Here is a 57,671-nt window from a genome sequence, read left to right as displayed (position 1 = left end):
TGATGAAGAAAAAGCGCGCCGAGCGGGAGCAATATCTTGATGATGTCATCGAGGAAGTGAAGGAGCGGGTACGCGAAGTTTCCATCAAGGCGGAGATTTCGGGGCGTCCGAAGCACATCTACAGCATTTACCGCAAGATGGCGCTCCAGAACAAGCAATTCAGCGAAATTTATGATTTACTTGCTGTCCGGATTGTCGTCAACAGCATAAAGGACTGCTATGCAGTCCTCGGGATTATCCATACGTGCTGGAAGCCGATGCCTGGCCGGTTCAAGGACTATATTGCGATGCCGAAGCCGAATATGTACCAGTCGCTCCACACAACGGTTATCGGCCCAAAAGGCGACCCGCTTGAAGTCCAGATCAGGACGACAGAGATGCACCGGATCGCAGAGTTCGGGATTGCGGCCCACTGGGCGTATAAGGAAGGGAAGGACATCAATGAAAGTGCTTCCTTTGACCAAAAGCTGACATGGTTCCGCAACATCCTCGAGTTCCAAAATGACACCGCCAACGCAGAGGAATTTATGGAGTCGCTTAAAATCGACCTGTTCTCGGATATGGTGTTTATTTTCACCCCAAAAGGGGATGTCATTGAACTTCCAGCTGGATCGGTGCCGATTGACTTTGCCTACCGGATCCACTCCGAAATCGGAAACAAAACGATTGGCGCGAAAGTGAACGGAAAAATGGTTACGCTTGATTACAAGCTGAAGACCGGCGATATTATCGAAATTCTAACTTCCAAGCACTCTTATGGCCCGAGCCAGGACTGGCTAAAGCTTGCCCAAACTTCCCAGGCGAAAAACAAAATTCGCCAATTCTTCAAAAAGCAGCGGCGCGATGAAAATATCGACAAAGGCCGCGAGCTGGTGGAAAAAGAAATCCGGGCGATGAATTTTGATCTTAAGGAAATCCTTACAGCCGAAAATATTAAAAAGGTTGCCGAAAAATTCAACTTCATGAATGAAGAGGATATGTTCGCCGCCGTCGGCTATAACGGGGTGACCGCGCTCCAGGTGGCAAACCGGCTTACGGAAAAATGGCGGAAAAAGCGCGATCAAGAGCAGGAAGCGACAATTGCCTCCGCCTTGACCGAACTGAAAACACCGCCGCAGGTTGTCAAAAAACGTGATTCCGGAGTCAGGGTCGCCGGCATTGACAACTTGCTGATCAGGCTGTCGAAATGCTGCAATCCGGTACCGGGTGATGAAATCATCGGCTTTATTACGAAAGGCCGCGGAGTTTCCGTCCATAGGGCCGATTGTACGAATATCGATATGGCTGAAGACCAATCAAGGCTCATTCCGGTAGAATGGGAGTCTTCGTTCAACGACCGGAAAGAATATAATGTTGAAATTGAAATTAACGGCTATGACCGGCGCGGCCTCCTGAATGAGGTGCTCCAGGCCGTAAATGAAACGAAGACAAACATAACCGCCGTGTCGGGAAGATCCGACCGGAATAAAATGGCGACGATCAATATGTCGATTTCGATTCACAATGTCGCCCATTTGCAGAAAGTTGTCGACAGGATTAAACAAATCCCCGACATCTACTCGGTGCGGAGGATTATGAACTAAGGAGTTTTACAATGAGAGCAGTTGTCCAACGAAGCAGGGAAGCAAGCGTCAAGGTTGATGGCGAGACTGTCGGTGAAATTGCCAACGGGCTTGTCGTCCTCCTCGGCGTGACGCATGACGATACAGAAAATGATGCGGCGTACTTAGCCGAAAAGATCGCCAACCTGAGAATTTACGAGGATGAAAGCGGAAAGATGAACCTGTCCCTTCTGAACGTGGGCGGGGATATTCTGTCCGTCTCACAGTTCACGCTCTACGGGGATTGCCGGAAAGGGCGCCGCCCAAATTATATGGCGGCCGCGAAGCCTGAGCTCGCCAACTCACTTTATGAGACGTTCAATTCCTATCTTCGCGAAAAAGGGATTAAAGTAGAGACTGGCCGGTTTGGAGCAATGATGGATGTTAGCCTCATCAATGATGGCCCTGTCMCCCTCATCCTTGACAGCCAGGCTTAAATAAGGAACACCCGCCATGTGTTGATTGGCGGGTGTTTTTTTATGCGACGAATTCCGGGGGCAGCCGTGAGTTTAATCGATATCTTGAATTTAATGAATCGATATCCTAAAAAACAATCGATAATCTTCCAAAAAATAATCAATATTCTTCAAAAAAAATTAACGATATTCTTCAAAAAATTAATTGAAAAACCGCAAATAGAATCCAGCAAATCTCGTAAAAAGAAAATCCCCTTTGCCCAAGGGGATTTTCGCATAATTATTTAGCTGTTTTGCTAGCCGTCGCCGGTGGAATTGTCCTTAACGGTTTTTGCTTATTTTTCTTTAAAATATCGCGCAAGCCCATCAACAATGCCTGTTGATGCGGCTTCCTGGAAGTGATTTGACAGGACAGCCAGTTCTTCTTCGGCATTGCTGAGATAGCCGAGTTCAACCAGGGCGGCAGCCTGCTTGTTTTCCCTGATAACATGATAATCTCCAAACCTTGCTCCCCGGCTATGCGACTTTGTTGCGCTTGCAGTTGACGCCTGGAGAGTGGCCGCCAGTTCTTTTTGATAGGAATGGTAATAGTATGTAGTCATTCCCCTCACACTTCGGTCGTAGTTGGAATCATAATGGATGCTGATAAAAGCGTCCGCTCCGTGAATATGGGCCGATCCGACCCGGGATGGCAGCGAGAGATATGTATCCCTGTCCCTTGTCATGATTACCTTCGCGCCTTTTGCGGCAAGTTTATTTGAAACAAGAGTCGCAGTCTTCAAGGTGAGCCCTTTTTCGAACGTCCCTCTTACCCCGGTCGTGCCATTGTCTATGCCTCCATGGCCAGGGTCAATCACAATCACCTTATTTTTCAGGTAGGCCTCTCCGCCTGATTTGTTAATTTGCGGTGCGGTTCCGGATACCTCCACGATCCAGCCGGCGACATAACCCGACTGGCCGCCTTTCAGCTCGATTTCATACCAGCTTCCGGAAATGTTTTTGACCTTAAATTCCGCGCCTTTATTAGCCCGTGCGACGACCTTTGAATCGAGGGAAGGCTTTTGGCGGATATTCGTGCCATCATAAAGGATGGCCGCCCAGCTTTCTTTTACCTCCTGTGGCGCGGGCGCGTTTCCTTCTGCTGACTTGTCAAGATACCAGCCTGCGACCCAGCCAATCTTGCCGGGAGAATACTCAATTTTCGCCCAGTTATTCGTTTCTTCCAAAATGGTGAATGTTTGTCCTTTCGAAACGCTGGAAATGATTTTGCCATTGAGCGAGCCTTCACTCCGCACGCTTAACGCAGTCGCTGTTACAGTTCCCGAGACGCCTGCAGGCTTTTGCTGCGGGGTTGGAAGCGCTTCTTCGGACTGGGGTGAAAGGAATTCAGAGCTGACCCAGCCCTTTTTCCCCGAAAAAGAAATTAGTGCCCAGCCGTTCCCTTCCGAAACAACTTCCACTTTGGTTCCATTGGCCAATTTTCCGATGAGCTCACTAGAAAGTGAAGGTTCCTGGCGGACATTCAGGAAGTTGGCGTTGACTGTTTTTTCCCTAGAGGGCTCCATGGCGGATTCGTTTTGTTTTTCCTTCACATTGCTTTCAGCTTTTACGGACTGTTGCAGGAATTGTGCCGAAACCCACCCATTCCCGGATTTGCTTGCAATTTTTGCCCATTCGCCCGATTTTTCGAGTACTTCGGCGGCTTGTCCTTTAGCAAGATAGCCGACAATGCCATAGCCCGTCCCAGGGCCTTTTCTGATCCTCAAATTATCCACTGACGACTCCGAGGATGTATTTTCGCTTTTCATTGTCAACAGCCAGTCCGCGGCCCAGCCAGTCCCGCCTGAAGGCATCTGAAGCTGAACCCATTCACCCGACGTGCCCAAAACCGTAAACCTGGCGCCTTTTTTAGCAGTGGCGACCACTTTATAGCTGAGGCCAGGCCCGCTTCGGATATTGAGGCTGTCGACGGCTGCGGCGGCGGTTTGTCCGGCAGCGGCTTCCTTCAAGGGGAACAATGTCCCGATTAGCAGTATGCAGCATGCAAGCAGTAAATAAATCTTTTTTTCCATTCGCAACCTCCCATCCTATTCTATTAATCTATTCTAGCGGAAAGTTTGAACAATTTCATTCAGTATCTCCCTTTTTGGAAAAATTAGCGGTTGGGAAAATAATATCTACGCTTACTGAAACATTTTTTCGAAAATGGGGAGACTAGGAAAAAGAATGCTGACTGGAGGATAAAACGGATGAGGTTCAGTGAAAAAGGATTGCATGCAAATACGGGCAGCAAGGCATTATTCGGGGTCGACTTTCACGATTTTCTTGAAAAGGAACAGCATTCAGGAACATTTGAACTTGCAAGCGAATTCGGCCTGACGATCAGGGATGTCCAAAAATTGAAGAAACATTTGGAACGTTCCTAATCCAGTATTGACATCTCATGGCTGGCTCATTATTATAATAGGAAGCACAGGCTATAACGCCCGGCATATATGTACATAAGATGAAAACCGATGATGGAGCATAGTAGTTAAGCCATAGATCATGGCCAGAGAGGAATTGCCCCGGCTGAAAGCAATTCCGCATGACGGTTTAATGAATGAACACTCCGTAGGTTTCTCCCTGAACTGACAGTAGGGGAGGACGTAGCAGGCGTTAACTGTAAAAGAGGGAGCCCCGCTTTTGGGCTTCAATTAGGGTGGCACCACGGGATTCCAAAACTCTCGTCCCTTGTTTAGAAATAAACAGGGGAGGGGAGTTTTTTATATTTTTACAGGTTAAGCGCGGGGATAAAAACCCATACCACAAACAAAAGGAGGAATACCCATGACAATCAATATCCCAAGGGGAACGCAGGATATTTTGCCTGGCCAGGTGGAAACGTGGCAATTGATTGAGGATACGGCAAAAAGGCTTTGCAGGCTGTACCAATACGAGGAAATCAGGACGCCGATTTTCGAGCATACCGAACTGTTCAGCCGCGGGGTTGGAGATTCAACCGATATCGTCCAGAAGGAAATGTATACATTCGAAGACAGGGGCGGACGCAGTGTTACGCTAAGGCCAGAAGGGACAGCCGCGGTTGTCCGCGCTTTCGTCGAAAAAAAGATGTTCGGCAATCCCGGCCAGCCGGTGAAGCTTTATTATATGGGGCCGATGTTCCGGTATGAACGTCCGCAGGCGGGCCGTTTCCGCCAGTTCGTCCAGTTTGGCGTCGAGGCGCTCGGAAGCAATGACCCGGCAATTGATGCGGAAGTGATTTCGCTCGCGATGAATCTGTATTGGGAGCTTGGCTTGAAAAAGCTGAAGCTTGTCCTGAACAGCCTTGGCGATGCCGAAAGCCGAAAAGCGCATAGGGACGCGCTCGTCAGCCATTTTAAACCGCGGATTGGCGAGTTTTGCAGCGATTGCCAGAACAGGCTGGAGAAAAATCCTTTAAGGATTCTCGATTGCAAAAAGGACCGCGACCATGAACTCATGAAAAATGCGCCTTCAATTATCGATTACCTGAACGAAGGCTCAAGGGATTATTTTGAAAAAGTCCAGAAGTATCTTGGTGAGCTTGGCATCCCGTTTGAGATTGACCCGAATCTTGTTAGGGGCTTGGACTACTACAACCATACAGCGTTTGAGATTATGAGCGATGCCGAGGGCTTTGGCTCGATCACGACATTGTGCGGGGGCGGCCGTTATAACGGGCTGGCCGAAGAGATTGGCGGACCGGAAACTCCGGGTATCGGATTCGCGCTCAGCATCGAAAGATTTATCGCGGCGCTTGAAGCCGAAAAGGTTGCCCTTCCGGTTGAAAAGAAAATCGATTGCTACCTTGTTTCACTTGGAGACAGGGCGAAGGATTATACTGTCGGGCTCCTCCAGCAGCTTCGCAATCAGGGGATTTCCGCGGAGCGCGATTACCTTGGCCGGAAGCTGAAGGCCCAATTCAAGGCAGCGGACAGGCTGAATGCCCGTTTTGTCGCTGTCCTTGGCGAGGATGAACTTGATAAAGGCGTAATCAATCTTAAGAATATGGAAACCGGTGAGCAGCAGGAAGCCGCACTTGCTTCTTTTGTTGAAAAGTTCCGGGAACAGCAGGGGTAAGGAGGAAACAATATGTATGGCAGAAGTTATTTTTGCGGCGAGGTTCCAGAATCCGCAGTTGGCGAAAAGGTATTTTTAAAAGGATGGGTCCAGAAGAGGCGCGACCTCGGCGGACTGATTTTCATCGACCTGCGTGACCGGACAGGGATCGTCCAGGTTGTTTTTAACCCGGATTTATCCGAGGAGGCACTAGCGACAGCCGAGAAAATTCGCAATGAGTACGTCCTTGATATCCGCGGTACGGTTGTCGCGAGGAACGAAGGGACAATCAACGAAAATATTTCTACCGGGAAAATTGAAATCCAGGCTGAGAGTGTAACGATCATTAATGAAGCGAAAACTCCTCCATTCATCCTTTCCGACCGGACCGATGCTTCAGAGGATGTCCGCCTGAAATACAGGTATTTGGATTTCCGCCGTCCGGTTATCTTTGAAACACTGAAAATGCGACACAATGTAACGAAAGCAATCCGCGACTTTCTTGATGGAGAGGGCTTCCTTGATATTGAAACTCCGATTTTGACGAAGAGCACCCCGGAAGGAGCACGTGATTACCTTGTTCCGAGCCGCGTCCACCCAGGCGAGTTCTACGCGCTGCCACAATCGCCGCAGCTTTTCAAGCAGCTATTGATGGTCGGCGGTGTCGAGCGGTACTACCAGATCGCCCGCTGTTTCCGTGATGAAGACCTTCGCGCGGACAGGCAGCCGGAATTTACACAAATCGATATTGAAACAAGCTTCATGAGCCAGGACGACATCATCGCGATGATGGAAAAAATGATGTCTAAACTAATGAAGGAAGTAAAAGGAATCGAGGTTCCCGCTGAATTCCCGCGGATGCGCTACGAGGAAGCGATGGCCCGCTATGGTTCCGACAAACCGGATACACGCTTCGAAATGGAGCTGAAGGACCTTTCAGAAGTTGTCGCCGGCTGCGGCTTCAAAGTATTCGCGGCCGCGATTGAAAATGGCGGCCAGGTAAAGGCGATTAACGTTAAGGGTGCGGCGGATAAGTATTCCCGAAAGGACATCGACGCGCTGGGCGAATTCGCCGCTGTCTACGGCGCCAAGGGGCTTGCCTGGCTGAAGGTTGAAGCCGACGGATTGAAAGGGCCAATCGCGAAATTCTTCTCTCCTGAAGAAGCCGAAGCAATCAGCGCCGTACTGGAAGCTGAAGCGGGCGACCTTCTCCTGTTCGTCGCCGATAAAAAATCAGTCGTTGCCGATGCGCTCGGCGCACTAAGGCTTAAACTTGGGAAAGACCTTGGCCTGATTGACCAGGACAAGTTCAATTTCCTCTGGATTACCGACTGGCCGCTCCTCGAGTATTCCGAAGAGGATGGACGCTACAAAGCAGCCCACCATCCGTTCACGATGCCGTTCAGGGAAGACCTTGCTCTGCTTGATGAAGATCCGTCCAAAGTCCGCGCCCAGGCGTACGACCTTGTGTTGAACGGCTATGAGCTTGGTGGGGGATCGTTGCGTATTTTTGAAAGGAACATCCAGGAAAAAATGTTCGAGGTGCTCGGCTTTACCCAGGAAGAAGCGAAGGAACAATTCGGGTTCCTGCTTGAAGCGTTCGAGTATGGAACGCCTCCACACGGCGGAATCGCGCTTGGCCTGGACCGGCTCGTCATGCTGCTTGCTGGCAGCACAAACCTTCGCGATACGATTGCGTTCCCGAAGACAGCTTCGGCGAGCGACCTGCTGACGAACGCGCCTGGAGAAGTAAGCCAATCGCAGCTTGATGAGCTTAACCTTGCCTTGACAAAGTCAAAAAACGAGTAGCCGGAAGTTGGGAAAATTCTTTCCTTAATCCCTTAAAAAGGGGGACAAGGAAGAAAATGGACTACAGGTTGTTTCTTGAAAAACCCCCGGCCTATATGATATGATGTAGTCAATTAAGAAGAGTCCTGAAGTGTACGTTGCATCGCCTAATGTTTTGACCGAACATTTTTTCTTCGGGAGTCTGCGTTTCTCTGCCGTGCAAATGCCCCTTACCCGGGGACTTGCAACGACAGTGAACAGGACACCCACCTGCTTTAAGCGGGCCAAAACGAAGGAAATCGGCGACGGCACAAATTTGGGACTCTTCTGCCCTGTTTATAGGATTTGTTTGAAACGCCCGCTGCAGGAATGCCGCGGGCTTTTTGGTGTGTTCGCGGTGGGTTGTAGACCCGGTGGCATGGGCCCCTTTTTACACAAGCGCCCTTGGGAAATGAGTTTGGATACAAAACAGCGTGGCGGAAAAGCTGGGTTCTTGTCCTAAGAAAAGGGGTCTTTGGACACCAAATGGCATTTCAGCAACCTCGCTGTCCAAATAAAGCATGGACTTGGACAGCAAACTGAATTTTGATGGGTTGCGAGTCTAAATCCCTTTGTTCAAAAAGATCAGAATCTATCATTCGCCCTGATTTTTAAAACATTCACCCCGTTTTTGAGTTTATTCGCCCCGTTTCCAAACGGATTCGCCTCTATCTAAATTTTCAGACAATCAAATGGCATTTCAGCAACTTCGCTGTCCAAATGGGGTAGGAATTTGGACAGCTCAGCTAAGCAGAGGGCCCAACAAGACTCAAAACAATTCCTTGCTATTACAGAAGGTATGTTATATATTTTATCGGGTAAAAGATACATACGAAACAGTAAACCTAAATTGGGGTGAGTAGAATGTTGCATCAATTTTCTCGGAATGAGCTTGCAATTGGCCAGGAAGGCTTGAATATTTTGAAAAATAGCACGGTGATGGTGCTTGGAATCGGGGGAGTCGGGTCGTTCTCGGCTGAGGCGCTAGCACGTTCGGGGGTTGGCCGCCTTATCCTTATTGATAAGGATGTTGTCGACATTACCAACGTCAACCGGCAGGTAATCGCGCTTCTGTCTACGGTCGGAAAGCCAAAGGCGGACCTCATGAAGGAGCGGATTGCCGACATTAACCCGGACTGCGAAGTTATTTCTCTCAAAATGTTTTATACGGAAGAAACATACGAGGAAGTGTTTGCGTACAAGCCGGATTTTGTCATCGATGCCTCTGATACGATCATGTATAAAATCCATCTGATCAAAGAGTGCCAAAAACGCGGAATTCCGATGATTTCGAGCATGGGTGCCGCCAATAAAATGGATCCGACCCGCTTTAAAATCGCCGATATTTTCAAAACGCATACTGACCCGATTGCGAAAGTGATCAGGACGAAGCTAAGGAAGGAAGGCATCCGCAAAGGGGTTCCGGTCGTGTTTTCCGATGAGAGCCCGATTGTTATCCGCGAAGATGTACGCAAAGTAGTCGGAAATGACGAGGCGGAAATACGGAAAGCGCAAATGCCCCCGTCTTCCAATGCATTCGTTCCGTCAGTAGCGGGGCTAATTATGGCGAGCTATGTAATCCGCGAGCTTTTAAAGGATATTAAAATCGAGCGCGTTGCCGATGCCGGCGAGAAGTGATTGCTGAGCCGAACGCCAAGGGAAATTGAATAAATTGCTATATAAAAATCCCCCGGGTGTTTATCGCACCGGGGGATTTCATGTTCGGGCGAATTTCTGGCGCGGGCTCCCTTTTCCAAAGAATTATAAGTTGGGAAAATTTTCGCCGCGATTTGCCTTTTTGGGCGATTTTTGGCAAAAACTTCATAAAGTAATTATTTGTTCCCGTTCAACTTTTCATAAACAGACGCAAAAGCCTGTTCGAATTTGCTGTTCTTTTTCGGGACGTAATATTTTTTGTTCTTTATCCTGTCGGGCAGATATTGCTGTCGGACCCATCCGGATTCGTAATCATGCGGGTACAGGTAATCGACGCCGCGGCCAAGTTCCTTTGCTCCTTTGTAATGTGCGTCCTTGAGGTGGTCGGGAACTTCCCCGGCTAGGCCTTTTCGGATATCGGCGAGCGCCGAGTCGATCGCCATGATCGCCGAGTTCGATTTTGGCGATAGGCAAAGCTCGATGACCACATTGGCGAGGGGGATTCGTGCTTCCGGAAAACCGATCCGCTCGGCTGTTTCGATAGCGGCAAGCGTTCTCGCCCCCGCCTGAGGATTGGCTAGCCCGACATCTTCGTACGCAATCACGAGAAGCCGCCTCGCGATGCTTGGCAGGTCGCCCGCTTCAATGAGCCTTCCGAGATAATGGAGCGCCGCGTTTGCATCGCTGCCGCGGATTGACTTTTGGAATCCGGACAAAACGTCGTAATGGGCGTCGCCGTCTTTATCATGGACGAAGCTCTTTTTCTGAAGGCATTCCTCGGCGGTTTTCAAATCGATATGGATTACTCCATTTGCGTCAGGCTCGGTCGACAGTACCGCCAATTCAACAGCATTCAGGGAACTGCGCACATCCCCTCCTGCCCCTTTTGAAAAATGCTCCAGGGCATCGCTGTCCATTTCAATCTTCAATGAGCCGAGGCCTCGCTCATCGTCCTCCATTGCCCGGAAAATGGCTTTTTTAATATCGTCCGGCTCCAGCGGCTTTAGTTCGAAAATCTGGCATCTGCTCCGGATGGCCGGGTTGATGCTATGGAAAGGGTTGCTCGTCGTCGCGCCGATCATCGTAATCATCCCGTTCTCCAAATAAGGGAGCAGGAAGTCCTGCTTTGCCTTGTCGAGGCGGTGCACCTCGTCGAGAAGAAGGATGACTTTTCCCGACATTTTCGCTTCTGCCGCGACGATTTCCATGTCTTTTTTATTATTTGTCACCGCGTTCAGCGTCCTGAATGCGTAGCGGGTGCTTCCGGCAATCGCGCTGGCAATCGAGGTTTTTCCGATGCCGGGCGGCCCGTACAGGATCATGGAGGATAACTGTTTCGCCTTGACCATTCTTGATATGATTTTTCCCTCGCCGACGAGATGCTCCTGCCCGCAGACTTCTTCCAACGTCCTGGGCCGCATCCGGTAGGCGAGCGGTTTTTGCTGCATCATTGTCCATCTCTCCAATTAGCAAATCTATCTATTAGTGTATCATGCGGGCGGCCGCCCAACCAAGGCTGAGTGATTTGGAGGTAATGCATATTGACTGCCAGTGTGCTATAATTTGAAAAGCCTATCAACTTACTAAGGATTTTATTTTCCAAAAGCAAAGGGGTTCTTTAATGTTCAAAAAAAGAAAGGGTCAATTGGGGCCGAGGTTTGCGATTTATACATTCGGGCTTCTGATGATGTCCCTTGGAGTCGTGTTGCTCATAAAAAGCGGTTCGGGCGCTTCGCCCTGGGATGTTTTTCATGTTGGCCTTTATAATCATTTTGGCCTGACTGTCGGAAGCTGGACGATTATCGCCGGGTTTGCGATACTGGCGGCCTCAGCGTTTATTTCACGTGAATTTCCCCATATTGGGGCTTTTTTGAATATGATTCTTGTCGGGATTTTTATCGATATATTCATGCTTATTCCATTCCTCAAGGAGCCTGCGGGGCTTTTTGGCCAAATCGCAATGTTCGCAATAGGGCTTCTTTTTATAGGGTACGGAATGGGCGTATATATTTCGGCCAGCCTTGGAACGGGTCCGAGGGACAGCCTGATGGCGGCGATTATTGGAAAGACTGGCTGGAAGGTGAGGAATGTCAGGGGCGCGATTGAATTGGCCGTGCTGATTATCGGCTGGCGGCTGGGCGGCCCGGTAAGCTGGGGGACGATTGCATTTTGCGTTGCGATTGGCCCGCTCGCAGGGATTGCCCTGCCACAGTGTTTTGCTTTGACTGACACGATTTTGGGAAAATTGAAGGGTACAGAGATGAAAGAGGCTGTGCCAATGGATAGGAGTGCGGGATTTTGAGAATTTCAACGAAAGGGCGTTACGGACTTACAATCATGATCGAGCTTGCGAAAAAGCATGGGGAAGGGCCTGTTTCCTTAAAGACGATCGCGCAGGCCAATGATTTGTCGGAGCATTACCTGGAACAATTGATTGCCCCTTTAAGGAATGCAGGCCTTGTAAAAAGCATACGGGGCGCCTATGGCGGTTACCTGCTTGGAAGGGATCCGGGCGAAATTACAACCGGCGATATTATCCGTGTCCTTGAAGGGCCGATTACGCCGGTTGAAGGAATAGAAGATGAGGAGCCCGCGAAACGGGAACTTTGGACTAGAATCAGGGATGCGATCAGGGGCGTTCTTGACAGTACGACTCTTGAAGACTTGGCGAACCATACAGATGATGGCGGCCAGGATTCTTATATGTTTTATATTTAATGGAACAATAGGGTAAAGACCTTAATGATGAAAGGTGATAACATGGAACGGATTTATTTGGACCATGCCGCCACTTCCCCAATGCACCCAAGGGTGATTGAGAGGATGTCGGAGGCGATGGGGACGATGTTCGGGAACCCATCGAGCATCCACTCATTCGGCAGGGAAGCAAGGCGCCAGCTTGATGAAGCAAGGCAGGCAATCGCGTCCAGCATCGGGGCCAAGGCGAACGAAATTATTTTTACAAGCGGTGGAACGGAATCGGACAATATGGCCATTCTTGGAGCCGCGGAAGCCTTAAGCGAAAAAGGGCGGCATATCATTACATCCACGATTGAGCACCATGCTGTTCTGCACGCCTGCATGAGGCTGGAGAAGCTTGGCTTTGAAGTGACTTATTTGCCTGTAAATGAGGAAGGCCGCGTTTCCGTTTCCGATGTTGAGAAGGCTTTGCGGGATGATACGATTCTTGTAACTATTATGTATGCAAATAATGAGGTCGGGACAATCCAGCCAATTGAAGAAATCGGGCAATTGCTTGCCGGGCATCAGGCGCTGTTCCATACTGACGCCGTCCAGGCTTACGGGCTTTTGAGGCTCGATGTCAACAAAGCCGGAGTGGACATGCTGTCTGTATCCGCCCATAAAGTGAACGGGCCAAAGGGAATTGGTTTCCTTTATGCAAAAGAAGGAATCAAGCTTGCCCCAAGAACATTTGGCGGCGAACAGGAACGGAAGCGCCGCGCAGGGACAGAAAACCTTGTCTCGATTGAAGGTTTCAGTGAAGCGGTAAAGGTTATGAGAGAGAATGTGGATGAGAAAGCGGCTGAGTATGTGCGCTTTAAAAAAATGTTCATGGCTATACTTGAAGAAGAATCTATTACGTTCCAATTGAATGGTTCTCTTGCCGAGTCGCTCCCTCATATAGTAAACTTTAGTTTTCCCGGTACAAATGTCGAAGCAATGCTCGTCAACCTGGACCTTGCCGGAATAGCCGCCTCTAGCGGTTCGGCCTGTACGGCAGGCTCGATTGAACCGTCGCATGTGCTTGTCGCCATGTTCGGAAAGGACTCGGAACGGATTATAAATTCGATCCGGTTCAGCTTCGGGCTTGGCATGACAGAAGAGAAAGTTGTGAAGGCTGCACGCGAGACGGCACGGATTGTGAAAAGGTTGCGCGGCTAGGCGGTAACTTACGCATCTATTTTCGGGAAAGTTTTTTTAAAAAAATCATTCAGGCTGGGCAGTCCCCCGGCCTTTTTATCCCACTCGTACCAACAGGCGCGGTGGAATAAACACAAGCTCCCACTATAGGGAGTTTACTTTTTAAAAAAGTGTGGTGAAAAGGATGGAAACGAAAGACCATAAAAATATACGCGTTGTCGTCGGCATGTCGGGTGGAGTGGATTCATCCGTGGCGGCGCTTCTTTTAAAACAGCAGGGCTATGATGTTATCGGGATTTTCATGAAAAACTGGGATGATACCGACGAAAACGGCGTCTGCACAGCAACCGAGGATTACGAAGATGTCATCCGGGTCTGCAACCAAATCGGGATACCGTACTATGCCGTTAATTTTGAGAAGCAATATTGGGATAAGGTGTTTACCTACTTCCTTGATGAATACAAGGCGGGAAGGACGCCAAACCCTGATGTGATGTGCAATAAGGAAATCAAGTTCAAGGCGTTCCTTGAGCATGCGATGCAGCTTGGCGCGGATTATCTCGCGACCGGCCATTACGCACAGGTGGAATTCAGGGACGGCGAGCACAGAATGCTTCGCGGCCTTGATGAAAACAAGGACCAGACCTATTTCCTGAATCAGCTTACACAGGAACAGCTGAGCAAAGTCATGTTCCCAATTGGGAGCCTTGAGAAGTCCGATGTCCGGAAGCTAGCAACGGAGGCCGGCCTTGCAACCGCGGCGAAGAAAGACAGCACGGGTATTTGCTTTATCGGTGAAAGGAACTTCAAGGAATTTCTTGGCCAGTACCTTCCTGCCCAGCCTGGCAATATGGAAACGATGGACGGGGAAGTGAAGGGAAGGCACGACGGCTTGATGTACTACACGATCGGACAGCGCCATGGGCTTGGCATTGGCGGACAGGGCGATCCGTGGTTCGTCATTGGCAAGGATTTACAGCGGAATGTCCTTTATGTGGGGCAAGGGTTCCACAACGAATTGCTTTATTCGGATTCGATTATTGCGGACAATGTCAGCTGGGTTTCCGACGTGCATAAGGCAGAGGAATTTGACTGCACAGCAAAATTCCGCTACCGCCAGGAGGATAACAAAGTTACCGTTCGCTTGCTCGAAGGCAATAAGGTAGAGGTTTTGTTCCATGAGCCAATACGGGCAGTCACTCCGGGACAGGCGGCCGTATTTTACAACGGGGATGAATGCCTCGGCGGCGGTACGATCGGCGATGTTTTCCGGAACGGGCAAAAGCTGGATTACGTAGGATAAGCCGGGCACTTTGGCTTGTTAGTAAGCATAAGTTAACAAAGGTGTAAATAAAGGCTGGCTATGTCCTTAATTATACAAAACACCCGATTCCCTTTAAATGGGGGGCGGGTGTTTTTTGTTTGCTTTTTAATGCTTCTACGCTCGTTAAAATCCGGAGAAAAAACCCCGGATAGTGTGGTATACTTTCACGTGACGGAGAGTGATGATAATGGATAAAAACCTAAAAGGAATCGAACTGATGCAGGCCGGGAGCTGGGAAGAAGCAGCGATGGCCTTCAATGAAGCTATTGAAGAAAATCCGGGCGATCCGGTCGCATACATTAATTTCGGCAATCTGCTTGCTGTAATGGGAGATGAAGAGCGGGCGCTGAAATTTTTCCAAAAGGCGCTTGAGCTGGACGAGAACGCGGCCGCAGCCTACTACAGCATCGGGACAATCCACTATAATAATGGCCGATTTGACCAAGCGAAAGGAATGTTCGAGAACGCCATGAAAAAAGGTCTCGACAACAGCGACAATTACTTTATGCTCGGGATGTCAGCTGCCCAGCTCGGAAATAAGCGGCTTGCGCTTCCATACTTGCAGCGGAGCACAGAGCTTGAGCCAGCTGATGTGGATGCGCGCTTCCAGTACGGCCTTTGCCTCGCGGAAGAAGGCATGATTGACATGGCGATTCCCCAGTTTGAAGAGTGTATCAGCCTTGCGCCGGACCATGCCGATGCCTATTACAATTTAGGGGTCGCCCTTGCGTTTAAGGAACAGACTGGCAGGGCGCTTGAAATGCTGGATGAAGCAATCAAAATTCACCCAGGGCATGAGATGGCTCTCAGTGTGAAAAATTTTATTGAAGACGCATTGAATAAAGAAAATTAACTTTTGTTTGGACGAAATTGTTTGAAGGAGGGATGGGTATGGACCAGCAGAATTCTCTCGACCTGTTTGCGGAACAGGGGAAGTTTGTAAAAGGAAGGCCGATCGTTACGATTTTCCACAATGAAACGAATTTGTATACGGTCGCAAGGATCAGGGTCGATGATACGAATGACACGTATGAGGACAGGGAAGCGGTGGTGACCGGTTACTTCCCTAAGCTCCATGACCAGGAAACCTATCTATTCTATGGCGAATTCAAGGATCATCCGAAATTCGGCCTCCAATTTCAGGCGACACATTTCCGAAAGGACATCCCTCAGTCCAAACAGGGAGTTATTGCCTATTTGTCGAGTGAAATTTTCAAGGGAATCGGCCGGAAAACGGCGGAAAGCATTGTTGAAGTGCTCGGTGAAAATGCCATTTCCCGAATACTGAACCAGCCCTCACTTCTTGATTCAGTCCCGAGGCTGCCGCCTGATAAGGCGAAAATGCTCTATGATACGCTGATGGAGCACCAGGGCCTTGAACAGGTTATGGTTGCCCTTAACCAATATGGGTTCGGGCCGCAGTTGTCGATGAAAATCTACCAGGTTTACAAGGAAACGACGATAGATATCATCCAGAAGAATCCTTATAAGCTCGTTGAAGATATCGAGGGCATCGGCTTCGGCAGGGCGGATGAGCTTGGTTACCAGCTTGGCATATCCGGCAACCATCCGGACAGGATCAAAGCCGCATGCCTCTATACGCTTGAAACCGAAAGCATGCAGGTTGGGCACGTCTATCTTGAAGCCCGCGACTTATTGGAAAAAGTAAAGGCGCTTCTTGAGGAAAATCAGCGCGATGTCATCGATTATAAAGATATTACCACCGAGCTGATCAAACTCGAGGAAGAAGGAAAAGTGGCTGGTGAAGGCCAGCGCGTTTATTTGCCTTCCCTTTATTTTTCCGAAAAAGGGCTTGTGACCAATATAAAACGGATTCTCGAACAAAAAGAATTCAGTGCCCAGTTTCCGGAGTCTGAATTCCTGCTCGCGCTTGGTGAGCTTGAGGAACGGCTTGGGGTGGAGTACGCCCCATCCCAAAAGGAAGCAATCCAGACAGCTATCCAGTCGCCGATGATGATTTTGACAGGTGGGCCGGGAACGGGGAAAACGACGGTCATCAAGGGAATCGTCGAGCTGTATGCCGAACTTCACGGCTGCTCGCTCGACCCTAAGGATTATATGAAAAAAGATGAGTCTTTTCCGATCCTTCTCGCGGCACCGACTGGAAGGGCAGCGAAACGGATGAGTGAATCGACGGGCCTTCCGGCAGTCACCATCCACAGGCTCCTCGGGTTTAATGGGAGTGAAGGATTCAGCCATGACGAAGAATCCGCGCTTGAAGGAAAGCTTTTGATCGTCGATGAAACGTCGATGGTTGATATTTGGCTTGCCCATCAGCTGTTCAAGGCGCTGCCGGAAACGATACAGGTCATTCTTGTCGGGGATGAGGACCAGCTTCCTTCTGTTGGCCCGGGCCAGGTGCTGAAGGATTTGCTTCGTTCGGAACGGATTCCGACGGTGAGGCTGACCGATATTTACAGGCAGGCGGAGGGTTCTTCCATTATCCGCCTTGCCCATGATATTAAAAATGGCAAGCTTCCGGATAACCTTTCTGCCCCGCAGCCGGACAGGTCGTTCATCAGATGCAATGGGAACCAGCTTGCCCAGGTTGTTGAAAAGGTAGCCGCCAATGCCCGGAAAAAAGGCTACCACGCCAGGGATATCCAGGTGCTCGCGCCGATGTATAAAGGACCCGCCGGAATCGACAGGCTCAACGTCATCCTCCAGGAATTATTCAATCCGAATCCGGACGGCAAGAGGAAAGAGCTGGCGTTTGGCGATGTAAAATATAGGATTGGCGATAAGGTGCTGCAACTGGTCAACCAGCCGGAAAGCAATGTGTTCAATGGTGATATCGGTGAGATCGTGTCGATTTTTTACGCAAAGGAAAATACCGAAAAGCAGGATATGGCGATTATTTCCTTTGACGGAATTGAAGTGACGTATACACGCCAGGATTTAAACCAAATCACGCATGCGTATTGCTGTTCGGTCCATAAAGCGCAGGGGAGCGAATTTCCGATAGTCATCTTGCCGGTTACGAGGAGTTACTACAGGATGCTGCGCAGGAACCTGATTTACACCGCAATTACACGGAGCAGGCAGTTCCTTATCCTCTGCGGCGAGGAAGAGGCATTCCGACTCGGAATCGAGCGGAATGATGAACAGACAAGGCAGACATCGCTTACTGAAAGGCTAATGGAAGCGATAGAAATTGAAGAGACAGCAGAAAGCACGGATGAGTCCGTCCTGGCCGATTCAGTGACTGAAAATGGGGTGCAGGAAGGCCGAGCCTCTTATGGACGGGCTTCACTAGAAGAAGTGCTGATGAAGACAGATCCGCTCATCGGCATGGAAAACGTTACCCCTTATGATTTCATGTAATTTGCCTGAAACTATAAACCAAGGTCCCGTGTTTTTAGGGATTGCCGCCCCTCTTGGGTAACAACTTCCGGAAGGCGGGAGAATTCGTGAGGACATTTGGGTTAATGAAAGGCCTTCCCGTTATTTCGGAAAAAAACGGGGAGCAGCTTGGCGTTGTTTCGGATTTATTCATCGAGGGGGAGAAAGTGCTGGGGATTCTTGTGAAAAAAGGGACTTTTTTTAAGCAGGGGCATTTTCTCGCAATCAGTTCAATTACATCAATTGGGCCTGACGGTATCATTATCCCAACATCGGACTGCCTTGAGCGGAATGGAAAAGAAAATGAAGGTTCCGCGCTTTTTAGTCCGCTTGCCGGGAAAATGGTTTTTTCGGAGGATGGCGATACACTCGGGCTTTTGAACGACGTATATTTTTTGGAAAAAGCGGGCACAATCGTAGGGTACGAACTATCGGATGGATTCTTTTCGGACCTGCAGGACGGTAAAAAAGTCATTAAACCGGGCGGCCCGGCGGCAATAGGAAAGGATGCCATCATCGTAAATCCCGACACTGTGTGAGGTGCCTTTCCTATGTTCAGCTGTCCAAACTGCCAAAGCAAGGATATCGGCAAAATAGGCATTAACCAGTATTATTGCTGGAACTGCTTTATCGAGCTGTCCCTTGTGAAAGGGCTCATCCATACCCATCAGGTCGAAGAGGACGGAACCTTGAGTTCGCTTGATGATCTTTTCGATGAAAATGAACGCCGTTATTCAAGCTGAAAGCCGGGAGTAGAATTCCGGCTTTTTTGGTTTTCTGAATGAGGGCGTTATTTATTCGGAAAATTTAGATAAAGGTGAATCCATAAAATAATGGGGCGAATAAACGAAAAAATGGTCCGAATCTTTTAATAAACGGGGCGAATAAACCTAAGTGGACGCCCCTAAGAGCGATGAAGCACCTATTTATAAAAATAGAGCAGGTTTCTTACCGGGAAATTCGGCGCGTTTGTGGAGTATTTAATTTGGAAAATTTAGATGAAGGCGAATCCATGAAAAAATAGGGCGAATAAACGGAAATATGGTCCGAATCATTTAAAAAACGGGGCGAATAAACATAAGTGGCCGTCGCCAAGAGCGATGAAGCACCTAATGTGTTGCCACGAAAAAACCCACAAAATTTACAAGGCATAAACACGCCTCTTCTTTCAAAAACTAGCGGGGAAGGAGGCACGCATTGATGAACATCCAGATGAAATGGGTTTACCGGATTGTTTTTTTCCTCCTGCTGCTGTCGACGATTTTCATATTGATGAAGTTGAAACCCTTTTGGATTCCTGCGGCAAGAGTAATAGGGTACTTGCTTGTCCCGTTTTTGACGGCTGGATTCATTACATACTTGCTCCATCCGGTGGTGGAAAAGCTGCATGCCCGGGGGGTCCACAGGGGCATCGCTGTTTTGCTTATTTACATCGTTTTTTTCGGGGGAATCGGGCTTGCCCTCTACAAAGGAATACCGGCCTTTGTTTCGCAAATCCAGGAGCTTTCCGCTAGTGCGCCGGATTTCGCAGACCATTACAGGGGGATAATCGCGAGCCTTGAGGAAAAAACGAAAAAATGGCCAGCAGGCATGCAGGAAAGGGTCGATCGGGGAATCTCGGGGGCGGAAGAAAAGGTGAACCGCCTATTTGACCTCGTTATCGGCGGGCTTGCGGGCTTTGCTGGCTCCATACTGATAATCATTGTCATCCCTTTTATCGCATTTTATATGCTAAAGGACTATACTCTTCTGAAAAGAACCGCCTGGTATTTAACGCCAAAAAAGTGGCGCAGGCAGGGAATTCGGTTTCTCCGCGATGTCGATGAATCGCTCGGCGGTTACATCAGGGGCCAGCTATTGGTCTGCACAATCATGGGCGTGATTTCCTCGCTCTTATTCTGGCTATTTGGGCTGCGCTTTCCGCTTTTGCTTGGGCTGGTCGTGGCTCTCACCAATGTCATCCCTTATTTTGGGCCGATTATCGGGGCTATCCCGGCTGTCATGGTTGCTGCTTCTTCCTCCACCAAATTGATTTTCATTACGTTGGCCATTGTGTTTATCCTTCAATTTATCGAGGGCAATATTTTGTCGCCCTATATTGTCGGCAAAAGCCTTCATATGCATCCGCTGTTAATTATGATGGCACTTCTGGCAGGCGGGGAAATTGGGGGCATTGCCGGCCTGATTCTGGCTGTGCCAATCTTGGCTATTTTAAAAGTAGCCGTCCTGCATGCCATTGCCATTTTCGCAAACGGCCGCCCCTGAGCCCTTAAAATTTTTACCTGAATTGACAAACTTGTTCGGCATCGCTATAATGCTTGCTATAGATGACATTTGCATTGGATAACATGATGAAGGATCGAGTATGCCATTCGCAATCCAACCGCGTTTCGCGGACAGAGAGGGCTTCCATTGGCTGGAAGGAGCCCGGGGTGAAAAATGGCAGAAGGCTAATCCCGAGTGCAGCTAACTACTGCCGTTATGCCGCGTTAAGGCAGCATTGAGAGATGGGCGGCTGTTTTGCCCATAATCAGGGTGGTACCGCGAGGCAAAGCTCTCGTCCCTGTCCAGGGATGAGGGCTTTTTTGTGTCTAATTATCAAATTTAAAGGGAGGCATTCCAATGAAACAACTAACAGGTTCTCAGATCAGGAAGATGTTTTTGGACTTTTTCCAGGAAAAAAACCACCAGGTCGAGCCAAGCGCATCGCTCGTTCCGCATGACGATCCATCACTTCTTTGGATCAACAGCGGCGTTGCGACATTAAAAAAATACTTTGATGGGCGTGTTATTCCAGATAATCCAAGGATTACGAATGCCCAGAAATCCATCCGTACGAACGATATTGAGAATGTCGGAAAAACGGCACGCCACCATACTTTTTTTGAAATGCTTGGAAATTTCTCCATCGGCGAGTATTTCAAGGAAGAAGCGATCGAGTGGGCATGGGAGTTCCTCACTTCGGAAAAATGGATCGGCTTTGACCCGGATAAATTATCTGTAACGGTCCATCCTGAAGACCAGGAAGCATACGATTATTGGAATAAGAAAATTGGTCTTCCCGAGGAGCGGATTATCCGCCTGGAAGGGAACTTCTGGGATATTGGCGAAGGCCCAAGCGGACCGAATACGGAGATATTCTACGACAGGGGACCGGAATACGGTGATGACCAGAACGATCCGGAACTGTATCCAGGCGGGGAAAACGACCGCTACCTGGAGGTTTGGAACCTTGTTTTTTCACAATTCAACCATAACCCGGATGGAACGTATACGCCGCTGCCAAAGAAAAACATCGATACCGGAATGGGACTGGAGCGGATGGCTTCGGTTGTCCAAAATGTCCCAACCAACTTTGACACAGACCTGTTCATGCCGATCATCAGGGCGACGGAAGAAATTTCAGGTGCGAAATATGGAAAGAATAAGGAAACTGATGTGGCGTTCAAGGTGACTGCCGACCATATCCGGACTGTTGCGTTTGCCATTGGCGACGGAGCTCTCCCATCAAATGAAGGGCGCGGTTATGTCCTAAGGCGGCTACTCCGGCGCGCGGTACGATACGCAAAGCAAATCGGCATCAACCGTCCGTTCATGTATGAACTCGTTCCGGTTGTCGGGGAAATCATGCATGATTTCTATCCAGAAGTGAAGGATAAACAGGAATTTATCCAAAAGGTTATTAAAAATGAAGAGGAACGCTTCCATGAAACCCTTCATGAGGGCCTTGCGATTCTTGAATCCGTCATTAAAAAGGAAAAGGAAAAAGGCAGTTCAGTCATTTCCGGGGCTGATGTTTTCAGGCTGTATGACACATACGGATTCCCTGTTGAATTGACTGAAGAGTACGCGGAAGAAAGCGGCATGGCCGTTGACCATAATGGTTTTGAACAAGAGATGGAAGCCCAGAGGGAACGCGCTCGCTCAGCACGGCAGGATGTCGAATCCATGCAGGTTCAAAGCGGGGTCCTTGGTGAAATTAAAGACGAAAGTACCTTTGTCGGATATGACCAGCTTGAAACGCAGTCGGCTGTATTGGCTATCGTAAAAGACGGTGAATTGGCTGACGAGGCATACGCCGGGGAGGAAGTCCAATTCATTCTCGACAAAACGCCTTTTTATGCGGAAAGCGGCGGGCAGATCGCCGACCAGGGATATGTCATTGGCGATGGGGTAAAGGTATTTGTGAAGGATGTTAAAAAGGCGCCAAATGGCCAGAACCTCCACCGCGCAATTATTGAAGAGGGTACATTTAAAAAAGGGCAGCAGGTAGCCGCGGCGGTGAACAGGGAAAACAGGGTGAAGATTATTAAAAACCATACTGCTACCCACCTTTTGCACCAAGCGCTGAAAGATGTACTTGGAACCCACGTTAACCAGGCAGGATCTCTTGTTGAAGCGGACCGCCTTCGTTTTGACTTCTCGCATTTTGGCCAGGTAAAGCCTCAAGAGCTCGAGCAGGTAGAGAAAATCGTCAATGAAAAAATCTGGCAAAACATTGCCGTTGATATTTCCCTTAAGCCAATTGATGAAGCAAAAGCGATGGGCGCGATGGCGCTGTTCGGGGAAAAATATGGGGACATTGTCCGCGTGGTCAAGGTGGGCGACTACAGCCTTGAATTGTGCGGCGGCTGCCATGTTCCAAATACGTCTGTCATCGGCCTGTTCAAAATCGCTGCGGAAAGCGGCATTGGCGCTGGCATCAGAAGGATTGAAGCCGTCACCGGCGAGGGAGCTTACAGGCTGTTGAACAGCCAGGTTGACCTTTTAAAAGAAGCCGCTGAAAAGCTCAAGGCAAATCCGAAAGATATTTCTTCAAGGATTGATGGCCTCCTGGGCGAAATGAAACACCTTCAGCGGGAAAATGAATCCCTTTCTGCAAGGTTGGCCAATATTGAAGCCGGGAACCTTTCGTCCAAAGCGAAGGAAGTCAATGGGGCAACCCTTTTGGCAGCGTCCGTCCAGGGGCAGGATATGGCCGGGCTGCGCGGCATGGCCGATGACCTAAAGCAAAAGCTTGGCTCGGCTATCATTGTGCTTGGCAGCGCGAATGAAGGCAAGGTGAACCTAATCGCCGCCGTAACGGAAGACCTTATCGGCAAGGGATACCATGCCGGCAAGCTTGTTAAGGAAGTCGCTTCAAGATGCGGAGGAAGCGGAGGGGGACGCCCTGACATGGCACAAGCAGGCGGAAAAGACCCATCCAAGCTTGAAGGGGCACTCCAATACGCGGAAGAATGGGTTAAATCAATTTGATAATCACCGCAAGTAGTGTAGAATGGACATATTACATCCTATATACAAAGGCGAGGTGCATGCAATGAGCTCATTGGACAAGACGATGAGGTTCAATTTTCCTGAAGAGCCATTTGAACATGATGTAGATGAAGTCCTTTTCCAGGTGCATGAAGCGCTTCAGGAAAAAGGATACAACCCAATCAACCAGATTGTCGGCTATCTTCTTTCGGGCGATCCTGCATACATCCCGCGCCATAAGGATGCCCGCAACATCATCAGAAAACTTGAGCGGGATGAAATCATTGAAGTGCTGGTTAAATTTTATTTGAAGCAAAAACGCGGAGGCTGATATGCGTATTTTGGGATTGGACGTCGGTTCAAAAACGGTCGGCGTCGCCCTCAGCGATGAATTCGGATGGACCGCGCAAGGTCTGGAAACAATTAAGATCGATGAGGAAAAAAACGAGTTTGGTTTTGAGCGTTTAGGTCAAATAATAAAAGAGTATGGCGTGGACCAGGTCGTCATCGGCCTGCCCAAGAACATGAATGGCACACTTGGGCCCCGGGCTGAAGCAAGCCAACGCTTTGCAGAAGGTGTGGAAAGCCGCTTTTCCGTTCAAACCGTGCTGTGGGACGAGCGCCTGAGCACGATGGCCGCGGAACGGGTGTTGCTCGAAGCGGATGTAAGCCGGAAAAAACGCAAAAAAGTCATCGATAAGATGGCAGCAACGATGATCCTCCAAGGATATCTAGACAGTAAAAAGTGAAGGGTGAATAACATGGAACATGGTGATAACCAGATTGTAGTAGTAGACGAGAACGGCAACGAACAACTATACGAAATCCTTTATACATTTGAATCAGAGGAGTTCGAGAAATCTTACGTGCTGTACTATGCCGCAGGGGCAGATGACAACGATGATGAGGAAATTGAAATTCACGCTTCCTCCTTTATCCCGGGTGCCGAAGGAAAAGCCGGCGACCTGTTGCCAATTGAAACGGATGAAGAGTGGGACATGATCGAGGAAGTACTGAATACATTCCTTGATGAGCAGGAAGATCACGAAGATTAATAAAAGGTTGGGGCCGGCTTGCCGGCCCCTATTTTTTATTTCTTGATAAAAGATAAGTCAAAATCAGAAATAAAATATCTACCGGAGCCTCCTCCAAGATACCAACCTTCACGGGCGAAATTGACAAGGAATTCATCTTATGCTGAAATGGAGACGGTAGTTTTTTAAAAAAATAGTGTATAATAGTCAAAATGCAGTGACCATTTCATAGTGGAAGGCAGGTCCTGTCGCAAACAGGAGGGGAAAGCAGAATGTCTGCTGATACAAAAAATACAAAAAAGGATTTAATCCGCAAAAAATTGATCGAGCACCAGAGCGAGGCGAAAATTGTCAGGAAAATCGTCCTGTCCATTTCGCTTGCATGTATCTTACTCGTTGGCTTAATCGGTGGCGGAGGCTATTTGTATGTTAAGTCTGCCCTTGAGCCTGTCGACCCGTCCAGCAAGGAAATCAAGGAAGTAGCCATACCAATCGGTTCCTCGGTTTCGGGGATTGCCGAGACACTTGAAAAGAATGGGATTATTAAGAATGCGCGAATTTTCAAGTATTATGTCAAGTTCAACAATGAATCGGGCTTCATGGCCGGCGACTATAAAATGACTGCAGCAATGAGCATGCCGGAAATCATCAAAAGCTTGAAAACCGGCAAGGTGGTCCTAAAGGAAAAACACAGGCTGGCGGTGCCTGAAGGGAAACAGCTCGCTGAAATCGCGACGCTGATGGCTAAGGTTACCGGCAAAACACAGGAAGAGGTATTTCAGCGGCTAAATGACCGTGAATTCGTCAAGGGCCTTATGGCGAAATACCCTGACTTGCTGACGAATGAGATTTTTGGCGAAAAAGTCAAATATCCGCTTGAAGGCTATCTTTTTCCGGCGACATATCCTATTTCAAAGGAAAATACGACAGTTGACGAGCTAGTATACGAAATGCTTGATAAAACGCAAGCAATGCTCTCCCCTTATTCAAAACGTATGAAAGAAAAAAAGTATACTCCCCATCAGCTTTTGACGATGGCTTCACTCATTGAGGAAGAGGCGAGCGGGAAGGCGGACCGCCATAAAATTTCAAGTGTATTCTATAACAGGATCGATGCGGGAATGCCGCTGCAGACAGACCCGACCGTCCTGTACGCCCAAGGAAAACATAAGGATCGGGTCCTCTACAAGGATCTCGAGGTCGATTCCCCATACAATACGTATAAATACACTGGACTCCCGCCTGGCCCAATCGCCAATGCTGGAAAGATGTCCATCGAGGCGGCCCTAAATCCTGAAGAAACAGATTTTTATTACTTTCTTGCATCAAAGGACGGGCAAGTCCACTTTTCAAAAACACTCCAGGAACACAACCGTTTAAAGGCAAAGTATATTACCAACAACAACTAGGAAGGACGGGGAAAAAACGTGGATTTTCCCCGTTTCTTGTGGTAAAATTGTTCAAGTGTTTTATATACCTCCGGGGTTAAGCCCCATTTATTTATTAGGTTACAGGAAAGAGGGGCGGTTCCCCTTGAAAATAAACAATAGCGTCCAATACGGCAAGGCGGCCTGGCCGAGTGCATACCGGTCATGCTTCTTGCTGTGAACGCTATTTTTTCATGTTTAAAGAAGGACATGCCATAAATTTCGGAGTGGTAAATATGTTGGATGAAAAGCTGCACACATATCTGGAAAGCCTGATTCCTCCCCGGGAAGGCTTATTTGCAAAAATGGAGGAATATGCGAGAGAACATCATGTTCCAATAATGGAGCCGGCGGGAATGGAGGCGGTGCTCCAGATTTTGAGAATCCATAATTCGAAAAGAATCCTTGAAATTGGAACTGCCATCGGCTACTCGGCCCTCCGGATGGCGGATGCTCTTCCCCAGACGGCAATTATTACGATTGAGCGGGACGAAGATCGCTACAGCGTGGCACGGAAAAATGTCGAAGCCGCGGGCGCTTCAGAAAAGGTCGAGCTCCTATTCGGGGATGCCCTTGAAGCCGCCGGCGAAGTGGAAGCATTCGCGCCGTTTGATGCGATTTTCATAGATGCCGCCAAGGGGCAATACCAGAAATTCTTTTCCTTATATGCACCGTTTCTGCGAGCCGGAGGAATTATGATTACGGACAATGTTCTGTTCAAAGGGCTTGTGTATGACAGTGAAACGGAGAACGGAAGGCTAGGGAAGCTTGCGGGTAAAATACACGGCTATAATGTATGGCTTACAGGGCTGGAAGACTATGTGACAACAATCCTCCCTGTTGGCGATGGAGTGGCAGTCAGCTATAAAAAGAGGTGAAGGAAATGAAGAAACCGGAATTGCTTGTTACACCGACAAGCATACAGGACATTGTACCACTGGCGGATGCCGGAGCAGATGCGTTTGTCGTTGGCGAAGAAAGGTATGCCCTTAGGCTCGCTGGCGAATTCAGCCGTGAAGATGTGCGGGAAGCAATCAGGCTCGGACATTCGAAAGGGAAGAAAGTGTATGTGTCGATGAACGCCATTTTCCACAATGAAAAAGTGGGCGAATTGGCCGAATACCTTGCCTTTGCCAATGAAGCCGGGGCGGATGCGGTCATTTTCGGTGATCCAGCCGTTTTAATGGCGGCACGTGAAGCAGCGCCGAATCTGAAGCTTCACTGGAACACCGAAACGACGGCCACTAACTGGTATACATGCAATTATTGGGGCAGGAAAGGCGCAAAAAGGGCTGTTCTCGCGCGGGAAATCAATATGGATGCAATCGTCGAAATAAAGGAAAACGCCGAAGTGGAGATCGAGGTACAAGTACATGGGATGAGCTGCATGTTCCAATCAAAACGGTCGTTGCTGGGCAACTATTTCCTTTATCAAGGCAAGTCGATGGAGGTTGAAAATCGTATTCTTGAAAAGGATATGTTCCTCCATGATAAAGAACGCGGCAATAAGTACCCGATTTTTGAAGACTCAAACGGTACGCATATTATGAGCCCGAATGATATTTGCATCATCGACGAGCTGCAGGACATGATTGAAGCCGGAGTTGACTCGTTTAAAATAGACGGGATATTGAAAACCCCAGACTATCTTGCAGAGGTTACACGCCTTTATAGGCAGGCAATTGACCTTTACTGTGAAGATCCGGATAAATACGAAGACGCCAAGGGCGAGCTTTTGGAAAGAATCGAGGAAATCCAGCCACCGTCAAGGCCGCTTGATACCGGATTCTTCTTTAAAGAAACGGTCTATTAATAAGGAGGTAGTTGGCCGTGAGCGTGGTAAAGGATAGACTATCAGAAATCATTGATGGCAAGCGGGTCATTGTCAAAAAACCCGAACTGCTTGCCCCAGCCGGGAACCTTGAAAAACTGAAAATCGCCGTCCATTACGGAGCGGATGCAGTCTTTATCGGCGGCCAGGAATATGGCCTCCGTTCAAATGCGGATAATTTCACCTTCGAGGAAATGAAAGAAGGCGTCGAATTCGCTAAAAAATATGGCGCCAGAATATATGTAACAACGAATATCTTCGCCCATAATGAAAATATTGACGGCCTCGAAGAATACCTTATTGGCCTGAAAGAGGCGGGGGTTGCCGGAATCATCGTGGCCGATCCGCTCATTATCGAAACATGCCGCAGGGTGGCGCCTGGTGTTGAGGTGCATTTGAGCACACAGCAATCACTTTCCAACTGGAAAGCCGTCCAATTTTGGAAGGAAGAGGGCCTTGAGCGTGTCGTCCTTGCCCGTGAAACGAGTGCGGAAGAGATTCGCGAGATGAAGGAAAAGGTCGACATCGAAATAGAAACGTTCATCCATGGCGCTATGTGCATTGCCTATTCAGGAAGATGCACACTCAGCAACCATATGACTGCCAGGGACTCGAACCGGGGCGGATGTTGCCAATCGTGCCGTTGGGATTATGATTTGTATAAGCTGGAGGGAGAAGGGGAAAAGCCTCTTTTTGCAGGGGAAGATTCACCTTTTGCCATGAGCCCGAAGGATTTGAATTTGCTTCAATCCATCCCAAAAATGATTGAGCTTGGCATCGACAGCCTTAAAATTGAAGGCAGGATGAAATCAATCCATTATATTGCAACAGTCGTCAGTGTATACCGCAAAGTGATTGATGCGTACTGCGCGGATCCGGATAACTTCTCGATCAGGCAGGAATGGATCGAGGAGCTGGACAAATGCGCCAACAGGGAGACGGCCCCGGCATTCTTTGAAGGCGTGCCAGGGTATAAAGAGCAAATGTTTGGCAATCATAGCAAAAAGACAAGCTTCGATTTTGCCGGCCTTGTCCTTGATTATGACAAAGAGACCAACATTGTGACCCTGCAGCAGCGGAATTTTTTCAAGCCAGGAGATGAAGTTGAATTTTTCGGTCCCGAAATTGAAAACTTCAACGCTGTCATTGAAAAGATTTGGGATGAGAAAGGGAATGAGCTAGACGCCGCCCGCCACCCATTGCAAATCGTTAAATTCCAGCTTAACAAGCGGGTATACCCGAACAACATGATGCGGAAGGAGAACTAGCATGGAACGCAAACCAGTTGTCATCGGGGTGGCCGGAGGGTCCGGATCGGGCAAAACGTCCGTTACAAAAGCGATTTTTGACAGCTTCAAGGGCCATTCAATCCTGATGATCGAACAGGACTATTATTACAAAGACCAAAGCAACATTCCATTTGAAGAACGCCTGAAAACAAACTATGACCACCCGCTTGCTTTCGATAATGACCTGCTGATTGAGCATTTAAAAATGCTCCTCCACAGGGAGCCGATTGAAAAGCCCGTCTATGACTATTCACAGCATACGAGGTCAAAAGAAGTAATCCATGTCGAGCCAAAGGATGTCATTATTCTGGAGGGCATTCTGATCCTCGAGGACGAGCGGCTCAGAAACCTGATGGATATTAAGCTATTTGTCGATACGGATGCGGATATCCGGATCTTGAGGAGACTGCAGCGTGATATCCAGGAGCGGGGAAGAACGGTGGAATCGGTAATCGACCAGTATGTCAGCGTTGTAAGGCCGATGCACAACCAGTTTATCGAACCGACCAAACGCTATGCTGACGTCATCATTCCCGAAGGCGGCCACAATCATGTTGCGATTGATTTAATGGTAACAAAAATTCAAACTATTCTTGAACAAAAGTCTATTTTATGACACAATAGCATAGGAATAGAGAAATGGAAATTTATTTCCGGGTAACCAGGGTATGGAAGAGCGATTGGGGGCGGGAGGCTGCTCCCAACTTCATCGTTGGCGCTGGCCCCCGGACAGAAAGGAGAGGCGGCCTTGGACAGGCTGGCCTCCTTTTGTAGGAGCAGGAAACGGCTCCTTACATATGAAAAAGAAATCAATGATTGAACAGAATAGAAGGAGTGAACACATTGGCAACAGAGAAAGTATTTCCAATGACCCAGGCTGGTAAAGATAAATTGGTTCAGGAGCTTGAACACTTAAAAACAGTCAAGCGCAAAGAAGTGGTGGAACGCATTAAGATTGCCCGCAGCTTCGGCGATTTGTCCGAGAACTCGGAATATGATTCCGCGAAGGAAGAGCAGGCATTTGTGGAAGGGCGCATCACCACGCTTGAAAATATGATCAGGAATGCCAAGATCATCGATGAAAGTGAAATCACCGGTGATTCCGTGACCCTTGGCCGGAGCGTTTCATTCGTGGAACTGCCTGATGGGGACGAAGAAACTTACACAATTGTGGGCAGCGCGGAAGCAGATCCGTTTGAGGGGAAAATTTCGAATGACTCGCCAATCGCCAAAAGCCTGATGGGCAAAAAAGTCGGCGATACCGTATCCGTCCAGACACCTGGCGGGGAAATGACGGTTAAGATTACATTAATCAAATAGGAACCAATTATGCGTTTGAAATAAAGGCATCTCGTCAAAGCTTTTGACGAGGTGTTTTTTTATGACAAAAAAACGTATTTTGGCAATCGGAATCCTATCTTTTTTCGGTATTTTTCTGTTGCTATGCCGCCTAGCCCAAATTCAATTGGTTCAGCCCGAAAGCTTTTCCAGCCGGCATATCAACCTCCTTGAAGAAAGTGTCAGGCAAAGGGCCCAGATAGCACCCTTGGATAATGGACGGGGGAACATCCTTGACCGGAACGGCAGCCCGATTGGCCAAAAGACAATACCTGTCCTGATTTTATTCCCTTTTTTAAAACATATGGAATGGGAAGCAGAGAAGGTTGCCCAGATTGTTGGATTGCCAGTAGAAGAGTTGCTGGAAAGCGTCAAACAGGCAAAAAAACCGTTCGCCTTTGGAGCGCCAAGCCCCATCCAATTATCCCCCCGTGAAGTAACCGAAATCAATGCCTTGAAGATACCAGGGGTTTTTGCCGTAGAACGGAAAATAACGGATGAATGGCAACCGGCAAGGCAGCTGCTCGGCATTGTCGGGGAAAATGAACATGAAGTCAGGAAGCGCTATCCAGACAACAGCCTTTCCACCCGTACTCCAGTTGGCGTATCCGGGCTTGAAAAGAGTTTCGATTCCTTTTTAATCGGCGAGGACGATTCAAGCCTTGTCTACCATGTCGATGGCAGGGGGAATCCCCTGTTTGGCGCGAAGGTTCGGTTGAAAGTGGAGCAAAATCAATTTTGCCCTGCCAATATCCGCACGACCGTTGACTTTGATATTCAAAAGAAGGCTGAACAGCTTGCTGACGGCCATGGAATAAAAAAAGGCGGCATTGCCCTGCTGGATATTGAATCAAACAGTATCCTTGCCCTTGTTTCACGTCCCGCCGCAAAACCGGGCAACCCCTTTGGTGGAGGCGGCCTCGATAATGTGATGCTGAAGGAACAAATTATGGGATCAGTGTTTAAAACGGCAATTGCTGCAGCGGCTATAGATCATGGACTTGCCGACTCATCAAGGCTATTTGATTGCAGCAGGAAAGTGAATGGGAAGCCCGATCCGGTCCATCAATACGGGTTGAGGAATTTTTCGGAGAGCTTTGCCATCAGCTGCAATAATACATTTGCGACGCTTGCGAAGGAGCTGAAGGCAATCAACCCTGGAATGATCGAGGACTATGCGTCGATGCTTTCGCTTACAGGCGGAGTGGGGTGGGAAGGGAATGTTTTTCATTTTTCGCATTTCCGCCAGCTCGATGGGGAGGAAAACGGGCGTATTTTTTTAAAAGAAAGTGAACGTAAGGACGACAATTTCGTCTCGCTTACCGGCATAGGCCAAAAAGAAGTAAGGGCGACCCCGCTGGCTGTGGCAAATATGATGGCGACAATCGCAAGAAATGGCATAAAACAGCATGTCCGGGCTGTTTCGGCGATTGAATACAAAAATGGGGCGACGATGTATGAATTTCCGCAAACGCCGATTCCCGGGAAGACGCTATCAACCGCAACGGCGCTCACACTGCAGCAGATGCTGAGGAATGTCGTGACGGATAGCCAGGGAACAGGCAGATGGTTTTCATCCCTCCCATATGAAGTTGCCGGGAAATCAGGAACAGCGGAAACCGGAAAGTATATTGGGGACGACCAATTGCATAATAAGTGGTTTGCTGGGTATTTTCCGTATGGGAAACCGAAATATGCCCTCGTTGTGGTAAACCTCGATGTAAAGGAAAACGAAGGAGGAGTAAATCCCCTCTTTGCCGAAATGGCAAGCTTTTTACATAGCCGAAACGAACACTGATAAAGGAAAAATATATTTCCTTATTTCTCTATATAACCCAACAAGCCCCCCATTGCGCTAGTTCACTACTTGTTAAAGATAGGTTAATTCTTCATCTTTCCCGCTTCTCATGATAGAATAATGTCAATCTTTCTTAGGGAGGCCATGTCAATGGATGAGTTTTCAAATCGATCCCGTTTTCGATACCGGGAAAAAAGAAAAAAGACAAATATCATTTTAAATAGCTTAATTGCAATTGTTATTCTTCTCATTCTCGTTGTTGGTTTTTCAATCTTTGCGGGGAATGACGATGCCGCGCCGAAAAACCCGGACAAAGCGCAAGTGGGAGAAAAGGCCGGCGGTGCGAACAACGGTGAGGCCGGAGGAAAAAGTGGAGGAAAGGACTCCTCCGATGCCGATTCTACTGCCGGGGATGATGATAATAGCCAGTCGGATGATGATAGCCAAACGGATGAGGATGCTGGCGGGGAGCCCGTTATAACAGAGGGAGGAAGTTCCCCGAATGTAAAAAGGACAATTGAAAATCCGGATTGGAAGCCTGTGGGCACTAGCCAGTCCGGCGACCATCGAGTAGTTGTCGACAGCAGTTCCCCGGATTGGGATGAAATGCATAACGCACTCGCCTACGCCATCGGTACGGACAAAGGGAATATGACGACATGGTGGCTTGAGAGGGATCGGAGCAAGGAAGGCGGGGCAATTGGCACGGTCACAGCGAAAGGGAGCGACCAGGCTTACCGTGTATACATCGAGTGGGTTGACGGCCAGGGCTATAAGCCTGTCAAAGTTGAAGAATTGTATGAAAATGATAAAAAATAATAATAGCAGGGGCTGTGTTCACGCCCTTGCTATTTTTTTAGCTTAAAATGGACCGCTGCGGAAAAATACGGTTTTCCTTCTTCATTGACATGCATCTGGTGTGAAACAGAATGGACGCGCAGCATGATAGCCTTGTTTATCTCAATCTGTGTGGCTATCTTCTTCTCGAGGGTTTTTAGATCTGCCGCCCCAAAAAATTCAATTTTATCCTCGATCAAGTCAAACTGCAGATTCACCGGAACCCCTCCCTTTGTTTTGGTCACTACTATTTTAGCCCTACAGTGGAAAAGTGGCAATTCGATTGTTGAACAATTGGAGGGGATATGGTAAATTGGGAACATGATTTATTTTAATTCATAGTATATCAATAGGAATTATAAGTTTAAAAGAGGCGGAGCGTGTGAATATATGGGCAGGGAATTTCTTGATTTATTCGAAGTGTGGGCAGATTCCTATGACGAAAGTGTAGAAGGCCACGATAAAGAGTATGAAGAAGTATTCAGGCATTACAGCCGGATTCTTGATGAGGTGGCCGAACGGTCAACCGGGCACGTAATCGAGTTCGGCGTCGGCACCGGGAACTTGACGGGCAGGCTGCTGGACAAGGGGCTGAAGGTAACCGGAATTGAACCCTCACCTGCAATGAGGAAAATAGCGGAGGCTAAACTTGATGGGAAGACGCTTATTCTCGATGGTGACTTCCTGGCGTTTCCTGAAGTTGAAAAGCCTTTTACACTCGTAAGCACCTATGCCTTCCACCATCTGACCGACGAAGAAAAACGGCAGGCTGTAGCCCTTTATGGAAAACTTTTGCCGAACGGTGGTAAAATAGTATTTGCGGATACAATGTATGAATCTGCCGAAGCGTTCAAAAACGCAATTGATCAAGCAAAAGAAAAGGGCTTCCACAACCTGGCTGCAGACCTTCAACGGGAATACTACACAACGATTCCTGTCCTAAGGTCGATTTTGGAAGAGAGCGGCTTTCGCGCCAGCTTTTCCAGATGCAATGACTTTGTCTGGGTGATGGAAGGTGAAAAAATTTAGAAAAAGAGAGGTTTCATGATGAAAATTGCCATTATTGGAGCGATGGAGCAGGAAGTCGCGTTATTAAGGAACAATATTGAAGGGAAATCCAGTGAGGTCATCGCAGGCTGTGAATTTACTTTGGGCAAAATGGACGGAGTGGACGTAATCCTTCTCCGTTCCGGCATTGGGAAAGTGAATGCGGCGATGTCGACCGCCATCCTCCTGGAAAGATTCAAACCCGACTGCGTCATCAACACTGGTTCGGCGGGAGGATTCGATCCTTCCCTTGAAGTTGGCGATGCGGTTATTTCGACCGAAGTGCGCCACCACGATGTCGATGTTACCGCATTTGGCTATGAATATGGACAGGTTCCTGAGCTACCTCCCGCGTTTATTGCGGATGAAAAGCTTGTTGCAATTGCCGAATCCGCAGCGGATGAAATTGAAGATATCCAGACTGTCAAAGGGATGATTGCGACAGGCGATTCGTTTATGGAAGATCCGGATAGGGTTGAATTTATAAGGACGAAATTTACGGGATTACAGGCGGTTGAAATGGAAGCGGCCGCGATTGCCCAGGTTGCCCATCAATTCAAGGTGCCGTTTGTCATCATCCGTTCACTTTCGGATATCGCAGGCAAGGAGTCGAATGTTTCCTTTGACCAGTTCCTTCATAAGGCTGCGCTCCATTCGGCAACGCTTGTCATGAAAATGGTATCAGCCCTTAAATAAAAGCGGGAAGCGGGGGGAGAAATAGTGAAGGTTTATAGCAGCGTCCATGAATTGATTGGAAATACGCCCGTCGTTGAAATTAATTCATTTACGCTTCCTGAAGGGGTCAGGATTTTTGCCAAGCTTGAGTTTATGAATCCGGGCGGGAGTGTCAAAGACAGGCTCGGCATCGAATTGCTTCGTGAAGCATTCGAGAGCGGCAGGCTGAAGGAAGGCGGAACAATTATTGAGCCGACCGCTGGAAATACAGGCATTGGCCTTGCGCTTGCCGCCATTAAAAGAGGCATTCAGGTAATTTTTTGCATCCCCGCGAAATTCAGCCTTGAAAAGCAGGAGCTCATGAAAGCGCTTGGTGCGAAAGTTGTCCATACGCCAACTGAAGAGGGCATGAAGGGCGCAATCAAAAAAGCGAAGGAAATGCTCGATGAGATTCCCGGCTCGTATTGCCCTCAACAGTTTGAGAACCCTGCGAATCCCGGAACGTATTACAAAACCCTTGGTCCCGAGCTATGGGAGCAAGTGGATGGGGATATTGGTATATTTGTGGCGGGTGCGGGATCAGGGGGCACCTTCATGGGGACCGCCCGTTACCTAAAGGAAAAAAATAATGGCATCAAAACAGTGATCGTTGAACCTGAAGGCTCAATCCTGAACGGCGGGGAGCCCGGCCCGCATAAAACGGAGGGCATCGGAATGGAATTTCTGACCGGCTTCATGGACAAAAACTATTTCGACGCAATCCATACTGTCCTTGATGAAGATGCGTTCGGCTATGTCAAGGCACTGGCCGCCAAAGAAGGGCTGCTTGTCGGAAGTTCATCCGGTGCGGCTTTCCATGCGGCGCTGCAGGAAGCCAAAACAGCCGCGCATGGAACGAATATTGTCGTCATTTTTCCCGATGGAAGCGAGCGGTACTTAAGCAAAAAAATCTATGAAGGCGGGATATAAATTGAAAAGAAAAACGAAAATGATTCACGCAGGCATACCAATCGATCCATTCACCGGAGCCGTTTCCGTGCCAATTTACCAGGTTAGCACATATAAGCAGGAGGGAGTCGGGGGCCATAAGGGTTTTGAATACTCCAGGACCGGCAACCCGACAAGGCATGCCCTTGAAGAACTGATTAAAGACCTTGAAGGCGGACATGCCGGCTTTGCGTTTGGATCAGGCATGGCGGCGATGACGGCTATCATGATGCTCTTTAATTCCGGCGACCATGTCATTTTGACAGACGACGTCTACGGTGGCTCTTATCGCGTCATGACAAAGGTTCTGAACCGTTTGGGCATTGATAGTACTTTTGTGGACACTAGCAATCTTGAAAACATTGAAAAAGAAATCAAGCCGAATACGAGAGCCATCCATCTTGAAACGCCAACAAATCCGCTTATGAAAATCACAGACATCGAGGGAGTTGCGAAGCTAGCGAAAGAAAATGGGCTGCTGACAATTGTCGATAATACGTTTTCGACCCCTTATTGGCAAACTCCAATCGAATTTGGAGCGGACATTGTCCTCCACAGCGCGACGAAATACCTTGGCGGCCATAGCGATGTTGTCGCGGGCCTTGCAGTCGTAAACAGTGAAAAGCTGGCCCAGGAGCTTCATTTCGTCCAAAACTCCACCGGAGGCGTGCTTGGTCCTCAGGATTCGTGGCTTATGATGCGCGGAATCAAAACACTCGGAATCCGGATGGAACAAAGTGAAGCCAATACAAAGGCAATCGTTGAATTCCTTGTCAACCATCCAGGGGTAGGAAAGGTCTTTTATCCGGGACTGGAAACCCATCCAAATCATGCAATTGCCAAGAAGCAATCGCGTGGTTTCGGCGGTATGGTTTCATTCGATGTAGGCAGCGCTGAAAAGGCCGATCAGCTGCTTAGCAAGGTTAAATACTTTACCCTTGCGGAAAGCCTTGGTGCTGTAGAAAGCCTCATTTCTGTACCTGCCCGGATGACCCATGCGTCAATTCCGGCTGAAAGACGCGCCGAACTCGGCATTACGGATGGCCTCGTCCGAATTTCCGTCGGGATCGAGGATGCCGAGGATCTCATTGAGGATCTTAAAAACGCATTGGAATAGCCAATTTGTAACGCCGGCCCCGTTTTTCGAGGCCGGCGTTTTGTTTTTGTTTTGCGAAAGGCCAGGCGCTGTGGGGTTGAGTGTCGCTTCGGGGAAAAATGAAGTCGATTAACCCCTATTTGAATGATATTGTCTGGCCAAAATTCGTTTGGACAGCGAGGTTGCGTAAATGCTATGGGCTGTCCGAATACTTCATTTGGACACTGAAGCTGCAAAACCTCAATTAGCCGTCCAAACAAGGGATATCTTTGGACACCTAACCCCCGAAAATCCACTTAGCTGTCCAAACACGAGGTATCTTTTGACTCACCTTCCAAGATATGAAGAGAATGTCACTCAAACCCCATTTGAGTAACCAAGTTCTGCTAATTTCCAAAAAAGATGGGACTCAAACCGGACCCATGCAACTGTCTCCAGTAGTTTTGCACCCAGCAAAATGAATGTTCCAACAATGTTAATAATTACATTGCTCACTAACCGTAAAAATATGTTAAATTAGATTAGTATTCTTTTAGAAAAGCAGGTGAGCAGATGCAACTACAGGCAAAAGAACTGTTTGAAAAAATGACCGATACCAAATGGTTTGGAATTGTCCTTTTGGCAGCGGGCTCATTTTTCTATATAGGCGCTATTCTTCCTACAGCATCCGCGAGCTTAAAGGATGCAGCCGGCATGTCCGTCTCGTCTCTTGTTTTCCTTGCGGCTTCGATTCTCGCATTCTTGAGATCAAAGGCATACAGGGAACAACTAATGGAACATGAAGATGGGGAAGAGTATTTCCAATAAAGTCGCAACGCCCACTTAATGGGCGTATTTTTTTTGCGTTTTCCTCGAAACACTTCATAAAAAATTACCATAAATATGAAACAAATGAATATTTTTCATCAAAAAGGTTTACATTCATCTTTGCAGTGTATATAATGGCTATAGTTGGTAAATTATTCAGGAAGGAGGCATTACCATGATTAAGTTTTACAACGGAAACAAAACTTCATATGAAAATCATGCATGTTCTGCCTTCAGGAACTGGATTGCCTAACAAGTAAGTTTGTTAAATTAGCCATGTCCATGCCGCGGGAGAACTGTGCCCGCGGCATTTTTATGCTCAAAATAACCTTTACTCGCCGAAGTCTGCCCACTATAAAAGGGCTGGCTTGAGGGGTGGGGTATGCCGCAGGGAAATGATTCTTTCTGTGGCTTTTTTTGTGCAATTAAAAAGGATATGGCATATAGGGGGTGAGTGGGATGACGTTAAACATTTTTTTTATGACAATTACAATTTCGAAGCGGCAAATGGACCCGGAAGAAATAATCAGGCGGGAGCGTATTGAGAAAATTACCGAGGAAAACAGAAATCGCCAATTTTCATTGTACCGCCCGTTTTAAGTAAAGGTGGTGAAAGTAGATGACACTTCAACTTTTTTTCTTAACAATTACAATTAAAAAGAGGATTTATAGCCCGGAAGAATTGATTGCCATGGAGCATTCCAGGAAAATCCACGAGGAAAACAAAGCCCGTGCACTCAATCTTTACAGGCCACTTTAACAGGAAAGGGGAAATATGGCATGATATTTTTAATGCAGAACAAAAGAGGCTGGTATTGGATTTGGAAAGATACGGCGTAATCGATTTCCGAAAGGGGGAAAGTGCATGCCTATCCATTGTTTTTTACTTTGTTTTTTCGTTCGTCTGAAGAAAGAAGGCCAGGCCAGCAGGTAAAAACGCCACATGGCTGTACGGTAACTACTATATATACTATAATTAAGATATAGATAACAGATAGAGCAAGGGGTGCAGGTTATGTTCTTGATGGCTTTAGTATTGATTGTTACCGGAGTAATTGGCTGCATTATTGCCGCCGAGGTAAGCGTAGAGGATTAATAAGAGAGAAAGCATTAGCCTTTGGGTTAATGCTTTTTTCTTATTTGTTAACCCCGCCGTTTCGGCCTGACCCAGAGGTATACGACAAGGAGGACTGCCCCGGCAGCTGCAAGCCCCCTTGTCGCCGATAATTCCCCAAAGATCAGCTGTGCAGCTGTAGCTAGTATGACAATTATTAAAACAAGCAATAAAACGATTTTTTCAGCCAATTCTTTTCCCCCTCTTTCCCTTCTATTCTACAATCCGCTTCCTATGATGTCCATTTGCCAAAAGCGAGTCATATTGTTTGTTTTTCGTGCCTTTAGGTTGATTTTTCCAATACAGGAATTTGGTAGAAAATTTGGGCGGACAGACACTTTTCCCGTTTTTTTTACATAGAGTTAGGTAAAACACAAGCTGAGCAGAAAGCGGGGATTGAGTATGTCCGGTATACTGGCTGCCCTCGGTTACTTGGTTAAGGAAGTCGTGTTTCTCGTTTCCTATGTGAAAAACAATGCTTTCCCGCAGCCGCTGTCTTCTGCCGATGAAAAAAAGTACTTAAGGCTGATGGCGCAGGGGGATGCGAATGCGCGCAACCTCCTCATTGAACACAATCTTCGGCTTGTCGCCCATATCGTAAAAAAGTTCGAAAATACCGGAGAGGATGCCGAAGACCTCATATCAATCGGGACAATCGGGCTTATCAAGGCGATTGAAAGCTATTCGGAAGGCAAAGGCACGAAGCTGGCCACCTATGCCGCCCGCTGTATTGAAAATGAAATACTTATGCATTTAAGAGCCTTAAAGAAAACAAAAAAGGATGTTTCCCTTCATGACCCGATTGGCCAGGATAAGGAAGGAAACGAAATTTCCCTTATTGACGTTTTGAAGTCGGAATCCGAAGATGTCATTGAAACCATCCAGTTGAACATGGAGCTGGAAAAAATCAAGCAATATATCGGAGTGCTCGACGACCGGGAAAAGGAAGTCATTGTCGGAAGGTTTGGGCTTGATTTGCAAAAAGAAAAAACACAGCGCGAAATTGCCAAGGAACTGGGCATATCCCGGAGCTATGTTTCAAGGATTGAAAAGCGCGCGCTAATGAAGATGTTCCACGAATTTTACCGGGCCGAGAAAGATCGGCGGAAAAAAGGAAAAGGCAGCTGACAGCAGCTGTCTTTTTACTTGAAATGAGAAATACTTTCAGCTCATTCCAGTTCACATGCCGTTGGAGTTCTTAAACGTAAGCGGGCTCCAATGCCAGCAACCCGCCCATTGATTGAACTGCAGCCCCAAGTTTAATTCAAGAGCCGGGTTTGTCTACCCATTTGTAGCCAATTCCCCAGACGGTCGTAAAATGGCCGTCCACCGGGAAACCTGCCTTTCGCAGCTTGTCCCTCAAGTTGCGGACATGCGAATCGACTGTCCGGTCTTCCGTTGATGCGGCAAATCCCCAAACGGCTGCAAGCAAATGTTCACGCGTGAACACCTTGTTTTTGTTTTTTAATAAAATCGCAAGGATGGAAAACTCTTTTGGGGTAAGGGAAATAGGCTGGCCCTCATAGACAAGTTCAAAGGAGGCCTGGTTCAGGACAAGCCCCTTGAATGAAAGGGTGGCGCCCACTGGGTTCTTCCTTCGCATGACCGCTTCAATCCGTGCAAAAAGTTCCTCCTCGTCAAAAGGTTTTGAAATATAATCGTCTGCCCCAAGTTTTAACCCTTTTACGATATCAGGCTTTTCCGTCCGTGCCGTCAGCAAGATAATCGGAACATCGGAATGTCTACGGATTTCACCGCAGGCTTCCCAGCCATCCATTTCCGGCATCATGACATCGAGCATGACGAGGTCTGCTTTCCCGCTTTCCAAATATTTGAGGGCTGAAAGGGCGGAAGTAAATGCAATGCAATGGAATCCGCGTGGCGAAAGATAAAGTGAAAGCAAATCGAGCATTCTCTGTTCATCGTCGATAAGGACAATCGTTTTCAAGATACCAACTCCCGGCTGTTCGCATATACCTTATCTCCATTATATAGGAAGCCATTCCAAAAGATTGTATTTTTTTCGCCCATGCAGGATTGCGCCCTGTACATACTCTATAGTAAAGAAAGGGGTGAATGCCATGTTTTATGGGTATCCATACCCTCCTTATCCATATGCATACCCATATGGGCCCGTTGGTGGGGGTTATGGTTTTCTATACGCGCTTTTCATCATTCTCTTAATTATTATCCTTCTGTTTGGGGGCTGGTGGTATTTCTGTGGCCGGCCATGCTAGGAGGATGCCGGGCTGCCATGATGGCGGCCCTTTCGATTGAAAGTATGAAACTTCCGAATTGGTAATCTTCTGAAAATATTCTATAATGGAATGGTACATATTTCCGTAGCCAATGGGCTGCATCAAAAAAAGACAAGGGGGATTAAAATGGTCAACGCAACTTATTCGGATGTATGGGATCTCGATGTATTTTTTCCAGGCGGCAGCTCTTCACAAGAGTTCCAACGCCACCTCGAAAACACAAAAGAATCAATCGATTTATTTTTTGGCGAAGTGGGAAAATGGGAGCCAAAAGGCGGGGCAGGGGATGCCGAAGCATTGGGCAGCCTGATCGCCCTCTTTGAAAAAACCGCGATGAAGACCCGGCAGGCAGGGGCTTTCCTTAGCTGCCTGAAGGCGCAGAACACCGAAGATAAAAAGGCTCACGAACTCCTTGCCAAGGCGACTGGCCTGAACGCTTCCTTCCAGACCGCGCTCACAGTTTTCGATGGAAAACTCGCCAAAATTGATGAGGAACAATGGAAGGCGCTGATGGAAGATGGCAGGCTGAAGGAATTGGAATTCGTTCTGACTGAGCGAAGGGAACGGGCCGCCGAAAAGCTTTCCGATGCCGAGGAGGCAGCAATCAACGCCCTCGGAATTGACGGCTACCATGCGTGGGGACAAATGTACGACATGGTCGTCGGCAAAACAAAGGTCCATTTTTCAAAGGATGGAGAAACGAAGGAACTGTCTGTCGGCCAGGCTGCGAACCTGTTCTCCAGCCCTGACCGGAATGTCCGCAAGTCTGTTTTTGAAGCTTGGGAGAAGGCATGGGAAGGAAATGCCGATTATTTGGCGAAAATCCTTAACCACCTGGCAGGATTCCGTCTCAATGTGTATAAATTACGGGGCTGGGATGATTTCCTGAAAGAGCCGCTTGATTACAACCGGATGAAAAAAGAGACGCTCGATGCAATGTGGGGGGCGATTACCGCCAATAAGGAGCCATTGAAGGCTTATCTAAAGCGCCGGGCTGAATTGATGGGGGCCAAGAAGCTTAGCTGGTATGACCAGGATGCGCCGTTTGGAAGCGCGGATTCAAAGGTGCCTTATCATGAAGGGGCGGAATTCATCCTTGAGCAATTTGCCAAATTTGGCGGGGAAATGACTTCTTTCAGCAAACACGCGTTTGGAAATAATTGGATTGAAGCGGAAGACAGGCCGGGGAAAGCGCCGGGTGGGTTCCATACGTATTTCCCTGAATCGAAGCAATCAAGGATTTTCATGACGTATTCCGGAACGCCTTCAAATATTTCGACCCTGGCCCATGAATTGGGGCATGGTTTCCACACGTATGCTATGAGGGATTTGCATTTGCTTAACCGGAGCTATGCGATGAACGTCGCGGAAACGGCATCAACATTCGCGGAAATGATCGTCGCTGACGCCGCTGTGAAAAACGCCAGGACCGAAGAAGAGAAGCTTGCACTCCTGGATGACAAGGTTCAGCGTTCAGTCGCGTTCCTTATGAATATCCATGCAAGATTCCTGTTCGAAACGAGCTTTTACGAAGAGCGGAAAAAGGGCTTTGTCAGTGCTTCCCGCCTGAATGAATTGATGGAAGAAGCACAGCGCGAGGCATTTCTCGATTCTCTTGAAGAATACCATCCTACATTCTGGGCTTCAAAGCTCCATTTCTTTATCACGGGCGTGCCGTTCTACAATTTCCCGTATACGTTCGGTTACCTGTTCTCGCTCGGCATTTATGCGAGGGCGCTCGAGGAAGGAAGCGGGTATGAAGAGAAGTATATCGCGCTCCTGAAGGATACAGCATCGATGACAGTCGAGGAGCTGGCTGAGAAGCATCTAGGGGCAGATTTGACAAAACAGGACTTCTGGGCAAGTGCCATTAAGCTTTGCATGGATGATGTCCATGAATTCCTTGAACTGACAAAGGACCTTTAATTTTTTCGTAAAAAAACACCCCGCAGCGAGTGGCTGCCGGGGTGTTTTTGGCTATTAAACCTTTTTAAGTTTAAATGGGCTGACCATCAGGAAAGATAGTACCATAACGACAAACAGGAATGTTTGCGGCGGAGCGTAAGGGATGGCAAGGAAACTGAGTGTAACCAGGCATCCGGCAGCCGTGATCGGCAAACCTGTGAAATAGCCGTTGCTTTCGGTGATATTGAATCGGGCCAGGCGGAAGGCTCCGCAGGCAATGAAGAAAATTGTGAAAAACGAACCCGGGCCGCCAAATTCAGATAAGATTCCCTGATATATTAATAGTGCAGGCGCCACGCCAAATGATATAATATCACTCATGGAATCCAATTGCTTTCCCAAATCGGATTCGATATTGAATTTCCTGGCAACCATGCCGTCGAACCTGTCCGCGAGCGCGGCGATGAAAATAAGCAGAAGGCTGAGCCTTAGATTTCCGTGCATCGTAAATATAATTGCAAATCCACCAAGCGATAAATTCAACAATGTCAGGACATTGGCTGTCTGTGTTTTAAGTTTTTTGACTGTCTGGTCTACTACTTCCAATAAAAACATATCCTCACTCCTTTTTGCTATCCGGCTTCCTTAATGGAAAGTCCGGTATAAGAAAGAAGAAACAAAGGCAGTGGCCAAGGTTCCCAATTCTAGCGCGCTAATTATCCGTTGGTTTTAATCATTAACCTATCATACTTCTATTTTAAGTCTTTTATGACGGTTCGTAAAGAGTATATTTACACTATTTGGAGGTAAGTACATTGTTTCAGCCCATCTACAGGCTTTTCATCGAGTTAACAAATGGAAAATGGACATCTTCGCTTCTAAGGAAATTTTCAAGGTCCCCAAGGAGCAGGAGGGCCGTTGCCCGCTTTGCAAAAGCATACAGGCTCAATACCGAAGAAATGGAGACGCCGCTTGCCGAATTTCCGACATTGCACGACTTGTTTATCAGAAAGCTGAAGCCTGGCTCGCGTCCGGTTGACCAGGGGGAATTTTCTGTCGTCAGCCCTGTCGATGCCGTTATCGAGGACATCGGCACAATCAAGCCGAACAGTGAAATGGAAGTAAAGGGGAAAATCTATTCCGTCATTGACATGGTCGGAGACAGGCAAACGGCTGAAAAATATATGGATGGAACGTACATGATCTTTTATTTAAGTCCGAGCCATTACCACCGCATCCATAGCCCTGTCGACGGGGAAGTGAAACGGCAGTGGGAGCTTGGGACCAAATCGTATCCGGTAAATAAGTGGGGCCTGAAATATGGCGTGGACACCTTGTCAAAAAATTACCGGATGATTTCGGAAATCCAAACAGCCAAAGGAATGGTTGCCGTCGTCAAGGTCGGTGCGATGTTTGTCAATTCCATTGAGACGACGCATGAGGGCAGCGAACTGAAAAAAGGGGAAGAAATGGCTTATTTCAGTTTTGGGTCAACGATTGTCCTTCTGTTTGAAAAAGGCTGTTTCATTCCGGAACAATCGATTTCCACCCCATTTGATATCCGGATGGGAGAAAAGGTTGGGACGCTTGGGACACGTTAATAGAGTAGAAAAACGGCGCTATCGCAGCGCCGTTTTTTTATATATTAAAAAAGCCCAGGAATGGGGCTTTGTCAGGAGGATGCCCTGACTTTATGTGATAAAGAGCGGCGCTGGATTTCCTTTTCGATAAGACGAATAAAATCAGGGCTTAGGTTCAGTTCTCTTGCCTTAAAATAGGACTCGATCAACAAATCATCCGACAGTTTGCGCATGCCAGAATTCACCCCCTGTTAAAATATGTGTCTAAAAACACAGTGGCTGCATATAATGGTAAGTTCAATGTTGTTATCCTTAATCTAACAAAAAAAAGGGGGCAGAACAATCGTTCCTATTGTCCACAGCAACCGGTGGATAACCTGTGATTAAGTTGTTTATAATTGGGAAAAAGGTGATAGTAGCAAGTGGTATAATGTTGATAAAGTTATCCACATGTTACGATGGCGCCGAATTTGTCGAAAAGTTTTTCTGGCTATTTTCATCTTTTTGACATTTTTTAGCGCGTAAATATATGAAACGGAAGAATTTTCAATCCTGTTTTCGGCAATTTTCATATAGTGGTCGCGAATAGCTCCGAGTCCTATCGATTCCCGAATTTGAAGTAAAAGAGTGAGTTTGGGAAAAATGTTTTTGAAACCTATGTCAAAATTGGTTATGATGGTAACATTGCCAACCTTATGATATTAAAACGGGGTGTTTACGATGCTAAACCTTTTCCTGCCCACTGAGCATGTAAAGAATATTTTTGAGATTACTCCTCAACAGTTGAAAGATAAGGGCATTAAAGGAATTATTACCGATCTCGACAATACCCTTGTAGAATGGGACAGGCCGCTGGCTACGCCTAAATTGATTGAATGGTTTGATGAGATGCGGAAAAATGATATTCTCGTAACAATCGTTTCGAACAATAATGAACAGCGGGTAAAATCATTCTCCGACCCATTAGGGATTCCGTTTATTTTCCAGGCAAGGAAACCGATGACCCGGGCTTTTAGGAAAGCGGTTGAACGGATGGGGCTGAAACGGGAAGAAACGGTCGTGATTGGAGACCAGTTATTGACGGATGTTTTCGGTGGGAACCGGGGCGGGTTCCATACGATATTAGTGGTTCCCGTAGCGCAGACCGATGGATTTTTCACACGATTCAACCGGAAGATTGAGCGCAGGATCCTGAATTTTTTCCGAAAAAAAGGAATGATTGATTGGGAGGTTTAACAGTGGACGAGGAACGTGATATTTGCATTGGATGCGGGGTAGCCATCCAGACGGAGTCCCCGGACGAACTCGGCTATGCCCCCGCTTCCTCTTTAGGGAAGGAGCAGATCATTTGCCAGCGCTGCTTCCGCCTAAAGCATTACAATGAGGTTCAGGATGTCAGCCTGACCGATGATGATTTTTTGGAAATTTTGAACCAAATTGGAAAGACGGACGCCTTGATTGTGAAAATTGTTGACATTTTCGACTTCAATGGCAGCTGGATTCCGGGAATGCACCGCTTTGCAGGCGGCAATAAGATCCTCCTTGTTGGAAACAAGGTTGACTTGCTTCCAAAATCGGTCAAGCACAATAAGCTGATCAATTGGATGAAACATGAATCGAAGGAACTCGGCCTCCAGGCAGAAGATGTATTCCTCATTTCGGCGGCTAAAGGACAAAATATCAGGGAAACGGCAGAGGCAATCGATTCCTACCGGCAGGGCAGGGATGTGTACGTTGTCGGCTGTACGAATGTCGGTAAATCAACGTTTATCAACAGGATTATCCGTGATGTAGCCGGTGGCCAGGATGTTATTACAACATCCCACTTTCCCGGCACAACCTTGGACATCATCAAAATACCGCTTGATGACGGAAAAGCCCTCATCGATACCCCGGGAATTATCAATCATCACCAGATGGCGCACTACGTCGGCAAAAAGGACTTGAAGGTCATTACCCCGAAAAAGGAAATAAAGCCAAAGGTCTATCAGCTGAATGAGGGGCAGACATTGTTCTTCGGCGGCCTCGGCCGGCTTGATTACACCGCGGGCGGCAGAAGGGCGCTTGTTTGCCATTTTTCCAATGACCTCGGCATCCACCGGACAAAGACGGAAAACGCCGATGAGCTGTATAAACGCCATGTCGGGGAAATGCTGACGCCGCCTAACAGTGATGAGCTTGACACATTCCCCGAGCTTGTAAAACAGGAGTATTCAATCAGGGAACCTAAGACCGATATTGTCTTTTCCGGGCTTGGATGGGTAACAGTCAATGAGCCAGGGGCGAAAGTAACTGCCTATGTTCCCCGGGGCGTCCAGACGATGCTGCGGAAGTCGCTTATTTAGGTTTAGGGGGAATTTCGGTGAAAAAGCTTTTTGGCGTTATCGGGAATCCGATTGCACACTCCCTTTCGCCCCATATGCATAATGATCTGTTCAGCCTGTACGGGATTGACGCGCATTATCATCCCTTCCTTGTTGAAGAGGGACGGTTACAGGAAGCTGTTTCCGGTTTAAAGGCAATCGGGGCGGCGGGGTTCAATGTAACGATTCCATACAAAACGGACATTATGCCTCTTTTGGATTGGATCGACCCGCTAGCAAAAGAAATAGGCGCGGTCAATACAGTCGTTAACCGGGATGGGCAGCTTGCCGGTTATAATACGGACGGGCCCGGATTCCTGAAGAGCCTTGAGGAAGGTTTTCCTCCGCTTGAAAATCCAGCCATTCTCGTAATCGGCGCTGGCGGGGCGGCAAGGGCGATTTATTTTACCCTTGAAAAAACAAGGCCGGCGGTGATTGATATTTGCAATCGCAGCCTTCCGAAAGCGGACTCGCTAACAGGCGAATCGAAATTGGGCGTTCCGTCCAGGGCGCTTACAATGGAAGAAGCGGCCGAAAGAATCAATGAGTACGATATGGTCATCCAGACAACTTCTGTCGGGATGCACCCGGAAACAGGCGTGAGCCCGATTGGCCTCAACAACCTGAATAAGCGGGTGCATGCCGCCGATATTATTTACAATCCTTCCGAAACGGAATTCCTGAAACAGGCCCGCCTGCGGGGAGCGAGGACAATGAATGGCCTTGGGATGTTTGTCCATCAGGGCGCCCTAGCCTTCGAACTGTGGACGGGAATCAAGCCGGATGCGGACAGGATGCGTAAAACCGTACTGAAACAACTAGGAGGTGCTATATGTTAACAGGAAAGCAAAAAAGGTTTCTCCGTTCCAAGGCCCATCACCTTACCCCTATTTTCCAAGTAGGAAAGGGCGGAGTGAACAGCAACATGGTCAAGCAGATTGCCGAAGCCCTCGAAGCGAGGGAGTTACTGAAGGTTAGCGTCCTTCAGAACTGTGACGAAGACAGGGACACGGTCGCGGAGGAACTCGCCAATGGGGCGCGTGCCGAGCTTGTCCAAATTATCGGAAACACAATCGTCCTTTACAAAGAATCTGTTGAGAATAAACAAATCCAGCTCCCTTAGGGCATAATAAGGAGGAGGCTTCATGAAAAAGGTAGGCATTCTTGGGGGGACATTCAATCCGCCGCATCAGGGCCATTTAATTATCGCCAACGAGGTTTGCCATTCCCTCGGCCTTCATGAAATATGGTTTATGCCGAACCAGGAACCTCCCCATAAACATAAAGCGGCCGGGGCATTGGATGCAGACCGGGTCGCGATGCTTGAAGCTGCGATAAAAGGGAATAAGTTGTTTAAGGTGGAAAAGGCGGAGCTCGAAAGGCAGGGGCCTTCCTACACGTTTGAAACAATGAAAATCCTGGCCGAAAGGTACCCTGATTGCCAATTTTATTTTATTATTGGGGCCGATATGGTTGAATATTTGCCGAAGTGGCATAAAATTGACGAGCTTTTGAATCTGGTTACTTTTGTCGGCGTCCAGCGTCCGGGCTACTCAATGGAGACGCCTTATCCGATTGAAACGGTGGAGGTTCCTGCTATCGACCTGTCGTCAAGCATGATAAGGGAAAGGCTTCGTGAAGGCAAAACGGTACAATATCTTTTGCCGGAACGCGTCATCAGTTACATTGGGGAGAATAAACTATATGGAACGTGAAAAAGCTTTGCAAATCGTGAAAGGACAATTGACGGAACACCGTTATGTCCATACGCTCGGGGTCGTTGAAACTTCAATAGCGCTTGCCAGGAAGTACGGCGCAGACCCGGACAAGGCGGAGCTGGCCGCAATCTTCCATGATTATGCGAAGTTCCGCCCGAAAGATGAAATGAAGAAAATTATTTTGGAAAACGGGTATCCACAGGACCTGCTTGAGTATAGCCCGGAGTTATGGCATGCCCCAGCCGGCGCTTTTCTCGTTGAAAAGGAAGCGGGGGTTACCGACCCGGATATATTGGATGCGATTCGCTACCACACATCCGGCAGGCCGGGGATGTCGCTTTTGGAAAAAATCGTTTACCTGGCCGATTATATCGAACCAGGCCGAAATTTTCCCGGTGTCGAGGAGACACGCGAGCTGGCCGAGAAAAACCTTGAGCTCGCGCTTATCCAGTCGGTCAGGAACACGATTTCATTTTTGATGAAAAAAAATCAGCCGGTCTACCCGGCAACCTTTTTAACCTATAATGACCTCGTAAAAAACAGGAGGATTGATGAATGAGCAAGCAAGAGTTGCTTCAGATTGCGGTAAAGGCCGCCGATGATAAAAGGGCTGAGGATATCCTGGCCCTGAATATGAATGGGATTTCGCTGATTGCCGATTACTTTATCATCTGCCACGGAAACTCAGATAAGCAGGTACAGGCAATCGCCCGTGAAATCAAGGAAAAAGCCGGGGAGAATGGCTTTAGTGTCCGCAGGATTGAAGGCCTTGACGAAGCGAAGTGGGTTTTAATTGACCTTGGCGATGTAGTCGCCCATGTGTTCCACCGCGACGAGCGGACGTATTACAATCTTGAACGCCTTTGGGGAGATGCTCCGCTCGAAAACATCTCAAGCGTTCTAAACCCATGAGTTACGGGCATTTCGCCTATTTGTACGATGAATTGATGGAAGATGCGCCGTACGATGAATGGGTGGAGTGGGTCCTTAACGCCTGGGAGACATTTGGGCCAGATGGGGAGAAATCCCTTCTTGACCTTGGCTGCGGAACGGGAGAGCTATCACTTCGGTTTGCAGGGGAAGGCTTTTCCGTTACCGGGGTGGACCTTTCAGCGGATATGCTTTCGGTAGCCCGGGCAAAATCCGAGGATGCCGGTTTCACCATTCCATTTTACGAACAGGATATGGCTCAGCATGAACTGCCTGGAGATTATGGGATGATCGGGATTTTCTGTGATTCACTCAATTATTTAACGACAGAGGAAGCAGTCAAAAGCACGTTCCGGCAGGCGTCAGTCCATCTTTCGCCAGGAGGCTTGCTGGTATTTGATGTCCACTCTACCGGAAAAATTGAAAATGGCTTTGTTGACCATTCCTTTTCCCTAAGCGGGGACCGTGTATCGTATATTTGGGATAGCTTTGGCGGAGGTGAACCGCATAGCGTTGAACACGAAATCAGCTTTTTTGTCCTCGATGAATCCGACGGCCGCTATGACCGCTTCGATGAGGTCCATTATCAGAGGACGTATCCTACTGGCGTGTATGCGGACTGGCTCAAGGAGGCGGGGKTTACCATTGTTTCAATAACGGCGGATTTCAAAAATTTCCCGCCAAACAACGATTCTGAACGGATTTTCTTTATTGCCAAGAAACAATAAATACAAAATGGCCAATCCTTTTTGGAATTGGCCAATTTTTTTTAAAAAAAGAAGGAAATCACTTCTAAGCGGCGAATTAGTTGGGAGAATACTGTTCTTCAGCTTTTTTTAAATCCTCTTCAAATTTCGCATGGGTCGCATCGAGCAAATGATAAAATAAATCCCCAATCCCTTTTTCAAGAACCTTTATACCCTCACCTGTAATTCCGCCTTTCACGCATACCTTTTCCTGCAGCGTGGGCAATGTGTAATGGCCCTGGCTTAATAATTCTCCCATTCCAATGATCATGGTGCTGGCCATTTGCGTCGCCCGTTCTTTATCGATTGCCGTTTTTTTGACGGCCGCTTCTATGAACGCCTGTAAAAGGAAACTGAAAAATGCTGGCCCGCAACTGACAATATCGGATGAAACACGGACATATTCCTGTTCAATCTCGATTGGGGTCGATAGTTTGGACAGGAAATTAAACGCTTTGTTTTTCCATTCCGGATCACATTTTTCCCCGTATGTCATAAGGCATGCGCCGGCCAATGCCCTGTTTGTAATGCTCGGTATTGCCCTGATGACCGAACAGTCTACAAGAGTCTCAATTTGGCCTGTACGAATCGGGCTTGTTATGGATACAAGGCATTTTTCTTTTGTCAGAAGGGAAGTGATCGTTCCGAGGAGCCCGTGGATTTCCAAGGGCTTGACACAAATAAACACCATATCCGAATGACGGGCAACTTCCTCGGCCTTTTCGGCAACCTGGATGCCCGGATACACTTTTTTAAGCTCCAATGCTTTCGCCATCGTCCTGTTGGCGACCATAAGGGACTCCGCTTTTACCGCCCCGCTATCAATAAACGCTTCTGCGAGAATTCGCCCCATATTACCTGTCCCGATAATACCGATATTCATCTTCACAATCCCCTCCTGGCCAAACGAATTCCACTACAACAATATGAATCGGACAAGCAAATTATACCTAAAGGAGAATTTTCAATGACAGAGTGGCTGAACAGCAATAAACTCTATTTAGCCGCGGCCGTTGCCGCACTCGGAATCTTTTTGTATTATAGCTTCTTTCGGGAGCCTGTTCCGGAAATGAGCGGGCAGGCGGACCCTTTCCTGGAAATGGAGGAACGGGCGGAATCACCAGGCGCAGATGCCGGGGAGGAGAACGTACTGATTCTTGTCGATGTAAAAGGGGAAGTGAGAAAACCGGGGGTGTACCGTGCGGAGAAAGACGAAAGGGTAATTGATATGATTGAAAGGGCAGGCGGCCTGACGGAAAAGGCGGACGCGGCCCAGGTCAATTTTGCCCAAAAGCTCGAGGACGAGATGGTCATTTTTATTCCGTTAACAGGAACGGAAGGGCCGCAAATGTCCTTGCCTGCGCCCGGTTCGGCAGAGAATGGGAAAATCAACATCAATAAAGCCGATGCGGCGGGACTTCAGGAAATACCGGGAATTGGCCCTGCCAAGGCGGCAGCCATCATTGAATACAGAGAAAAAAACGGGCCTTTTAAAGATACCGCCCAATTAAAGGAGATTAGCGGAATAGGGGAGAAAACGTATGAAAAGCTCGAATCTTCCATTACTGTCCGTTGACCGTATGCGACAAAGGAAGGTAAACTGATAAGGACAAACAGCCAACACAGCATAAGGGGGAATTGAAAAATGGAAAGAATTTCGTGGGACCAGTATTTTATGGCGCAAAGCCATTTGCTGGCCCTGAGGAGCACATGTACCCGGCTGACGGTAGGAGCGACTATTGTAAGGGATAAACGGATCATTGCCGGCGGATACAACGGATCAATTGCAGGCGGGGAGCATTGTACGGACCATGGCTGCTATGTCATTGACCACCATTGCGTCCGAACGATCCACGCGGAAATGAACGCTCTCCTGCAATGCGCGAAATTTGGCGTTCCCACCGATGGAGCGGAAATCTATGTGACCCACTTCCCGTGCCTGCAATGTTCCAAGGCGCTCATCCAGGCGGGCATCAAAACGGTCTATTACGCAACGGATTATAAAAACCACCCTTATGCGGTTGAACTTTTCGAAAAGGCAAATGTGAAAACTGAAAAGGTGGAATTGGAAGAGACCATTATTGACTTCAGTAAAATTGCCTCTATTCCTAGCCTTGCCCAGGAAACTGGCCGCTAATTCAATTTGCGCATCCCCGGTTTGCAGCGGATGCGCAGATTGATTTTCTAAAGCGCACGCACAAAACAACAGTATAGTGATGATTTCCGGAGGTAATTATGAAAAAGAAGTTCATCCTCCTTGCCCCCGCGGCCCTTTTAGGGACCTTAACCGCGTTTTATCACGTGAACCCCATTCTTCTCGCCTTCCTTCTTTACCTTTTTTTCCTGTTAAAAATAAAAAGGTTTACGTTTGTGGACATTGTTCTCGTCGTTGTCGTATTTGTGCTATTTTCCGAATTTGGATTCCAGTCAGTCCAGAAAAACAGAACACTTCTTTCCGGAAATGAAAGGGAGTTCACATTAAGTTTTCGGTCCGGCGCAAAAATTGATGGCGACTTTTTTATTGCAGAAGCGGTCGATGCCCGAACCAGCGAACATGTTATGGCTACATACAAAATAAAAAGTGAATTGGAAAAAGCAGCTCTTGAAAAAGCAAGTTTTGTCGGAAGAAGCTGCCGGCTTACGGGAAAATTGGATCTCCCTTCCGGTGCAAGAAACCCGGGCGCCTTCGATTACAGGGAATATTTAGGCAGGCGCCACGTTTTTTGGATGCTGAAGCTTGACGGCGCTCCACTAGGGATGTGCAGGGAAGAGGCTTCAGGCATTGTTGAAAGGCTCGGCAAGCTCCGGGAGCGGGGGATTAAAGGCATGTCCGGACACCTTCCCGCGGAGACTGTTCCAGTTGCGGCCGCTCTCATATATGGTGAACAGTCGCTATTCTCCCTCGAGGTGAGCGGAGCCTACAAAAATTTAGGGATTACCCATTTGTTAGCGATTTCTGGCATGCAAGTGACCATTTTGGCAGGAGCAGCCTTATATGCTGGCATCCGAATGGGCGTAACGCGTGAACGGATGGCCGGGAGCCTTTTGTTCCTTCTTCCTCTGTATGCCATCCTCGCAGGTGGTTCTCCATCCGTAATCAGGTCGGTTCTGATGGCCGAAATTCTCCTGCTCGCAAATCTCCGCCCGCACTCTTTCCCTGTCAGCGCAATCGATGCCCTTTCCCTATCCCTTGGAGTGTATTTATTGGCAGATCCCTATATCCTGTTTGATCCCGGCTTTCAATTATCCTACGCGGTTACTTTTGCCCTTTTAGTATCGTCGCGTGCATTACAGGGGATGAAAGCTGGGGGCGCCGTCCTCCTGCTTGCCGGGACGATGATCTCCCAGAATGCCGCCTTGCCAATTTTGTTGTCCCATTTTTATGGCATCCCCCTGATTGCAGCCGTGGCAAACCTCATCTACATTCCGCTTTATTCGTTCTTTTTGATGCCGGCTGTGTACATTTTATATCCATTCAGCTTTTTGGGCGGTTTGGGTGATTCTGCAGCCTATTATGTAAATAAGGGAATTATCCTCTCGGACAGGCTAGCGGTTTTCATGGCGAAAACCCCTTTCCAGCTTACCCCCGGACACCTGGGTTTGCCGGCAGTCTCGTTTTATGCCGCGGCTGTCATTTGTTCCCTCATTTTTTGGGAAAAAGCTCAGCCTGGTAAAAAGGCGGCCGTATTTCTCTGCATCCCGATTATCTTTCTGGTTATTCATGTAGAAATTAAGCAGGCAAGCCCTTCTGCCGGGGAAATCACATTGATTGATGTTGGCCAGGGTGACAGCATTTTAATAAAGCTGCCGGACTATAAAGGGGTTTATCTTATTGATACAGGCGGGGTTGTTGATTTTGGAAAAAAGGAATGGCAGCAGCGGAAAAAGCCATTTGATCCCGGAAAGGACACTGTCATTCCCCTTTTAAAAGCTAAAGGCATAACAAAAATTGATAAGTTAATCCTGACACACGGCGATATGGACCATATTGGCGGTGCCGCTGCAATCCTGGATGAAATGAGGGKTGAGGAAATTATGATTCCAGACATGAGGGAGAAATCCGGACTGGAAGAAAGAATGATCTTCCTCGCAGCCGAAAAGGGAATTCCCATCCGGGAGGTATCAAGGGGAGAGAATTGGCAGGCCGGGCCTTATAGCTTCTATATCCTTTCACCCGGAAAAGGATATACTGGAGAACGGAATGGCGGTTCAGTCTCCATTTATTCCGTTCTAGGAGGCAAGAGGTGGTTTTTTACAGGGGACCTTGATCAACAGGCAGAGAACGAGATTGCGGGTACGTTCCCAAAATTGAAAATTGATGTCCTGAAGGCTGGCCATCACGGGAGCAAAACCTCTTCATCGGAGCAATTCCTAAAAATGTACCAGCCCGAGTTCGTCCTTGTTTCCGCGGGAGTGAACAACAGATTTGGCCACCCGAATGATGAAACCTTAAAGAGGTTTGAAGAAATTGGCGCAATGGTATTCAGGACCGACCTCCACGGGGCAATAACGTATACTTTTGAAGGAAATTCAGGAACCTTTTCTTCCTTTTTGCCATACACTGGACCATCGACCGGAAAAAATAAAGCCTCCGGGCCAAAATGAAAAGATTGCAACTCCGGAGCCAGTCCCGGTTAGCAGGAAAACCTTTCGCCAACAACAGAAATTGGACCACGGGACTCATTTCGGTTAGCCAAAACGGCTACCGGGAGAACAACCCCACGAATCCCGTTTTATGTTAGCCAAAACGGCTATCGGGGCAGAACAACAAGACGGAAACCATTCCTGTTGCCAAAAAGGCTTTAAGGGCAAAATAAAAAGGCCGCGGCAGGCGGCCTTGGAAGGCATCCATTATGAACCGATGGCATGGATGACTGTCGCGATTAGGAACATGGTTGCGAAAAAACCAAAGGAAACAATAAAGCCAACCCCTGAATCAATCGCATCGTTACGTTTGCTCTGGACGTTTTGTTCAAATTCGTTCACAAGCTACCCCTCCCTATATTCCATAATAGTATAAGCCATCCCCCAAAAAAAATCCAGCGCTGCATGCACGGCCGCTTTTTGTCAGTACTTAACACAAATAGTTTTTTCGTCAGGAGCGAAATATAAAAACAGTAAGGCGTTCCGCCGGCAGGCAAGGCCCGGGGCTTGTCGATCCGGCGTTCATATAAAATGGGGATCGGATATGGATTTCCGATTCCCTTTGAATGCTTGTAAAATTGGACGGGCTTCTTTAGGATAGAGAGAGAAAAAGGTGTATTTATTTGGGGAGAGTTGCAGGAATGGTAATGGAATTATGGAAACAAATCAGGGCGAAGCAGTTTTCTCCGGTGTATTTGTTATACGGTACTGAATCGTTTTTGATGAAGGAAACAGGCCAGCTTTTGCTTGACCAGGTGCTTGGGGATGAACGGGATTTTAACTTTTCAACCTACGACATGGAGGAGGCGCCTATAGAAGCTGCGCTTGAAGATGCGGAAACGTTTCCTTTTATGGGGGAGAAAAAAATTGTCTTTGTCCAGAATCCAGTCTTTTTGACCTCGGAGAAACAAAAGGAAAAAACGGTCCACAACCTTCAAAGGCTGGAAGCTTACTTGAAGGAGCCTGCACCGTACACGATTTTGGTGTTTTTTGCCCCATATGAAAAGCTGGATGAACGGAAAAAGCTTACAAAGGAATTAAAGCGGGTAGCGGTTACCGCTGAATTGAAAAAACTTTCCGATCAGGAACTGAAGCATTGGATTGCCGGCCAGGCGAAACGCAAGGGGTTCAGTATTGAGCCGGAGGCAGTGGAAATCGTCGCTGCACTTGCCGGAAGCAATTTGTTCATGCTGTCGAATGAATTGGACAAGCTGGCCCTGTATGCCGGTCCCGGCGGCAAAGTGGATGGGCCGACCGTCGAAATGCTCATCCCAAAATCGCTTGAACAAAACATTTTCAGCCTTACCGATAAGGTTGTGCAACGCAAAACGGCAGACGCGCTGCGTATCTATTATGATTTGATTAAGCAAAATGAGGAACCAATAAAAATTCTCGCTCTATTGGCCGGCCAGTTCCGGCTCATTTACCAAATAAAAGAACTGGCCAGGAAGGGGTATGGCCAGCAGCAAATTGCCGGTTTGCTCAAAGTCCATCCATACAGGGTCAAGATGGCGGCAGGGCTTGCGGGGAGATTTTCCGATGAGGAGCTCACGGGGATGATTGGGCAGCTTGCCGAAGCAGACTACAAAATGAAAACCGGGGGAGCCGATAAATCACTCCTTGTCGAAATGTTCCTTATGAAGCTTGGAAGGCCATCATAAAAAAAACAGCCTGCTCCTTTTCGTGGAGCAGGCTTTTCACTCTTATAGAGCGTTGATTTTCTTTGCTAGGCGAGACTTTTTGCGGGCAGCTGCATTTTTATGGATAAGGCCTTTAGTAACAGCTTTGTCAAGCTGGCTCACCGCTCCGGCAAAAACTTCTTTCGCTGCTTCGCCGTCGTTCAATACGATTGCAGATTCAGCTTTTTTAACAGCAGTACGCATTGCAGACTTTGCAGCTGTATTTTGAGCGTTGTTTGCTTCGTTTGTTTTTACGCGTTTGATAGCAGATTTAATGTTTGGCATTCCATTCACCTCCTAAAAAAGAACCGAGACACTTCTATGAACTCGACATTTCACTTCCATAAACATAAATAGGAACAAAAGATATTCTATCAAACGCATGCCAATATTGCAATACTCAACGAACAAAATGTGTAAAACCAATCTCCTTGACAGGCTGAATGAATTGCCCGGATCCAGGAAAACATAATAAGTAACATGAATGGCAATTCAACTAAGACTTGGGGGCAATAGTACATGAGTGAAATGTTCGATATTCGCAACTATGGACTTAGGACAGACCTGGCTGTAGAAGCAAGGGAAATGGCAATCGCCGGCAGGGAGGGAACAATTGGGCAGGAACGGAATGTTTCCGAAATCGAAGGAGTCATCATAAAGGAAAAAGAGATTGATGGGATGAAGGTTTCTCTTGTGGAAATAACAAAGGAAGGAGAAAAACAGGTTGGGAAGAAGCCCGGGCGCTACTTGACGATAGAAGTGGCGGGCATCCGCCAGCAGGATACCGAGCTTCAGCAAAAGGTTGGGAAATTATTTGCTGATGAATTTGGCGGGTTTTTGGAGAGCGCCGGAATCGGGAAAGAGGATTCATGCCTTGTTGTGGGCCTCGGAAATTGGAATGTAACGCCCGATGCACTTGGGCCAATCGTCTGCGAGAATCTTCTTGTGACGAGGCATCTCTTCAATCTCCAACCTGAAAATGTTAAAGAAGGCTACCGGTCTGTCAGCGCGCTTGCGCCGGGCGTCATGGGACTGACTGGAATAGAGACGAGCGATATTATCCAGGGGGTAGTTGGAAAGACGAAACCGGGATTTGTCATTGCAGTCGATGCGCTTGCTTCGAGGTCGATCGAAAGAGTCAATTCGACAATCCAAATTTCGGA

At 48.0% G+C, this 57,671-nt stretch carries 59 protein-coding genes, 1 other RNA gene, 1 pseudogene and 1 other annotated feature (2 of these 62 only partly in view); of the genes and pseudogenes, 51 read left to right on the top strand and 10 right to left on the bottom strand.

The window, feature by feature from the left end:
- A protein-coding gene (locus tag ADU24_RS14170) for a RelA/SpoT family protein (RefSeq protein WP_053367249.1) crosses the window boundary here: on the top strand, positions 1–1,583 show its 3' portion. It extends 616 nt beyond the left edge of the window; 1,583 of the gene's 2,199 nt are visible here — the last part of the coding sequence; the start codon falls outside the window, past its left edge; it ends in the stop codon at positions 1,581–1,583.
- Positions 1,584–1,594: 11 nt separating this feature from the next.
- A complete protein-coding gene (gene dtd / locus ADU24_RS14165; RefSeq protein ID WP_053367248.1) occupies positions 1,595–2,038 on the top strand; it encodes a D-aminoacyl-tRNA deacylase in 444 nt (147 codons plus the stop codon).
- Positions 2,039–2,352: 314 nt separating this feature from the next.
- On the opposite strand, the gene ADU24_RS14155 is transcribed toward dtd, so the two are convergent.
- Positions 2,353–4,089: an SH3 domain-containing protein gene (locus tag ADU24_RS14155; RefSeq protein ID WP_053367246.1), complete on the bottom strand. Its 1,737-nt coding sequence runs from the start codon at positions 4,087–4,089 to the stop codon at positions 2,353–2,355.
- 177 nt (positions 4,090–4,266) lie between these two features.
- Between ADU24_RS14155 and ADU24_RS23365 the strand changes: the two genes are divergently transcribed.
- The 5 genes from ADU24_RS23365 (at position 4,267) to ADU24_RS14135 (ending at position 9,562) form a co-directional block, all read left to right on the top strand.
- A complete protein-coding gene (locus tag ADU24_RS23365; RefSeq protein WP_053367245.1) occupies positions 4,267–4,443 on the top strand; it encodes a hypothetical protein in 177 nt (58 codons plus the stop codon).
- Between the two features lie 81 nt (positions 4,444–4,524).
- Positions 4,525–4,754 (top strand) — a binding site (T-box leader).
- A gap of 92 nt (positions 4,755–4,846) precedes the next feature.
- Complete coding sequence (gene hisS / locus ADU24_RS14145; RefSeq protein WP_053367244.1) at positions 4,847–6,118, top strand: histidine--tRNA ligase; 1,272 nt, start codon at positions 4,847–4,849, stop codon at positions 6,116–6,118.
- A gap of 12 nt (positions 6,119–6,130) precedes the next feature.
- Positions 6,131–7,906, top strand: a complete 1,776-nt coding sequence (aspS, locus tag ADU24_RS14140; protein ID WP_053367243.1) for an aspartate--tRNA ligase — start codon at positions 6,131–6,133, stop codon at positions 7,904–7,906.
- A 119-nt stretch (positions 7,907–8,025) separates the two neighbouring features.
- Positions 8,026–8,212: non-coding RNA, 6S RNA (ssrS, locus tag ADU24_RS22645), on the top strand.
- Between the two features lie 576 nt (positions 8,213–8,788).
- Complete coding sequence (locus tag ADU24_RS14135) at positions 8,789–9,562, top strand: tRNA threonylcarbamoyladenosine dehydratase (RefSeq protein WP_053367242.1); 774 nt, start codon at positions 8,789–8,791, stop codon at positions 9,560–9,562.
- Between the two features lie 194 nt (positions 9,563–9,756).
- On the opposite strand, the gene ADU24_RS14130 is transcribed toward ADU24_RS14135, so the two are convergent.
- Entirely contained in the window at positions 9,757–11,028 is a 1,272-nt protein-coding gene (locus ADU24_RS14130) for a replication-associated recombination protein A (protein WP_053368940.1), read from the bottom strand.
- Between the two features lie 173 nt (positions 11,029–11,201).
- Between ADU24_RS14130 and ADU24_RS14125 the strand changes: the two genes are divergently transcribed.
- The 21 genes from ADU24_RS14125 to ADU24_RS14025 all read left to right on the top strand — a co-directional run bounded on the left by ADU24_RS14125 (position 11,202) and on the right by ADU24_RS14025 (position 32,941).
- On the top strand, positions 11,202–11,882 hold the full coding sequence (locus ADU24_RS14125) for a YczE/YyaS/YitT family protein (protein WP_053367241.1): 681 nt from the start codon (positions 11,202–11,204) through the stop codon (positions 11,880–11,882).
- Positions 11,879–12,298, top strand: a complete 420-nt coding sequence (cymR, locus tag ADU24_RS14120; protein WP_053367240.1) for a cysteine metabolism transcriptional regulator CymR — start codon at positions 11,879–11,881, stop codon at positions 12,296–12,298. The genes ADU24_RS14125 and cymR overlap by 4 nt, the downstream gene beginning before the upstream one ends.
- A gap of 42 nt (positions 12,299–12,340) precedes the next feature.
- Positions 12,341–13,483 (top strand): cysteine desulfurase family protein, encoded by a 1,143-nt coding sequence (locus ADU24_RS14115; RefSeq protein WP_053368939.1) that lies wholly within the window; start codon positions 12,341–12,343, stop codon positions 13,481–13,483.
- Positions 13,484–13,646: 163 nt separating this feature from the next.
- Complete coding sequence (gene mnmA / locus ADU24_RS14110) at positions 13,647–14,765, top strand: tRNA 2-thiouridine(34) synthase MnmA (RefSeq protein WP_053367239.1); 1,119 nt, start codon at positions 13,647–13,649, stop codon at positions 14,763–14,765.
- A gap of 208 nt (positions 14,766–14,973) precedes the next feature.
- Positions 14,974–15,639 (top strand): tetratricopeptide repeat protein, encoded by a 666-nt coding sequence (locus ADU24_RS14105; protein ID WP_053367238.1) that lies wholly within the window; start codon positions 14,974–14,976, stop codon positions 15,637–15,639.
- Between the two features lie 38 nt (positions 15,640–15,677).
- The gene (gene recD2 / locus ADU24_RS14100) at positions 15,678–18,131 is read left to right on the top strand and encodes an SF1B family DNA helicase RecD2 (protein ID WP_053367237.1); all 2,454 of its coding nucleotides are present in this window, start codon (positions 15,678–15,680) and stop codon (positions 18,129–18,131) included.
- 86 nt (positions 18,132–18,217) lie between these two features.
- Complete coding sequence (locus ADU24_RS14095; protein WP_053367236.1) at positions 18,218–18,688, top strand: PRC-barrel domain-containing protein; 471 nt, start codon at positions 18,218–18,220, stop codon at positions 18,686–18,688.
- 12 nt (positions 18,689–18,700) lie between these two features.
- Positions 18,701–18,892, top strand: coding sequence for a hypothetical protein (locus ADU24_RS14090; protein WP_053367235.1), 192 nt, complete (start codon positions 18,701–18,703; stop codon positions 18,890–18,892).
- Positions 18,893–19,349: 457 nt separating this feature from the next.
- Complete coding sequence (locus ADU24_RS14085) at positions 19,350–20,414, top strand: AI-2E family transporter (RefSeq protein WP_053367234.1); 1,065 nt, start codon at positions 19,350–19,352, stop codon at positions 20,412–20,414.
- Between the two features lie 357 nt (positions 20,415–20,771).
- On the top strand, positions 20,772–23,405 hold the full coding sequence (gene alaS, locus ADU24_RS14080) for an alanine--tRNA ligase (protein WP_053367233.1): 2,634 nt from the start codon (positions 20,772–20,774) through the stop codon (positions 23,403–23,405).
- A 64-nt stretch (positions 23,406–23,469) separates the two neighbouring features.
- On the top strand, positions 23,470–23,736 hold the full coding sequence (locus ADU24_RS14075; RefSeq protein ID WP_048825694.1) for an IreB family regulatory phosphoprotein: 267 nt from the start codon (positions 23,470–23,472) through the stop codon (positions 23,734–23,736).
- A gap of 1 nt (position 23,737) precedes the next feature.
- Positions 23,738–24,154, top strand: coding sequence for a Holliday junction resolvase RuvX (ruvX, locus tag ADU24_RS14070; protein WP_053367232.1), 417 nt, complete (start codon positions 23,738–23,740; stop codon positions 24,152–24,154).
- 12 nt (positions 24,155–24,166) lie between these two features.
- Positions 24,167–24,460, top strand: a complete 294-nt coding sequence (locus ADU24_RS14065) for a DUF1292 domain-containing protein (protein ID WP_053367231.1) — start codon at positions 24,167–24,169, stop codon at positions 24,458–24,460.
- A 251-nt stretch (positions 24,461–24,711) separates the two neighbouring features.
- Positions 24,712–25,848, top strand: coding sequence for an endolytic transglycosylase MltG (mltG, locus tag ADU24_RS14060; protein WP_053367230.1), 1,137 nt, complete (start codon positions 24,712–24,714; stop codon positions 25,846–25,848).
- 254 nt (positions 25,849–26,102) lie between these two features.
- Complete coding sequence (locus ADU24_RS14055; RefSeq protein ID WP_053367229.1) at positions 26,103–26,744, top strand: O-methyltransferase; 642 nt, start codon at positions 26,103–26,105, stop codon at positions 26,742–26,744.
- 5 nt (positions 26,745–26,749) lie between these two features.
- Positions 26,750–27,679 (top strand): peptidase U32 family protein, encoded by a 930-nt coding sequence (locus ADU24_RS14050; RefSeq protein WP_053367228.1) that lies wholly within the window; start codon positions 26,750–26,752, stop codon positions 27,677–27,679.
- 17 nt (positions 27,680–27,696) lie between these two features.
- Positions 27,697–28,965, top strand: coding sequence for a peptidase U32 family protein (locus ADU24_RS14045; protein ID WP_053367227.1), 1,269 nt, complete (start codon positions 27,697–27,699; stop codon positions 28,963–28,965).
- Position 28,966: 1 nt separating this feature from the next.
- A complete protein-coding gene (gene udk, locus ADU24_RS14040; RefSeq protein WP_053367226.1) occupies positions 28,967–29,602 on the top strand; it encodes a uridine kinase in 636 nt (211 codons plus the stop codon).
- 227 nt (positions 29,603–29,829) lie between these two features.
- On the top strand, positions 29,830–30,306 hold the full coding sequence (gene greA, locus ADU24_RS14035; protein WP_053367225.1) for a transcription elongation factor GreA: 477 nt from the start codon (positions 29,830–29,832) through the stop codon (positions 30,304–30,306).
- Positions 30,307–30,367: 61 nt separating this feature from the next.
- Positions 30,368–32,122 (top strand): peptidoglycan D,D-transpeptidase FtsI family protein, encoded by a 1,755-nt coding sequence (locus tag ADU24_RS14030; protein ID WP_053367224.1) that lies wholly within the window; start codon positions 30,368–30,370, stop codon positions 32,120–32,122.
- Positions 32,123–32,272: 150 nt separating this feature from the next.
- Positions 32,273–32,941 carry a YrrS family protein gene (locus ADU24_RS14025; protein ID WP_231689618.1) on the top strand — a complete coding sequence of 223 codons (669 nt, stop codon included), beginning with the start codon at positions 32,273–32,275 and terminating at the stop codon, positions 32,939–32,941.
- Between the two features lie 29 nt (positions 32,942–32,970).
- Here the strand turns inward: ADU24_RS14025 and ADU24_RS14020 are convergent, their stop codons facing one another.
- Positions 32,971–33,177 carry a YrzA family protein gene (locus ADU24_RS14020; RefSeq protein WP_053367222.1) on the bottom strand — a complete coding sequence of 69 codons (207 nt, stop codon included), beginning with the start codon at positions 33,175–33,177 and terminating at the stop codon, positions 32,971–32,973.
- A 172-nt stretch (positions 33,178–33,349) separates the two neighbouring features.
- On the opposite strand from ADU24_RS14020, the gene ADU24_RS14015 reads away from it, so the two are divergent.
- The 7 genes from ADU24_RS14015 (at position 33,350) to ADU24_RS22635 (ending at position 38,331) form a co-directional block, all read left to right on the top strand.
- The gene (locus ADU24_RS14015; protein ID WP_053367221.1) at positions 33,350–33,988 is read left to right on the top strand and encodes a class I SAM-dependent DNA methyltransferase; all 639 of its coding nucleotides are present in this window, start codon (positions 33,350–33,352) and stop codon (positions 33,986–33,988) included.
- A gap of 18 nt (positions 33,989–34,006) precedes the next feature.
- Complete coding sequence (gene mtnN / locus ADU24_RS14010; protein WP_053368938.1) at positions 34,007–34,702, top strand: 5'-methylthioadenosine/S-adenosylhomocysteine nucleosidase; 696 nt, start codon at positions 34,007–34,009, stop codon at positions 34,700–34,702.
- Positions 34,703–34,726: 24 nt separating this feature from the next.
- The gene (locus tag ADU24_RS14005; RefSeq protein WP_053367220.1) at positions 34,727–35,650 is read left to right on the top strand and encodes a PLP-dependent cysteine synthase family protein; all 924 of its coding nucleotides are present in this window, start codon (positions 34,727–34,729) and stop codon (positions 35,648–35,650) included.
- 1 nt (position 35,651) lies between these two features.
- Positions 35,652–36,785, top strand: coding sequence for a bifunctional cystathionine gamma-lyase/homocysteine desulfhydrase (locus ADU24_RS14000; protein ID WP_053367219.1), 1,134 nt, complete (start codon positions 35,652–35,654; stop codon positions 36,783–36,785).
- Positions 36,786–37,316: 531 nt separating this feature from the next.
- Complete coding sequence (locus ADU24_RS13995) at positions 37,317–37,571, top strand: YrhC family protein (RefSeq protein ID WP_053367218.1); 255 nt, start codon at positions 37,317–37,319, stop codon at positions 37,569–37,571.
- A 459-nt stretch (positions 37,572–38,030) separates the two neighbouring features.
- Entirely contained in the window at positions 38,031–38,171 is a 141-nt protein-coding gene (locus ADU24_RS22640; protein WP_082306922.1) for a YrzI family small protein, read from the top strand.
- A gap of 19 nt (positions 38,172–38,190) precedes the next feature.
- Positions 38,191–38,331 carry a YrzI family small protein gene (locus tag ADU24_RS22635; protein ID WP_082306921.1) on the top strand — a complete coding sequence of 47 codons (141 nt, stop codon included), beginning with the start codon at positions 38,191–38,193 and terminating at the stop codon, positions 38,329–38,331.
- A gap of 383 nt (positions 38,332–38,714) precedes the next feature.
- Here the strand turns inward: ADU24_RS22635 and ADU24_RS23060 are convergent, their stop codons facing one another.
- The gene (locus tag ADU24_RS23060; RefSeq protein ID WP_156324584.1) at positions 38,715–38,876 is read right to left on the bottom strand and encodes a hypothetical protein; all 162 of its coding nucleotides are present in this window, start codon (positions 38,874–38,876) and stop codon (positions 38,715–38,717) included.
- A gap of 211 nt (positions 38,877–39,087) precedes the next feature.
- Here ADU24_RS23060 and sigK point away from each other — a divergent pair, with 211 nt between their 5' ends.
- Positions 39,088–39,813: an RNA polymerase sporulation sigma factor SigK gene (gene sigK, locus ADU24_RS13990; protein ID WP_053367217.1), complete on the top strand. Its 726-nt coding sequence runs from the start codon at positions 39,088–39,090 to the stop codon at positions 39,811–39,813.
- Between the two features lie 136 nt (positions 39,814–39,949).
- Here the strand turns inward: sigK and ADU24_RS13985 are convergent, their stop codons facing one another.
- Positions 39,950–40,633 carry a response regulator transcription factor gene (locus ADU24_RS13985; RefSeq protein WP_053367216.1) on the bottom strand — a complete coding sequence of 228 codons (684 nt, stop codon included), beginning with the start codon at positions 40,631–40,633 and terminating at the stop codon, positions 39,950–39,952.
- 436 nt (positions 40,634–41,069) lie between these two features.
- Between ADU24_RS13985 and ADU24_RS13980 the strand changes: the two genes are divergently transcribed.
- Positions 41,070–42,869, top strand: coding sequence for a M3 family oligoendopeptidase (locus tag ADU24_RS13980; RefSeq protein WP_053367215.1), 1,800 nt, complete (start codon positions 41,070–41,072; stop codon positions 42,867–42,869).
- Between the two features lie 54 nt (positions 42,870–42,923).
- Here ADU24_RS13980 and pssA read toward each other — a convergent pair whose 3' ends face one another.
- Positions 42,924–43,463, bottom strand: a complete 540-nt coding sequence (gene pssA, locus ADU24_RS13975; protein WP_053367214.1) for a CDP-diacylglycerol--serine O-phosphatidyltransferase — start codon at positions 43,461–43,463, stop codon at positions 42,924–42,926.
- Positions 43,464–43,663: 200 nt separating this feature from the next.
- Between pssA and ADU24_RS13970 the strand changes: the two genes are divergently transcribed.
- Positions 43,664–44,449, top strand: coding sequence for a phosphatidylserine decarboxylase (locus ADU24_RS13970; RefSeq protein WP_053367213.1), 786 nt, complete (start codon positions 43,664–43,666; stop codon positions 44,447–44,449).
- A 71-nt stretch (positions 44,450–44,520) separates the two neighbouring features.
- On the opposite strand, the gene ADU24_RS13965 is transcribed toward ADU24_RS13970, so the two are convergent.
- Positions 44,521–44,661 carry a sporulation histidine kinase inhibitor Sda gene (locus ADU24_RS13965; protein WP_053367212.1) on the bottom strand — a complete coding sequence of 47 codons (141 nt, stop codon included), beginning with the start codon at positions 44,659–44,661 and terminating at the stop codon, positions 44,521–44,523.
- A 487-nt stretch (positions 44,662–45,148) separates the two neighbouring features.
- On the opposite strand from ADU24_RS13965, the gene ADU24_RS13960 reads away from it, so the two are divergent.
- Genes ADU24_RS13960 through ADU24_RS13925 form a run of 8 tightly spaced genes read left to right on the top strand, consistent with a single transcriptional unit; the run spans position 45,149 to position 50,167 of the window.
- Positions 45,149–45,664 carry a YqeG family HAD IIIA-type phosphatase gene (locus ADU24_RS13960; protein ID WP_053367211.1) on the top strand — a complete coding sequence of 172 codons (516 nt, stop codon included), beginning with the start codon at positions 45,149–45,151 and terminating at the stop codon, positions 45,662–45,664.
- A 2-nt stretch (positions 45,665–45,666) separates the two neighbouring features.
- Positions 45,667–46,773 carry a ribosome biogenesis GTPase YqeH gene (gene yqeH, locus ADU24_RS13955; RefSeq protein WP_053367210.1) on the top strand — a complete coding sequence of 369 codons (1,107 nt, stop codon included), beginning with the start codon at positions 45,667–45,669 and terminating at the stop codon, positions 46,771–46,773.
- 17 nt (positions 46,774–46,790) lie between these two features.
- The gene (aroE, locus tag ADU24_RS13950) at positions 46,791–47,630 is read left to right on the top strand and encodes a shikimate dehydrogenase (protein WP_053367209.1); all 840 of its coding nucleotides are present in this window, start codon (positions 46,791–46,793) and stop codon (positions 47,628–47,630) included.
- Positions 47,624–47,914, top strand: a complete 291-nt coding sequence (gene yhbY / locus ADU24_RS13945) for a ribosome assembly RNA-binding protein YhbY (protein WP_053367208.1) — start codon at positions 47,624–47,626, stop codon at positions 47,912–47,914. Before aroE ends, yhbY begins: the two co-directional genes overlap by 7 nt.
- 22 nt (positions 47,915–47,936) lie before the next feature.
- Positions 47,937–48,506, top strand: a complete 570-nt coding sequence (locus ADU24_RS13940) for a nicotinate-nucleotide adenylyltransferase (protein WP_053367207.1) — start codon at positions 47,937–47,939, stop codon at positions 48,504–48,506.
- Positions 48,496–49,068 (top strand): bis(5'-nucleosyl)-tetraphosphatase (symmetrical) YqeK, encoded by a 573-nt coding sequence (gene yqeK / locus ADU24_RS13935; RefSeq protein ID WP_053367206.1) that lies wholly within the window; start codon positions 48,496–48,498, stop codon positions 49,066–49,068. Before ADU24_RS13940 ends, yqeK begins: the two co-directional genes overlap by 11 nt.
- On the top strand, positions 49,065–49,421 hold the full coding sequence (gene rsfS / locus ADU24_RS13930) for a ribosome silencing factor (protein WP_053367205.1): 357 nt from the start codon (positions 49,065–49,067) through the stop codon (positions 49,419–49,421). The genes yqeK and rsfS overlap by 4 nt, the downstream gene beginning before the upstream one ends.
- Complete coding sequence (locus ADU24_RS13925; protein ID WP_053367204.1) at positions 49,418–50,167, top strand: class I SAM-dependent DNA methyltransferase; 750 nt, start codon at positions 49,418–49,420, stop codon at positions 50,165–50,167. The genes rsfS and ADU24_RS13925 overlap by 4 nt, the downstream gene beginning before the upstream one ends.
- A gap of 76 nt (positions 50,168–50,243) precedes the next feature.
- Here the strand turns inward: ADU24_RS13925 and comER are convergent, their stop codons facing one another.
- Positions 50,244–51,068, bottom strand: a complete 825-nt coding sequence (gene comER / locus ADU24_RS13920; RefSeq protein WP_053367203.1) for a late competence protein ComER — start codon at positions 51,066–51,068, stop codon at positions 50,244–50,246.
- An 84-nt stretch (positions 51,069–51,152) separates the two neighbouring features.
- Here comER and ADU24_RS13915 point away from each other — a divergent pair, with 84 nt between their 5' ends.
- The 3 genes and pseudogenes from ADU24_RS13915 to ADU24_RS13905 all read left to right on the top strand — a co-directional run bounded on the left by ADU24_RS13915 (position 51,153) and on the right by ADU24_RS13905 (position 54,790).
- Complete coding sequence (locus ADU24_RS13915) at positions 51,153–51,761, top strand: helix-hairpin-helix domain-containing protein (RefSeq protein ID WP_053367202.1); 609 nt, start codon at positions 51,153–51,155, stop codon at positions 51,759–51,761.
- Positions 51,762–51,830: 69 nt separating this feature from the next.
- Positions 51,831–52,310: pseudogene (locus ADU24_RS13910) on the top strand (ComE operon protein 2); the annotation flags it as partial.
- A 110-nt stretch (positions 52,311–52,420) separates the two neighbouring features.
- Positions 52,421–54,790, top strand: a complete 2,370-nt coding sequence (locus ADU24_RS13905; protein ID WP_053367200.1) for a DNA internalization-related competence protein ComEC/Rec2 — start codon at positions 52,421–52,423, stop codon at positions 54,788–54,790.
- A gap of 246 nt (positions 54,791–55,036) precedes the next feature.
- Here ADU24_RS13905 and ADU24_RS22630 read toward each other — a convergent pair whose 3' ends face one another.
- Positions 55,037–55,171: a YqzM family protein gene (locus ADU24_RS22630; protein WP_082306920.1), complete on the bottom strand. Its 135-nt coding sequence runs from the start codon at positions 55,169–55,171 to the stop codon at positions 55,037–55,039.
- A gap of 299 nt (positions 55,172–55,470) precedes the next feature.
- Here ADU24_RS22630 and holA point away from each other — a divergent pair, with 299 nt between their 5' ends.
- Positions 55,471–56,490 (top strand): DNA polymerase III subunit delta, encoded by a 1,020-nt coding sequence (gene holA, locus ADU24_RS13900; RefSeq protein ID WP_053367199.1) that lies wholly within the window; start codon positions 55,471–55,473, stop codon positions 56,488–56,490.
- 42 nt (positions 56,491–56,532) lie between these two features.
- Here holA and rpsT read toward each other — a convergent pair whose 3' ends face one another.
- Positions 56,533–56,793: a 30S ribosomal protein S20 gene (gene rpsT, locus ADU24_RS13895; protein WP_053367198.1), complete on the bottom strand. Its 261-nt coding sequence runs from the start codon at positions 56,791–56,793 to the stop codon at positions 56,533–56,535.
- Positions 56,794–57,027: 234 nt separating this feature from the next.
- Between rpsT and gpr the strand changes: the two genes are divergently transcribed.
- Positions 57,028–57,671, top strand: the 5' portion of a protein-coding gene (gene gpr, locus ADU24_RS13890) for a GPR endopeptidase (protein ID WP_053367197.1). 481 nt of this gene lie beyond the right edge of the window; only the first 644 of its 1,125 coding nucleotides appear in the window; the start codon lies at positions 57,028–57,030; the stop codon falls past the right edge of the window.

This window comes from Bacillus sp. FJAT-27245 (assembly GCF_001273955.1).
Taxonomy (GTDB): Bacteria; Bacillota; Bacilli; order Bacillales; family Cytobacillaceae; genus Bacillus_D.
Note: the sequence above shows the minus strand (reverse complement) of the source record. Positions and strands in the feature narration are given on the sequence as shown.

Excerpts from the sequence above, each read along its gene's own strand:
- udk (WP_053367226.1), top strand. The coding sequence starts at position 28,967 with ATGGAACGCAAACCAGTTGTCATCGGGGTGGCCGGAGGGTCCGGATCG.
- ADU24_RS22640 (WP_082306922.1), top strand. The coding sequence starts at position 38,031 with ATGACGTTAAACATTTTTTTTATGACAATTACAATTTCGAAGCGGCAA.
- ADU24_RS14115 (WP_053368939.1), top strand. The coding sequence starts at position 12,341 with ATGGAACGGATTTATTTGGACCATGCCGCCACTTCCCCAATGCACCCA.
- ADU24_RS14105 (WP_053367238.1), top strand. The coding sequence starts at position 14,974 with ATGGATAAAAACCTAAAAGGAATCGAACTGATGCAGGCCGGGAGCTGG.
- ADU24_RS14090 (WP_053367235.1), top strand. The coding sequence starts at position 18,701 with ATGTTCAGCTGTCCAAACTGCCAAAGCAAGGATATCGGCAAAATAGGC.
- ADU24_RS14055 (WP_053367229.1), top strand. The coding sequence starts at position 26,103 with ATGTTGGATGAAAAGCTGCACACATATCTGGAAAGCCTGATTCCTCCC.
- ADU24_RS14025 (WP_231689618.1), top strand. The coding sequence starts at position 32,273 with ATGGATGAGTTTTCAAATCGATCCCGTTTTCGATACCGGGAAAAAAGA.
- ADU24_RS22635 (WP_082306921.1), top strand. The coding sequence starts at position 38,191 with ATGACACTTCAACTTTTTTTCTTAACAATTACAATTAAAAAGAGGATT.
- ADU24_RS13960 (WP_053367211.1), top strand. The coding sequence starts at position 45,149 with ATGCTAAACCTTTTCCTGCCCACTGAGCATGTAAAGAATATTTTTGAG.
- ADU24_RS14155 (WP_053367246.1), bottom strand. The coding sequence starts at position 4,089 with ATGGAAAAAAAGATTTATTTACTGCTTGCATGCTGCATACTGCTAATC.
- mnmA (WP_053367239.1), top strand. The coding sequence starts at position 13,647 with ATGGAAACGAAAGACCATAAAAATATACGCGTTGTCGTCGGCATGTCG.
- alaS (WP_053367233.1), top strand. The coding sequence starts at position 20,772 with ATGAAACAACTAACAGGTTCTCAGATCAGGAAGATGTTTTTGGACTTT.
- ADU24_RS13995 (WP_053367218.1), top strand. The coding sequence starts at position 37,317 with ATGCAACTACAGGCAAAAGAACTGTTTGAAAAAATGACCGATACCAAA.
- ADU24_RS13980 (WP_053367215.1), top strand. The coding sequence starts at position 41,070 with ATGGTCAACGCAACTTATTCGGATGTATGGGATCTCGATGTATTTTTT.
- comER (WP_053367203.1), bottom strand. The coding sequence starts at position 51,068 with ATGAATATCGGTATTATCGGGACAGGTAATATGGGGCGAATTCTCGCA.
- yqeK (WP_053367206.1), top strand. The coding sequence starts at position 48,496 with ATGGAACGTGAAAAAGCTTTGCAAATCGTGAAAGGACAATTGACGGAA.
- ADU24_RS14030 (WP_053367224.1), top strand. The coding sequence starts at position 30,368 with ATGACAAAAAAACGTATTTTGGCAATCGGAATCCTATCTTTTTTCGGT.
- ADU24_RS23365 (WP_053367245.1), top strand. The coding sequence starts at position 4,267 with ATGAGGTTCAGTGAAAAAGGATTGCATGCAAATACGGGCAGCAAGGCA.
- ruvX (WP_053367232.1), top strand. The coding sequence starts at position 23,738 with ATGCGTATTTTGGGATTGGACGTCGGTTCAAAAACGGTCGGCGTCGCC.
- ADU24_RS14075 (WP_048825694.1), top strand. The coding sequence starts at position 23,470 with ATGAGCTCATTGGACAAGACGATGAGGTTCAATTTTCCTGAAGAGCCA.
- ADU24_RS14085 (WP_053367234.1), top strand. The coding sequence starts at position 19,350 with ATGAACATCCAGATGAAATGGGTTTACCGGATTGTTTTTTTCCTCCTG.
- recD2 (WP_053367237.1), top strand. The coding sequence starts at position 15,678 with ATGGACCAGCAGAATTCTCTCGACCTGTTTGCGGAACAGGGGAAGTTT.
- yhbY (WP_053367208.1), top strand. The coding sequence starts at position 47,624 with ATGTTAACAGGAAAGCAAAAAAGGTTTCTCCGTTCCAAGGCCCATCAC.
- sigK (WP_053367217.1), top strand. The coding sequence starts at position 39,088 with ATGTCCGGTATACTGGCTGCCCTCGGTTACTTGGTTAAGGAAGTCGTG.
- holA (WP_053367199.1), top strand. The coding sequence starts at position 55,471 with ATGGTAATGGAATTATGGAAACAAATCAGGGCGAAGCAGTTTTCTCCG.
- ADU24_RS14130 (WP_053368940.1), bottom strand. The coding sequence starts at position 11,028 with ATGCAGCAAAAACCGCTCGCCTACCGGATGCGGCCCAGGACGTTGGAA.
- aspS (WP_053367243.1), top strand. The coding sequence starts at position 6,131 with ATGTATGGCAGAAGTTATTTTTGCGGCGAGGTTCCAGAATCCGCAGTT.
- ADU24_RS13940 (WP_053367207.1), top strand. The coding sequence starts at position 47,937 with ATGAAAAAGGTAGGCATTCTTGGGGGGACATTCAATCCGCCGCATCAG.
- ADU24_RS13965 (WP_053367212.1), bottom strand. The coding sequence starts at position 44,661 with ATGCGCAAACTGTCGGATGATTTGTTGATCGAGTCCTATTTTAAGGCA.
- ADU24_RS14015 (WP_053367221.1), top strand. The coding sequence starts at position 33,350 with ATGGGCAGGGAATTTCTTGATTTATTCGAAGTGTGGGCAGATTCCTAT.
- hisS (WP_053367244.1), top strand. The coding sequence starts at position 4,847 with ATGACAATCAATATCCCAAGGGGAACGCAGGATATTTTGCCTGGCCAG.
- ADU24_RS14065 (WP_053367231.1), top strand. The coding sequence starts at position 24,167 with ATGGAACATGGTGATAACCAGATTGTAGTAGTAGACGAGAACGGCAAC.
- ADU24_RS13915 (WP_053367202.1), top strand. The coding sequence starts at position 51,153 with ATGACAGAGTGGCTGAACAGCAATAAACTCTATTTAGCCGCGGCCGTT.
- mtnN (WP_053368938.1), top strand. The coding sequence starts at position 34,007 with ATGAAAATTGCCATTATTGGAGCGATGGAGCAGGAAGTCGCGTTATTA.
- ADU24_RS14125 (WP_053367241.1), top strand. The coding sequence starts at position 11,202 with ATGTTCAAAAAAAGAAAGGGTCAATTGGGGCCGAGGTTTGCGATTTAT.
- pssA (WP_053367214.1), bottom strand. The coding sequence starts at position 43,463 with ATGTTTTTATTGGAAGTAGTAGACCAGACAGTCAAAAAACTTAAAACA.
- ADU24_RS14135 (WP_053367242.1), top strand. The coding sequence starts at position 8,789 with ATGTTGCATCAATTTTCTCGGAATGAGCTTGCAATTGGCCAGGAAGGC.
- rpsT (WP_053367198.1), bottom strand. The coding sequence starts at position 56,793 with ATGCCAAACATTAAATCTGCTATCAAACGCGTAAAAACAAACGAAGCA.
- ADU24_RS14050 (WP_053367228.1), top strand. The coding sequence starts at position 26,750 with ATGAAGAAACCGGAATTGCTTGTTACACCGACAAGCATACAGGACATT.
- rsfS (WP_053367205.1), top strand. The coding sequence starts at position 49,065 with ATGAGCAAGCAAGAGTTGCTTCAGATTGCGGTAAAGGCCGCCGATGAT.
- mltG (WP_053367230.1), top strand. The coding sequence starts at position 24,712 with ATGTCTGCTGATACAAAAAATACAAAAAAGGATTTAATCCGCAAAAAA.